The sequence below is a fragment of the Arthrobacter sp. Hb9-2 genome (genome assembly GCF_059091165.1).
In genome coordinates this window covers 1-57,671 of sequence record NZ_JBNHGJ010000016.1, presented here as the reverse complement: position 1 = coordinate 57,671, position 57,671 = coordinate 1, and the positions used below count along the sequence as shown (strand labels likewise).

The window sequence follows — 57,671 nt, the reverse complement described above, 5'->3', positions numbered from 1 at the left end:
GGAAGCTGCAAGCGGATCGTCACTCCTTACGGGCCGCAGTCCGGGCATTTACGGCAACACGATTACACCGCTGTTACTTATTAACACTGTGCAAAAGGCTGTTGAAAGAAGCCCCTCTAAGCCTCATGTGCTGCCGATACGGGCCGTCTTCCACTGTTTTATCCACAGACCTCAGCTTTTTACGGCTTTTGTCCACTTAAGCACAGCACTATCCCCAAGAGTTATCCACAGATGTGGATGGGGAGCCGTGCTGCTTTCACAAAGCGCCGCGGACTGGCGGAAAAACTGCTTTCCCCAATCGAACTACAGACGTGTAAGTTACCAACACTGTGGATAAGTCCTGTGGATAAGAAAAGGGCCCCGACATTGGTAATGTCGGGGCCCTCTGTGAGAACGGGACGGCGTCAGCCCTTCAGGCTGCACGCCTTTGGGCTTACATCGAGATTTTCATCCAGCTGGCAACGGCCAGCAGTACCAGGACCGCGACCAGGCCTGCTGCCTGGATGAGGCCCTGCCGCCGTCCGCGGGGAGTGTAGGCAAGGACTGCCGCGCAAAGGGCACCCGTTACCAGGCCACCCAAGTGCGCCTGCCATGCGATCTGGGGGATGAGGAATCCAATCACCCCGTTGATGGCAATCAGCACCCACAATTGGCGGGTGTCCCCGCCACGGTGCCGCTGCACCAGCAGCATGGCGCCGAAGAGGCCGAAAATGGCGCCTGAAGCGCCCACAACTCCCACCAACCCTTGTCCGGGTACCAGCACCGGATTCAGGAGCAGGTATCCAACGGAGCCGCCCACGGCCGAGATCAGGTACAGCGCCAGGAAGCGGGCACGCCCCAGGAGTGGCTCGAGGGCCTGGCCGAAGATCCACAGTGTGTACATGTTCAGGGCGATGTGCAGGACGGAATCCGGCGAGTGCAGGAAAGCTGCGGTCAGCATCCGCCATGGCTCAAACGCCCCGTATTCAGGGGTAGCAAAGACGTTGTTGTAGGCGAACTGCTCGTAGACCACCTGGCCGGGAACCACCCATTGGAGCACGTACATCACCGCACAAAGGGCAATAATCCCGTACGTCACCACTGGTTTGCCCGACGCCACGGCGCCGCCGTAAACCGTCCGGACCTGCGGCGTCGTCCGCCTTGTCTCGTTGACGCAGTCAATGCATTGGAATCCGACGGCGGCCGCCCGCTGGCAGTCAGGGCACGCCGGCCGCCCGCACCGCTGGCAGCGGACATAGGATGGCCGGTCCGGATGCCGCGGGCACACCGGAACCTGTGCGGACGGCTCAGCCGACGGAATTCCGTAACTCATGGGTGGGGATTACAGCTGTTCGATGTCGATGCTGTTGATGGTGACGTCCTCCACCGGGCGGTCGCCCATGCCGGTGCGAACGCCCTCGATGGCGTCCACAACCTTCTTGGATTCGTCGTCGGCCACTTCACCGAAGATGCTGTGCTTGCCCTGGAGCCAGTCGGTGGGGATGGTGGTGATGAAGAACTGTGAACCGTTAGTGCCCTTGCCCATCTGGATCCCGGCGTTGGCCATGGCCAGCTTGTAGGGCTGGTTGAAACTGAGCTCGGGGTGGATCTCGTCGTCGAACCGGTAGCCCGGTCCGCCGGTGCCGCGGCCAAGGGGATCGCCGGCCTGGATCATGAAGTCCTTGATGATGCGGTGGAAGATGGTGCCGTTGTACAGCGGCGTGCCGGTCTTCTCCTCGCCCGTCTCCGGGTGGGTCCACGTCTGCTCGCCGGTGGCGAGGCCAACGAAGTTCTTGACCGTCTTCGGCGCGTGGTTGCCGAAGAGGTTGACGACGATGTCGCCAAGGCTGGTGTGGATGGTTGCTTTTGCGGTTGCGATTGCAGTCATAGGGCTTATTCTTCCACGGCGGTCCGGGGTGGTGATGGCTGTTGCATCAGTTCCGCGCTGGGTGAAATCGGCCTAAAATCCGCAGAGAGAATAGCCGGTGAAGACCAAGGCACGTAGGCTAACCACAGACCGTCACATTAATTCGGGAGGTAGTTGTGAAGAAATCGGATCGTATTGCCCGTGACCTTGAGCTGTCAGTCATCGGCGCCATGGAAAATGCCAAGGATTGGGCATCCCCCCGCGTGGAAGCAGCCGTGGACCGTCTGCAGCACAGCCTGGATACCGCATCTCCCAAGATTCAGGAAGGCCTGAAGACCGCGGCCCACAGGGCGGCGGACGGAGTAGCCGTGGTGACGCCCCGCATCCAGGACGGCCTGGCCCAGCTCGCTCCGCGGATTAACGATGCTGTGGACGGCGCTTCGCCGCGGCTGCATGAGGCCCTGGACAAGGCCACGCCTGTCATCCTCAATGCCCGTGACCGCGTGGTGGTGGAATACCTGCCCCGCTTGTCAGACCAGATCGGTTCCGCATCCAGCGTTGTGCACCGGACGCTGGAAAACACGCCCGCCCGCGTGGACGCCGTTGCCCAGAAGCTTGGCGACGTGGGAATCATCCACGCCCTCCAGGAGCAGGCATTGGCCACCGGAACGCAGCTTAAGGCTGCGGCCACCCAAGCCGGCCGCACGGCACCCGTTCAGCTCGCGGAGCCCGAGGTACCGAAGAAGCGCGGTTGGCTGGTCTTCGGTGTCATCGCCGCGGCGGTTGCCGCGGGCGTGGCAGCCTGGAAAGCCTCCAAGCCGGTCGAGGATCCGTGGAAGACGCCCTCGCCTGTTACAGGAACAGGCACGCCCGCGCCGGTTCCTGCCACCACAGTGAACGAGGTCCCGGAAGCAACCACCGGCTCCGCCTCCGAGGTGGCCGAGGCTGCCAAGGACTCGGCGGGAGACGCCGCGGAGAAGGCAAAGCACGTGGCTGAGGACGTTTCCAGCAGCAGCGGTGCGGACAAGGGCTCCATCCAGTCCTAGCAGTCCGGATGTCCGGTGAGGGGTCCTGCCTTTGGGGCGGGGCCCCTCATTCGTCTCCGGGCACAGCCGCCCTCCCGGGAGGCGCATCTGATCGATGCTAGATTTGGACTGATGTCAGCCGATCAATCCTCTGAGGATGCCTTGAACGACGCAGCAGAACTGCCCCGCGTGTCAATCGTTATCCCGGCATACAACGAGGAGAGCGTGATCCGGCAGTGCCTTATTGCTGCCATTTACCAATCCGTCCCGGCCCACGAGATCATCGTGGTGGACAACCTGTCAAAGGACCGGACCGCGGACATTGTGCGCCAGATGCAGCTCGAATATCCGGAAAGCCCCATCGTCCTGCTGAGCCAGGACAAGGAACAGGGCCTCATTCCCACACGGAACTACGGCCTGGACAACGCCAGCGGTGACATCCTGGGCCGTATTGACGCGGACTCCGTGGTGGAGCCGGACTGGGTGGAACAGGTGCAGCGGGCCTTCCTGGACGAATCCGTCCAGGCGGCCACCGGTCCCGTCGTCTATTACGACATGCCTATGCGCCGCTTCGGCCTGAAAGCCGACGACAAGATGCGCCAGCTCATGCTGAAGCTGGCCAAACACCAGTACCACTTCCTTTTCGGGTCCAACATGGCACTGCGTTCCTCAGCCTGGCAAATCATCCGGTCCGAGACCTGCCGTGACGAGAAGGACGAGATGCATGAGGACATCGATCTTTCCCTGCACCTGGCGGACCACGACCTGAAGATCAGTTACTGTCCGCAGATGGTTTCCGGCATGTCGGCCCGCCGGCTGGAGGACTCACCGCGGGACTACCGCTTCTACGTCACCCGGTTTGACCGTACCTACAAGGCACACAACGTCAAGAAGATGGCGCTCAAAGCGCCCATGGTGGTGTTCTTCTCGGTGTATTTCCCGGCCAAACTCCTCCGGGCCATCCACACGGTCAATACGGCCCAGCCCGTCCGCCGCGGCGGCCAGTAGGATCCTGCCGCAGCTGAACCTGCACAGGGTCAGTCCGTCCCCAGTTCCGCCAGGGGACGCTCCGGCGGCCCATCAGCATTGCCTGTTCCTGCCGCACGGCTACGCCGCCCTGCCTTTCCGGACTTTTGCCCAAGGACGACGACGGCGAGCCCCACCAGGATGAGCGCGAGTCCGGCGTACGTACCCGCGGGAAGCACCTCCTGCAGGAAGAGCGCTGCGAGGAGGGCAGCCCCGGGGATCTCCAGCAGGATGATCATCGACACCAAAAGCGGACTCATGGTGGCCAGCAGGTGGTTGAACGCCGTGTGCCCGATAAGCTGCGCGCAGACCGTAATGGCTGCGATGCCCAGCCAGCCCGCGGCCCCGAAGCCCACCAGCGGTTGGCCGCCCAGCAGGGCCAGCACGGCCACCAGCGCCGCGCACATGCCGTAGCACAGCGTGGTGTAGGTCCCAGTGGTCATGCTCTGCCTCGCCTTGCCTCCGGCGAGTGTATATAGCCCGGCAAGGGCTCCGCCGGCCACAGCCAGCAGGTCCCCCAGCAGGGCTTCGGGTGACGTGCCCAGGTCGAAGCCGGTAATGGCCACCACACCGGCGAACGCGATGCCCAGTCCGGCCAGTACCTGCCACCGGTGCCTGGTTCCCCTGAAGAGCTGGAAGACGGCGATCCACGCCGACTGGAGGCAGACCAGGGCTGTGGCTGCGGCAACGGACGTCAGTTGCAGTGAGGTGATGAAGCAGGCAAAGTGCAGGGCCAGCGCGACGGCGGCCAGGACGGACCAGCGGAACTCCACCTTTGTAACCCTGCCGAACTGGGCAGGCTCCCGAATGAGGGTGGGCGCCGCCATGACAGCGGCGCCAATGGCATTGCGCCAGAAGGCTATGGCCAGCGCGCTGACGCTGGTTGCCCCAAGCGTTGCCGCTATCAGGGGACCGGATGACGCAACGCCCAGCACCCCCAGGGCCGCGAGAAAGAAGTTCACTGTCCAACCCTAATGTCGGGTAATACGGGGAAAAGCAAAAGTCCCGGCCAGCGTTTCCGCTGACCGGGACTTCCTTATGGTGGAGGCACGGGGACTCGAACCCCGAACCCCCTGCTTGCAAAGCAGGTGCGCTACCAATTGCGCCATGCCCCCATAAGAAGCAACCCGTCAATCATACCCTAGAACCTTAGGGCTGCTGACCAGCCCCGGCACCGGGCGCCTGTCCTAGTCAACCGTATCGGTTGACTTGCTCCAGACAGTTTTCCGGGCTTCGGATTCCTGTGCTTTTCGGAAGACCAGGACGCCTGCGATTGCGGCTGCTAATACAAGCAACTTCTTCACATGCTCCCCGTTCCGGTTCAGCCGCAGTGATGCGAACCAAACCTCCACTTGAACCTGCACAGGTTCCGTGGGCGTACCAGGACTTGAACCTGGGACCTCTTCGTTATCAGCGAAGCGCTCTAACCGCCTGAGCTATACGCCCCGATACCTCATCGGGCCGAGACATGACTTTACAGCACATCCCGGCCCGATCTCAAATCGGGCGCTTTCACCGGGAACTGGCCGGTGAAAGCAGGGACCTAATCGTCGGTGAGGGTGACGCCAATGCCGCCCACCAGGGTGGCAGCGATGTTGTACAGAACGGCAGACAGCATGGAGAGCGCGGTCAGCAGGACCACGTTCACTACGGCAATAATGGTGGCGAATGATGCCACCTGGCCGAGGCTGGCGACCTTCTTCAGCTCGAAGCCGCCGCCCTCAGAGCCGGCGAGCGTGCCCAGCAGGCTGTCCACCTGGTCGAAGATCCCCGTGAGGTCCAGAACGGTCCACAGGACGATGGCTGCGACCACGGTCACGATTCCCAGCGCTACTGACAGCAGGAATGCCATCTTCAGCACAGACCACGGATCCACCTTGCTGACCAGCAGCCGGGCACGCCTGACCTTGGCCTTTGGTGCCGGCTTCACCAATCCGGGTGTGCCCGCGGCAGGACGCTGGCCCTGTACGGGAGCTCCTTGAGCGGGGCGCTGGCCCGGCTGGCCCTGCACGGGGCGCTGCCCCTGCACGGGACTTCCCGGAGCCGTGCGCGGGGCTGGCTGCCCCGTCGTCGGACGCTCACCCTGGGCAGGGCGCTGGCCGGGAACAGACGGGCGCTGGCCCGGGGCAGCTGCGGGAGCTGCCGGCCGCTGCTGGGGACGAACAGGAGCGTTCACGCGGGGCGCAGCCGAGGGCCGGCTTCCCTCGGGAACAGAAGTGTTCGGCTTGGGAAATGAGTCCGGATTACTCACTCGTTACCTCCGTGTTGTCTTCGTTCGGCTCAGCGTCGCCCGAGGCGTCCTCTGACTCAACGGCCGGTGATTCTTCTGCCACTGCTGACTCTGCGGCTTCCTCCGGGGAACCGCCATCTTCAGCCAACGTTACGTCATCCTCAAGCGATTCCTCGCCCTCAAGACCGCGTTCGCTGTTGCGCGCCACCTCTATGATCCGGTCGTTTTTGTCCGGCTTGGCGAAGATGACGCCCATGGTGTCGCGTCCCTTGGCCGGGACGCCGGCAACCGAAGAACGGACAACCTTGCCGCCTTCCATGACCACCAGGACCTCGTCCTCTTCCTGGACGATCAACGCCCCCACCAGGTCACCGCGTCCTTCGGCCAGCTTGGCTACCTTAATGCCCAGGCCGCCGCGTCCCTGCAGCCGGTATTCCTCAACCGCGGTGCGCTTGGCGTAGCCTCCGTCCGTGACGATGAACACAAACGAGCCGTCGGTCACCACGTTGGCTGCGAGCAGTTCGTCCTCCTCGCGGAACTTCATGCCGGTGACGCCGGAGGTTGCCCGGCCCATGGGGCGAAGGGCGTCTTCGGTGGCCGTGAAGCGGATGGACTGGCCCTTGCGGGACACCAACAGCAGGTCATCGGTTTCCGAAACCAGCTGGGCGGACACGAGTTCATCGCCATCGCGGAGGTTGATCGCGATGACGCCCGCGGAACGGTTGGTGTCATAGTCCTCCAGCCGCGTTTTCTTGACCAGGCCCCGCTTGGTGGCGAGAACCAGGTACGGCGCCTGCTGGTAGTCCTTCAGGTCCAGGACCTGGGCGATGTGCTCGTCCGGCTGGAACGCCATCAGGTTTGCCACGTGCTGGCCCTTGGCGTCGCGGCCGGCTTCCATTAGCTCGTACGCCTTGGCGCGGTACACGCGGCCGAGGTTGGTGAAGAACAGCAGCCAGTGGTGGGTGGTGGTGACGAAGAAGTGTTCCACCACGTCATCGCCGCGGAGCTGGGCACCTTTGATGCCCTTGCCACCGCGCTGCTGGGACCGGTAGTTGTCGCTCCGGGTCCGCTTGACGTAGCCGCCGCGGGTGATGGTGACAACCATCTCCTCTTCGGGGATGAGGTCCTCCATGGACATGTCGCCGTCGTAGCCCATGAGGATTTTGGTTCGCCGGTCATCGCCGTGCTTCGCCACAATCTCGCCAAGCTCGGTGCTGATGATTTCGCGCTGGCGCTGCTCGGAGCTAAGGATCTCGTTGTACTCCGCGATCAGCGCTTCCAGCTCTGAGTGGCGGTCCTGGATCTTCTGACGTTCCAAAGCCGCCAGGCGGCGCAGCTGCATGTCCAGGATGGCCCGTGCCTGCAGCTCGTCGATGTCCAGCAGTTCCATCAGGCCGTCGCGCGCCGCTTCGGTGGTGTTGGAAGCGCGAATAAGGGCGATGACTTCATCGAGCATGTCCAGTGCTTTGAGGAGCGCCCGCAGGATGTGGGCTTCTTCCTCGGCCTTGCGCAACCGGTACCGGGTGCGCCGGGCAATGACATCCATCTGGTGGGTCACCCAGTGCCTGATGAAGGCGTCCAGGCTCAGGGTGCGGGGCACGCCGTCAACAATGGCGAGCATGTTGGCGGAGAAGTTGCTCTGCAGTTCGGTGTGCTTGTAAAGGTTGTTCAGCACCACCTTCGGGACGGCGTCGCGCTTGAGGACGATGACCAGCCGCTGGCCGGTCCGGCCGGACGTTTCATCGCGCAGGTCGGCAATTCCCTGGATCTTGCCGTCCTTGACCAGTTCGGCGATCTTAATGGCGAGGTTGTCCGGGTTCGCCTGGTACGGCAGTTCCGTGACCACGAGGCAGGTGCGTCCCTGCAGCTCCTCCACGTTCACCACGGCCCGCATGGTGACGGAGCCGCGGCCGGTCCGGTAGGCATCCTCGATGCCCTTGTGGCCAAGGATGGTGGCACCGGTGGGGAAATCCGGGCCCTTGACCCGCAGCAGGAGTTCTTCCAGCAGTTCTTCGCGGCTGGCTCCCGGGTTGGCCAGGTACCACTGCACGCCGTCGGCTACTTCGCGGAGGTTGTGCGGCGGGATGTTGGTGGCCATGCCGACGGCGATGCCTGAGGATCCGTTGACCAGGAGGTTGGGGAACCGGGCCGGCAGGATGGTGGGTTCCTGGTTCTTGCCGTCGTAGTTGTCCTGGAAATCGACCGTTTCCTCGTCGATATCCCGGACCATTTCCATGGCGAGCGGCGCCATCTTCGTCTCGGTGTAACGGGGCGCAGCAGCACCGTCATTGCCGGGTGAGCCGAAGTTGCCTTGGCCGAGGGCCAGCGGGTAGCGCATGGTCCAGTCCTGGATGAGGCGGACCAACGCATCGTAGATCGCGGTGTCGCCGTGAGGGTGGTACTGGCCCATGACCTCGCCCACCACACGCGCGCACTTGTTGAACGAGCGCTCGGGGCGGTAGCCGCCGTCGAACATGGCGTAAAGCACGCGGCGGTGAACCGGCTTCAGGCCGTCGCGGACGTCCGGAAGGGCACGGCCCACGATGACGGCCATGGCGTAGTCCAGGTAGGACCGCTGCATTTCCGTCTGCAGGTCCACCTGCTCCACGCGGTCCACCAGCACATCGCCTTCAAGAACGGTGTCCGGGTTCCCGGCCTCGGGGACCGGGTTCTCGGGTGTTTCGTCGCTCATTTTCTATTTCCGTTTCAGGTATATGTCAGCTCTGGAATATGCGAAGGACGTGCGCCTAGATATCCAGGAACCTGACGTCCTTGGCGTTCTGCTGAATGAAGTTACGGCGTGATTCCACGTCCTCACCCATCAATACAGAGAAGATCTGGTCCGCCGCGAGGGCGTCATCCATAGTGACTTGCAGCAGGGTGCGGTGGTCCGGATCCATGGTGGTGTCCCACAGTTCGGTGTAGTCCATCTCGCCAAGGCCCTTGTAACGCTGGATGCCGTTGTCTTTCGGGATGCGGCGTCCGGCTGCCTGGCCGGCGACCAGCTTCGCGTCACGCTCCCTGTCGCTGTAGACGTAGTCGTGGGCGGCGTTGGACCACTTGATCCGGTACAGCGGTGGCTGGGCCAGGTAGACGTAGCCGTTTTCGATCAGCGGGCGCATGTAGCGGAACAGCAGGGTCATCAGCAGGGTGGTGATGTGCTGGCCGTCAACATCGGCATCGGCCATCAGGACGATCTTGTGGTACCGCAGCTTCGAGAGGTCGAAGTCCTCACCGATGCCGGTGCCGAACGCCGTGATCATGGACTGGACCTCTGCGTTGCCCAGTGCCTTGTCCAGGCGGGCGCGCTCCACGTTCAGGATCTTGCCGCGCAACGGCAGGATGGCCTGGGTTTCGGGGTTCCGGCCACGCTTGGCGGAACCGCCTGCCGAGTCACCCTCCACGATGTAGACCTCGCACTTCTCCGGATCCTTTGAGGAGCAGTCGGACAGCTTGCCCGGCATGCCGAAGGATTCGAGGGGGCTCTTGCGGCGCGCGTTGTCCCTGGCCTTGCGGGCAGCCATGCGAGCCTGTGCCGCCGAAATGGCCTTGCGGATCACGTCCCTGGCAGGGCCGGGATTGCGTTCCAGCCAGTCGCCGAGTCCGTCGGTGACAACGCGCTGGACGAAGCCCTTGACCTCGGAGTTGCCGAGCTTGGTCTTGGTCTGCCCTTCGAACTGAGGCTCGGCAAGCTTGACGGAAATGACGGCGGTGAGGCCCTCACGGATGTCATCACCAGTAAGGTTGTCGTCCTTTTCCTTGATGATCCCCTTTTCGCGCGCATAGCGGTTGATCAGGGACGTCATGGCAGCGCGGAAACCCTCTTCGTGCGTACCGCCCTCATGGGTGTTGATGGTGTTCGCATAGGTGTGGACGCTTTCGGAGTAGGCATTGGTCCACTGCATCGCCATCTCCAGGGCGATCCGCCGCTCTTTGTCCTCGGTCTCGAAGGCGATGACGTCCTCGTGGACCACTTCCACCTTCTTGCCGGAGTTCAGGTGTTTGACGTAGTCCAGCAGGCCTTCGTCGTACTGGTAAACCACAGTGCGGTGCTCGGCACTTACTTCGCCTTCCGTGACAACAGCATCAAGGTCAAGGTCGGCGTCGGCGTCGTTATCGCTGGCAGAGGTGCGTTCGTCAGTCAGCGTGATGCGCAGTCCCTTGTTGAGGAACGCCATCTGCTGGAAGCGGGCGCGCAGCGTCTCGAAGTCGAACTCAGTGGTCTCGAAAATCTCGGCGTCCGGGTAGAACGTCTGGGTGGTTCCCGTCAGGTCGGTTTCCTCACCCTTCACCAGGCTGCCCTGGGGCCTGCCGCCGTCGGCGAATGACATCCGCCAGACGTGGCCCTGGCGGCGGACCTCGGTGTCCACCCTGCTGGAGAGGGCGTTAACAACGGAGATACCTACACCGTGCAGGCCGCCGGATACGGCATAGCCGCCGCCGCCGAACTTGCCGCCCGCGTGCAGGATGGTCATGACCACTTCGACAGTTGGTTTGTGTTCGGTGGGGTGCATGTCCACTGGAATGCCACGGCCGTCGTCTACGACCTTCACGCCGCCGTCGGCCTGGAGCACTACTTCAATATGGGTGCAGTAGCCGGCCAGTGCCTCGTCCACGGAGTTGTCCACCACTTCGTAGACCAGGTGGTGGAGTCCGCGGGGCCCGGTGGAGCCGATGTACATGCCCGGGCGCTTCCGCACTGCTTCGAGGCCTTCAAGGACAGTGATGTCGCTGGCGCCGTACTCACGTGGAGTGGCAGCTTCCCCCGGGGTGTCAGGCGTGCGGGCATCCTCGACTGCGGGCTCAGCTGCCAGAATATCTGTATTGTCGTTAGCCACAGGTGCTGTCGACTCCTCTGTTCTCGATGATGGCCGGCTGATTCTTTTCCTCGGTTCCATCAGGAAAGTCATCTGCCAACAGGCACAAACTTATAGCGCCGGTTAGTAGCTGATGGCGGAATCCGAAGTCCGCGTGCTGGAAGCGTGCGGAAAACGGACTCAGTCAACGTTTAACCCGCGCCCAGTTATCTCCAACGATTCTACCGCGAAACGGGCAGTATCCCCGCATTCCAGGGGCGTGGATGGCAGTCGATGTGCCCTTTGCAGGCCGTAGACCGCGCCTTGGGCGCTCCAATGGTCCGGTCTCCGGGTGCCTATACACCCTCCGGCCCTTCCAGGGCGCTACACGCCAATCAGGGGATTTTCAAGAGTTCGACGGCGGGCTATCCGTAGGTGTCCCGGGGTCCCCGGCCGTTGACGGACCTGCCGCCCTTGCGCCAGCTGGGCGCGGAGGGCCCCAAGACCTGGATGCTGGTGACCACTCCATCGCCGAGCTCCACCCGGAATTTCTCCAGCAGGCTCATGCTGAGGAGCCGCAGCTGTGTGGCCCAGGCGGTCGAATCGCACCTGACGTGCAAGGTGGTGCCGGTGAAGCTTTCGGGCGTGCAGTGGGCTGAAATTTCCGGTCCCACCAGCGTGGCCCACTCTGCCATGACAGACCCGACTGCAACAGGCGAGGTCCAGCCACGTTCGGCCACCAGGCGGCCCACTACTTTGCCGAGGCCCAGGGGATCGCGGCCGGTAGCGTGGAACTGGCTGAAACCGCGGGTGTCGCGGATGCCCTTTTTGGCCTTTTGGGATCCGGGGCGCGGCGCGGCACGGCGGATTTCGCCCCGCGCGGCGGCAGCCTCGCGCATTCTGTTCAGTGCAGCCTGGGGTGCGTCGATGTTGTCCGGGGTGCGGCCGTCCGCGTCGTGGCGGGGGGCTTTGCCGCCGGCGCTTTCGTCGTCCCTATTCATCGATACCTCCCGCGATGACCTTCACCCGCCGTCCGGACAGCTCTTCCGGTATATCGGCGTCGACGGCGGCGGTCACCAGGACCTGTTCCGCACCCGAGACTATTGCCGCCAGTTTACGCCGGCGCTGGACGTCCAGCTCGGCAAAAACGTCGTCGAGGATCAGGATGGGGGCTGAGCCTCCGGTTCTGGCATCGTCCAGCATCACATAGTACGAACCGAGCCGCAGTGCCAAGCACATGGACCAGGTTTCTCCGTGGGAGGCATACCCCTTCGCCGGTGCCTGGCCCAGGACCAGCTCCAGTTCATCCCGGTGCGGGCCTACCAGGGAAATGCCCCGTTCCAGTTCTTTTTTGCGCGCTTCGGCAAAGGCACGCACGTACCGTTCGGTTAGCTGATCCACCGTCAGCTGGCGCAGGTCTTCCACGTCGTCCGAAGTACCTGCGGCACTGGTGCCGGCAGTGCGCACCACGGGGGCGCCGTCGTCGTCCATCTGGTTCTGGAGGGTGGCGCGGTAGACGGCGTCAGCAGGCTTTGACCCGTCAGTCAGCTCAGCATAGGCACGGGCAACGTGGGGGCGGAGGCGCTCCACCAGTTCAAGCCGCGCGAACAGCAGCTCAGCGCCGGCCTTGGCCATGTGCTGGTCCCACACGTCCAGCGTTGCCTCGTGGGCGGATGTGAACTTCCCGGCGCGGGCGGATTTCAGCAGGGCGTTGCGTTGTTTCAGCACCCGGTCGTAATCGCTGCGCGTGGCCGCGTGGTGCGGAATGAGGCTGGCGAGCAGCTCATCCAGGAAACGGCGCCGGTTTGAGGGGTCGCCCTTGACCAGTGCCAGGTCTTCCGGGGCAAAGAGCACTGTCTGGCAGATGCCCAGCAGATCGCGGGCACGGACCGGATTACTGCGGTTGATGCGTCCGCGGTTCGCCCGCCCCGCGTTGATTTCCAGCTCCAGGACGGTGGTCTGTCCGCCGCGGACCAGCCTGGCCCGGACCAGCGCGCGGTCAGTACCGAAGCGCAAAAGCGGCCCGTCAGAACTGACCCGGTGGGAGCTCATGGTGGCCAGGTATCCGATGGCCTCCATGAGGTTGGTCTTGCCGATGCCGTTGTAGCCCACCAGAACCGTGACACCCGGGCCCAGGGCAAGGTCGACCTGCGCGTAACTGCGGAAGTCAGTCAGGGAAAGGTGTTCTAGGTACACGCGGTTTTCGGCAATTCTGGGAACGTCGCAGTTCCCGGTGGAGGCTACTTGGCGGGACGGGTTGCGTGTCCGCCGAACTGGTGGCGCAGGGCGGACACCATCTTCATGGCCGGGGAACTGTCCTCGCGGGACTCGAAGCGCGCGAACAGCGCGGCTGTGATGGCCGGCGCGGGAATCGCGTTGGCAATGGCTTCTTCCACAGTCCACCTGCCTTCACCGGAGTCCTCGACGTAATCGTCGATGTTTTGCAGGCCCGGATCCTCATCAAGTGCCTTGACCAGCAGGTCCAGCAGCCACGAACGGACCACCGTGCCCTTTTGCCAGGCCCGGAAAGTGCCTGGCAGGTCAGTGATGATATCCTTGGAGGCGAGCAGCTGGTACCCCTCGGCGTAGGCCTGCATCAGGCCGTACTCGATGCCGTTGTGCACCATCTTGGCGTAGTGGCCTGCGCCGATCCCGCCTACATGGACAAAGCTGTCCTCGCGTTCCCCCTCCGGGCGCAGGGCGTCAAAGACCGGAAGTGCCCGCTCGATGTCGGCTGCGTCGCCGCCGGCCATCAGTCCGTAACCGTTCTGCAGGCCCCATACGCCACCGGATACCCCGCAGTCCGCGAAGCGGATGCCCTTGGCGGCCAGGAGTTCCCCGTGCTTTTGGTCTTCGGTGAAGCGGGAGTTGCCGCCGTCAATGATGAGGTCGCCCTCGTCAAGCTTTTCACTGAGCTCCCTGATGACGGCGTCCGTGATGTCACCGGCGGGAACCATCACCCAAATCAGCCGCGGACTTGGAACAGCGGTGAGGAGTTCATCGATGGAGCCGGCGTCGGTGACGTCCGGATTGCGGTCATACCCGGTGACCTCCACACCGCCCTTGCGCAGGCGTTCGCGCATGTTGAATCCCATTTTGCCAAGGCCGATCAGTCCAATATGCACGGTGGAACCTCTTTCTGCGCTTGCGAAGGTTGGGAGCCGATGGGGACTTGCGAGGCGAGGGTGGCGGTGGGGATTAGTTAGGGAGGCGGACCGGCATCACGAGGTAACGGTAGTCGTCCTGGTCCTCGCCGTCGGCATCTGCCTGGGCGGTGATCATGGCCGGCTTCGGTGCCGTGGTGAAGGAGAAGCGAACGAACTTGGTTTCAATCACGCTCAGGCCTTCCACCAGGTAGTGGGGATTGAAGGCCACCGTGATGTCTTCACCGGAGAGTTGGGCTTCCAGTTCTTCGGAAGCCTGGGCATCTTCGCCGGTACCAGCGTCGAGGTTCAGCAGTCCTTGGGTGAAGGCCAGGCGGACAGGGGTGTTGCGTTCTGCCACCAGGGACACGCGGCGTACTGCCTCAACGAGTTCCTGCGTCTGCACGGTCGCGTGGATCGGGGTTGAATCCGGGAAGAGCGAGCGGATCTTCGGGTAATCACCGTCCACCAGCAGCGAGGTGGTGGTGCGGCCGCCGCTTTCAAAGCCGATCAGGCGGCTGTCGTCATCGGAAAGGGCAAGGTGGATGTCGCCGCTGTTGCCGAGGGTCTTGGCCACCTCGTTCAGCGTTTTTGCCTTGACCAGGGCGCTGGTGGAGATTCCGGGCGTGACCGGCTTCCACGGAACTTCACGCATGGCGAGGCGGTAGCGGTCCGTGGCGAGGAGTGTGATGAGGTCATCCTCGATCTCCATCCGAACGCCAGTAAGGATGGGCAGCGTGTCATCTTTGCTGGCAGCAATGATCACCTGGGAAACGGCCTGGGCAAACGAGTCGCCCGGAACCGTTCCGCTGACGGCCGGCAGTGCCGGAAGCGGCGGGTACTCGGCTTCGGGCATGGTGGCCAGGTGGAAGCTGCTTCGGCGGCAGGTCAGGGTGACTTTGTTGCCATCGGTTTCGACGTCGACGGGAGCCGAGGGGAGGCTGCGGCAAATGTCCGCAAGGAGGCGTCCCGATACCAGGATGGTGCCTTCGTCCCGGATGTCAGCTGCGATTTCGAGACGCGCGGAGGTCTCGTAATCAAAGCTCGAAAGGCTGACCGTGCCTGCTTCAGCCTTCAAGAGGAGGCCGGAGAGGACGGGAACAGGCGGCCGCGGAGACAACGAGCGGGCTGTCCAGGTGACGGCTTCTGCCAGGACGTCCCGATCGACTCTGAACTTCACGGAAGGGTGCCGCCTTTCATTGCTGCTGCGATGGTGTTCGACGAAACTTCCCGCAGGAAGTTCCCAAGGAGTTGCCCTGCACCTGAACTTGCATGGTCCGTGCTGCCTGGACCACGCAGAAACCCAAGGATGGGAGCGCTGCTGACAGCTTAGCCGGAAGATCAGCGATTAACCCATCCCCAGCCGGCAGCGCCAGGTCCCTTTGGGCCGCTGGACCCTTCGTGCGGTGCTGGAGATCGGACTTGTTATTTGAGGGACTTCAAATTTTTGGGATTAGTAGTGTTAATAACTGCTGTGGAAACTGTGGATAACTGCCTCCGCCCGCATGATCCGGCGGTTAAGCCCTGTTCATGGACTGTGGGTGGAGCAGGTTTTAAACAGGGTGTGGATGGGGACAACATTTTTCGCGGTTTTTCGAATCCACAGGCGCCTTAAGGGTTTTAAGCCCATTAACCGCGGTTGTCCCCTTAAGTATCCACAGGCTTATCCACATGTACCTGTTAATAAGGTATAGATGCGCCGCTACGAATCGCGCTGCTGCTGCTTGATCCGGTTGGTCAGCTCTGTCACTTGGTTGTAGATCACACGGCGCTCGGCCATCAGTTCGCGGATCTTCCGGTCCGCGTGGATCACGGTGGTGTGGTCCCGGCCGCCGAGCTCCTGGCCGATCTTGGGAAGCGACATGTCAGTCAGCTCCCGGCACAGGTACATGGCGATCTGCCGTGCGGTGACCAAGGTCCTGGTACGGGACTTGCTGCAGAGCTCCTCCATGCTGAGCTTGAAGTAGTCCGCTGTCTGGGTGAGGATCTGGCTCGATGTAATTTCCTGGGCGCCGTCGTCGGTAATGAGGTCCTTGAGGACCATCTCAGCCAGGGCAACGTCCACGGGCTGCCGGTTGAGGCTGGCGAAGGCAGTAACCCTGATCAGGGCGCCTTCGAGTTCACGGATGTTGCTCGAAATCTTGGATGCGATGTACTCCAGTGCGTCATCCGGAGCGGAGAGGCCTTCGCTGAGGGCCTTCTTCCGAAGGATGGCAATTCGGGTCTCGAGTTCCGGCGGCTGAATGTCCGTCAGCAGGCCCCACTCGAACCGGGACTTCATGCGGTCTTCGAAGCCTGCGAGTAGCTTGGGCGGCTGGTCAGAGGTGATGACCACCTGTTTGTTGTTGTTGTGAAGCGAGTTGAAGGTGTGGAAGAACTCCTCCAGCGTCCGGTCCTTGCCCGCCAGGAACTGAATGTCGTCGATCAGCAGGACGTCCACGTTGCGGTAGGTGGTCTTGAAGCTGGCGCCCTCATCGTCCCGGATGGAGTTGATGAAGTCGTTGGTGAATTCTTCCGAGTTGACGTAACGGACGCGGATGCCGCTGTACAGCCGCCGGGCATAGTGGCCGATTGCGTGGAGCAGGTGCGTCTTTCCCAGGCCGGAGTCGCCGTAGATGAACAGGGGGTTGTAAGCCTTCGCCGGTGCTTCAGCCACTGCGACGGCAGCAGCATGGGCGAAGCGGTTGGAGGAACCGATCACGAAGGTATCGAAGACGTACTTGGGATTCAGCCGGCCGAATTCGTGTGACGTGCTGGGCAGCATGGGCTGCGGCTTTTGCTCAATGAGCTGGTCCGGCGAGAAGGAAGGTTCTACGACGGGTTCGGGCTCTTCGTGGACAGGCACCAGATCGGTGTCCACGTCGATGGCACAGCGGATGTCTTCGGAAAACACGTTGTGCAGTGCGTCGTCCAGCGCGTCCTTGACCTGGGTTTGCAGCACTTCCCGGGTGAGCTCATTGGGAACGGCAACCAGCAGGGTGGAGCCGATCAGGCCCTGCGCCTGGGCGAGAATGACAAAGCCACGCTGCCGCGGTGTGACGCGGTGGTCCTGCTCCAGCAGGGTGACAACCCGCCGCCAGGAACTTCCGACAGTATTGGCGTGGTTGGCTTCGTCTACTGTCATCAATCGGTTCCCTCAAAACTTGCTTTGCCTGCATTGCCTGCAGCCGCAAGTCTTGAACCAGGATGGGTTCAGCTTCATCCACAGGTTTATGCACAGCACGTGGATAATCGGCTACTGGGCCACTCTAGGGGATGAAAAGCCTAGAAGATAGCTGGCAAGAAGCTTGTGGATAATTACACCGTTGTTGTTTGAAAAGTGGCCCTGTGAGCCACTTCATCCACAGGCTGGAAGGGTCACTTGGCCACAACTGTGGATAGCGCCTGCACCCTGCTCCGGTTTGACTCAGGGGCTCAAATTGCCCTAACGTTGTGAAGTCCTTTGTGTCCGCTTTTTGGCCCCATCTGAATCTCCCAGACGCAGTGCGTTTGGGCAGCCGGGGGAAGCGTGCATATACAAAACTTAGCGTCGGCCAGTTCTTCCCCTTTACTGATCGGGTGGGCGCACCTTTGATCCACTGGAGTAACTAACGTGAGCAAGCGGACTTTTCAGCCGAATAACCGCCGTCGAGCCAAGAAGCACGGCTTCCGCCTTCGTATGCGTACCCGTGCCGGCCGCGCCATCCTGGCAGCCCGTCGTGGCAAGGGCCGTACCGAGCTGTCGGCCTAATACTGACTCGTCGGTAGACATTTCTTTGCGAGTTTAAGGTGCTGGCCACCCGCAACCGTTTGAGGACTGCAACCGATTTTTCAACAACTGTACGTTCCGGTGTCCGCAATGGACGCCGGAACGTAGTGTTATATGCGGCAGCCATTGCTGCTGACGAACCCAGCCGGATCGGGTTCATCGTTTCCAAGGGTGTCGGGAACGCTGTGGTCAGGAACCTCGTTAAGAGGAGACTGAGAGAAGCAGGTGCTGCCTCGCTGCGCGAGTATGGTACCGGGTTTGCCATAGTGGTCCGGGCGCTTCCTGCGTCCGCGTCCGCAAGCTGGGATCAGCTGTTGTCGGATTACAACGCCGCCTTGGCAGCGACGATGACCCGGCTGGCTGCCCGCTCTTCACGGGCTGCTGCTAACGGTTCGGCCGGTACAACACAGGAGGGGACACCGCGTGCGTAACGCCACCGCCGTCGTCGTCACCTATGTCCGTCCTGTTGCTGTCGCTGCCGGAAGGTTCCTCTGGAACCTGCCCCGGAACATCCTCATTCTTCTATTGAAGGCTTACCGCAAGGTGATCTCTCCCTTGTATGGCCAGGTCTGCCGTTTTTTTCCTTCATGCTCGGCGTATGCCCTTGAAGCGATTACCGTCCATGGTGCCGTCAAGGGGAGCTGGCTTGCCCTCCGCCGTCTTTGCCGCTGCCATCCATGGAATGCCGGTGGCGTGGACCACGTCCCCGCCGGCCGCCGGGAATGGCCTCTAAGCCAGACCCCCACAATTGTTGTGCTGAACAACCCGGACAAGTACCTGGCTGCTCGGACTGATGGAGAAGGCCGCACGGCGGCCTGACGAATAGGGATAAGTATGGACTTCTTTGAAACAATCATGTTTCCGTTCAAGTGGCTTGTGTCCATCATCATGGTGGGCTTCCATGAGGGCCTGAGCACCATTGGCATGCCTGAGGCCTCCGGCTGGACCTGGACTCTGTCCATCATCGGCCTGGTGCTGGTGATCCGTGCCGCCCTTATTCCTGTGTTCGTGAAGCAGATCAAGGCGCAGCGCGGCATGCAGCTGCTTCAGCCCGACCTGAAGAAGCTCCAGGACAAGTACAAGGGCAAGACTGACCAGCTGTCCCGCCAGGCCATGGCTCAGGAACAGATGGCCATGTACAAGAAGCACGGGACCAACCCGTTCTCCGCGTGCCTCCCGATGCTGATCCAGATGCCCTTCTTCTTCGCACTGTTCACGGTTCTCTCCGGGATCTCCGGAGCCGCCGCCGCAGGGAACGGCATCGGGGCCATGAGCCACGAACAGGTGGTTCAGTTCGATGACTCCACCATCTTCGGTGCCACGCTGTCTGCCTCCCTGCTGCATGGCGGTGACGGAAACCAGACGGCAGTATGGATCCTCTCCATCCTGATGATCCTCGCCATGACCGCCTCGCAGTTCATCACGCAGAAGCAGATCATGGCCAAGAACATGTCCGAAGAAGCCATGGCCAGCCCCTTCATGCGCCAGCAGAAGATGATGCTGTACATCCTGCCCATCGTCTTCGGTGTGGGCGGCATCAACTTCCCCATCGGTGTCCTGATCTACTGGACCACCACCAACCTCTGGACCATGGGCCAGCAGTTCTTTGTTATCCGCCGCATGCCGACGCCGGGATCCCCCGCAGCCAAGGCCCTCGCCGAGCGCCGGGCCGCCAAGGGCCTGCCGGCCCTCTCGATCCTGAGTGGTAAGAAGGACGAGGACGCCGACGCTGCCGCCGCCGCAGCCGTGGCGCAGGCCAAGGGACAGCGCATTCAGCCGCAACGCAAGAACAGGAAGAAGAAGTAATGTCAGCCGAGAGTACCGAACACGCCCTTTCCGAAGAGATCATCGACGATCAGGACGAGTCCGCTGCCCAGGACAGCTCCGCCCCGAAGGCTTCCTCAGCCAGCCGACTGGAGGAAGAAGGGGATGTTGCTGCGGACTACCTCGAGGAACTGCTGGACATCGCGGACATCGACGGTGACATAGACATTGAGGTCCGCAACGGCCGTACCTACATCTCCATCGTTACCGAGGAAGAGTCCGATAGCCTGGACAACCTCGTGGGCGAAGACGGCGAAGTCCTGGAAGCCCTGCAGGAACTGACCCGGCTTTCCGTCCTGTCCGCAACGGAGAACCGCTCCCGCCTGGTGCTGGACATCAACGGCTACCGGCAGGAACGCACTGGCCACCTGCAGAAGATTGCCGAAGATGCAGCCGCTGCTGTGAAGAAAACCGGCCAGGCTGTTGCCCTGGAACCGATGAGTGCCTATGAGCGGAAAATTGTTCACGACGCTGTTGCCGACTTGGGCCTGGTGAGCGAGTCCGAGGGCGAAGGTGCCGGACGCCATATTGTTGTATCCGCAGACTAGAGATTGCGGATTCGCTGATCATGGTTGACATCACGGCAGCTGAGCTTCTGGCAGCTGAAAAGATTTTTGGCGACCGCCTGGATCTCGCCAAGCGCTATGTGGAACACCTCGCCACGTCCGGAACTGAGCGCGGGCTTATCGGCCCGCGGGAGATACCCCGCCTCTGGGGGCGGCACGTCCTCAACTGTGCCGTCATCGAAAGTGAGATCGCCCAGGGAAGCCATGTTGCCGACGTCGGCAGCGGAGCCGGACTGCCGGGCCTTTGCCTCGCGATCGCACGTCCGGACCTGGAGCTCACCCTGATCGAACCGCTGGAGCGCAGGGTCATCTGGCTCCAGGAAGTTGTTGACGATCTGGGCCTGGACAATGTCACGGTGATGAGGACCAGGGCCGAACTTGCGGTTGGCCACGTGGAGGCCGACGTCGTGACGGCCCGGGCGGTATCGGCGCTGAGTAACCTCGCCGGCCTCACCATTCCGCTGCTGGGAGGCCACGGAGAAGTGGTGGCCATCAAGGGCCGCAGTGCGGCTGAGGAAATCGAGAAGGCAGCAAAGGTTATCCGCAAACTGGGGGGCGTTCAGACCTCTGTCATAACGGTTGGCGACAACCTGCTGGAAGAACCCACCACTGTAGTACGCATCGTTGTAAACAAGTCCCAAAAGAAGGCCTAGGGTAGGCCCGGCGGCCACAGTCTGCCGGGGTAAGCAGTTAGGCTAGTCAACGGCAGCAAAAATAGCTGAACGAGAGTGAGTGTGCCCCAGTGACCAGTAGCGAAGCCTCCACGCAACGGATACCGCCGTTCGTGTCATTGGGGTCAGCACGTTCTCTCGCTGGTGCTGTTTCGGCCGCCTCCGGTCTGCTGGGGAATCAACCGCGTCGGGTATCAAACTCCTCTCCGGCGTTGGTTTCACGTGAAACAACTTCTGCGGGTAGGGCGAACATTATCGATGCAATTGATGATTCCAGTCCTATCGCCCGCGAACTGGCGCACGAAACCCGCCGGCGCGAACGGCTTGTCGGACGGCAACTGCCGCGTCCCGAGAAGACGAGGGTCTTTACGGTCTCCAACCAAAAAGGCGGCGTAGGCAAGACCACCACAACAGTGAACATAGCGGCCGCCCTTGCCGCCGCCGGACTGAATGTCCTGGTGATAGACATCGACCCCCAGGGCAACGCCTCAACTGCTTTGGGCATTGAGCACCACGCGGACGTGGACAGTATCTATGACGTCCTGATCAACGACGTTCCCCTGGCCGATGTGGTCGCGCCATGCCCGGACATCGACAACCTCATCTGTGCACCGGCCACAATCCACTTGGCGGGTGCAGAGATTGAGCTCGTGTCGCTCGTGGCCCGCGAGCAGCGGCTGCGGCGAGCGATTGATGTTTACGCAAAGGTTCGAGAGAAGAAGGGCGAACAACGCCTGGACTACATCTTCATTGACTGCCCTCCAAGCCTTGGCCTTCTGACGGTCAACGCCTTCTGTGCAGCAAGTGAAGTCCTGATTCCCATCCAGTGCGAGTACTACGCACTGGAGGGACTGAGCCAGCTGCTCAAAAACATCGAGATGATCCAGAAGCATCTCAACGCCGACCTCGTGGTCTCCACCATCCTCCTGACGATGTACGACGGCCGCACCAACCTTGCCGCCCAGGTCGCCGCCGAGGTCCGCCAACACTTCCCCGAGCAAGTACTGTCTGCGGTTGTGCCGCGCTCGGTTCGTATTTCCGAAGCTCCGAGTTACCAACAAACCGTGATGACCTACGACCCCTCATCCAGTGGAGCCCTGTCCTACCTGGAAGCCGCTGCTGAAATAGCAGAACGCTAAAATCTTCAAGAACTGCAACAACTGGAGTCCGGCACGGCCGGTCTCTACCACTGGAGGGATTTACCCATGAGCGAGAAGCGAAGGGGCTTAGGCCGCGGTCTTGGCGCACTGATTCCAAGTTCCGCCGGTGCGAATGGGGCTGGCAACGGCGCAGCGGTTTCGCGTCCCGTCGATCTCTTCTTTCCCGAGGGACGCAGGAAGACTGCGGAGCCCGAGACGGCTGCGGACCCTTCAGCGGCCGAGGAATCAGCGCCGTCAACTGCGGTTACTACTAGGCCAGCGACCGTAAAGGATTCTGCGGCCAAAGCTACCAGCCCTTCGCGTAAGCCGGCTGCTACGAAATCGTCCACGCGGGCAGCTGAAGCAACCTCTACCTCCAACAACTCAGGCAGCAGTTCTGCAACGAAGACTGCTGCGGGCACCAAGAACGGGCACAAGCCTACGGCCCAAACGGATGCCGAGCAGGCGGTGCCCGCCGACCCGGACGGGCAGGAAGTCCTGGCCGTCGCCGCCGACGATTCCCCCGATTCGTTTGGGACGGACACGGGCGTGGAGCTGGTGCCGGTGCCCGGGGTTCGATTCGCAGAAATTCGCGTTTCTGATATTCATCCAAACCGGAAGCAGCCCCGTGCTGTCTTCGACGAGGACGACATGGCGGAGCTTGTACACTCCGTCCGCGAAATAGGTGTCCTCCAGCCGATTGTGGTCCGGAACTCAACCGAAAACGGTGGAGAACCGTTTGAGCTTGTTATGGGTGAACGGCGCTGGCGTGCAGTACAGGCCGCCGGCATGGAAACTATCCCCGCAATCGTCCGGGACACAACCGACGACGACCTCCTGCGGGATGCGCTGCTGGAAAACCTCCACCGGAGCCAGCTGAACCCCTTGGAAGAAGCGGCGGCCTATCAGCAGCTGCTCGAAGACTTCGGTACCACCCACGAACAGCTGGCAGACCGGATCGGCCGTTCCCGTCCCCAAGTTTCCAATACCCTGCGGCTCCTGAAGCTGCCCCCGTTGGTCCAACGGCGCGTGGCAGCAGGAGTGCTGTCGGCGGGCCATGCGCGTGCGCTCCTGGCGCTTCCTGACGCCGCCGCCATGGAACGTTTGGCACAGCGGATTGTGGCTGAAGGGATGTCTGTACGCGCCACGGAAGAAGCCGTGGCGATGTACCAGGACCCGGCCAAACCTGCTAAGAACAACATTCCCCGTCCCGGCGCGCGACACGAGCGCTTGGACTATCTGGCTTCATCGCTCTCCGACCGCCTGGACACCAACGTAAAGATCTCGCTTGGGGTCCGCAAGGGCCGGGTCAGCATCGAATTTGCCAGCGTCGAAGATCTTAACCGCATCATGGATGTGCTCGCGCCAGGGGCAGAGAACTAGTTACCGTGCGCGCGGCTTTGTGATTGCTGTCCTTATAGCGCTTCGTTCCGCAGTAGAAGTAATTTGTGCTTCTCAAGACAAAGGGCTAGAGGCCTTCTTGCTTTGTGCCGTGAATTCCGGCGTGCGGTTGATTCTTTTGTGATGTGCTAAGTGGGGGGCCGAACTATAGGCCGATTGCAGGCGCCAAGGACGCGGCCTTAGCTCTAATCGCCGCAATCCCTCGGTCGGACAGCTATCTCCGTTACCCGACGGTTGCTGTCTGCAAAAGCTCGCACAAATGCGCGGCTTTTCCCGGGCATCTGTTTCACGTGAAACGTCTCTACCCTTAATGGATAGCCATGTGCGTCCCTGTATGGACTTATCTCGCTTACCGTGCCTACCACGGCAGGGCGTATAGACGATCACCCCCTGTGGCCCGTTCTAGCACTCAAGGGCCCTTTTGATAACAGGCGCGCGGTGATGCTCCTAATTCTGTAGCGCAAAGTCTGCAGGCTATATGGAAAGTCGTATGCCTTGTTGCCGACCAAAGCATCATTACGTTTTAGGGGCCCCTTCCTGGAAGTGCAGGGTATGTCGGACCGCCCCTGCGGCTCATGGTGCGGTCCTGGCGCTCACTCTCGGTGCAGGTATTTCTCCTCCGTTGTCTTACTACGAAGGAAATTGAGCTGGCTTCACCTTAGTTAGCTGCGGACAGCAGCGTAAAGAGCCGTCCGACCGACCAAAATTGTCACCACTCGCGACTCGAATAGCTGCGCTAAGGTTCGCTGCACTGTTTCACGTGAAACGATGTGAGCACCGGGGGAACAACTATAGGCTGCGCAACATTTGCCGCGTAGACGCTTACGCCGTAGGCCGCGACATTTGGACGAGCGGTGAAACGAGCTCTCGTCTGGAAGCTCGCCGGTGGGAGCACGTATCCAATCCCCGGCCACCCACAGCTCCTCCTACTGGGCCGTGCGCACGTCGCAAGTCGGAAACTTCGCGGCTTTCCTGGTACCAGAAGGAAGAACGTACTACGGAATCCTGCCACCGGTAAAGGAGCGCAAGCAGGTAGCTATCACGACAACTCTTGCTGGTACCCGGACGAATCACATTTTGCCCGCAACGGACAACATCGATGCGGGCGAACTCGCTTAAAGACTACTGCGGAAGGGAAAAGGATGAGCCCATCCTGGGCAAGTCAGTCTCCGCCGGGGTAATCGACCGTCTCCTTGGCACTTCCAGTCTTTACGTGTTGGTGCAAAGGAATCTGCAGCAGCTGCGTCCATATGCATATCCTTCCGTGCCCGATGAAGTCCCCTCGTCTGTTCGAAAAGGATATGGTGAGAGCGGCTACTAGCCCGACTCTTTGGCACAGCCCGTGCCATGGTGATACGCAGGAAAACTCAGAATCCAGCTGATTCAACCTGGGATCGGCACACGTGAGCGCCCAATGAGTCGTTGGTAGGTGCCGTTTCGGTAGTCGACCGTAGACGCTCGTCCTGTGAATCGAGGAGCCCACTCTTAGTCCTCCTCGTGGTGCGACGACTGTCTGAGTTGCGGGAGGAGCTGCAGCACTGTTTCACGTGAAACAGCTCCGGGCCATGTCGGTGGTTGAACAAAGTTTCCATCAGACAGGAGGAGCATAGTCAATAATTCTCCGGTGTCGCGTCATGGGAGCGCCTTCCTAAAGGGGGTGCAAGAATCCGCCAGAGTTTCCGCTCCCCGTCTCGGTGATGTAGGCGGTCACGCGGTGGGACGCAGTAGGTAGTGTTGCAACCGCGCGCTGAAGGCAGGTTAGGTGGTCGGCCTACTGCCCTGCATGTCGCGCCGGACACTTTGGCCTCGTGCCTATCCCCGGACTCAGCTCATGGACCGCTTGCCTCTCCCGAGGAGGACGGTCAGGACACCGTGTGCTACCAGAAGACCTGCCCTTCCTGGTTCCCGCCAAGATACCCATAGCGCAAGCCAAGATGCGGCGAAAGGGCATTCCCATGCCCCCTGCGACTGAGACCGGCGCTGATCTTCAGCCCTACCGTGAGGACCGGACAGGACTTGTAGCCGGGGCGGTGCCCGAACTGGCTTTTTGTCTACAGCCCTAGGATCTGCAGACTGGCAATCATCAACATGCTTTGGCCATAGATGTCCTGCTGCACGTCGACTGAGAGGTGGCGGGGAACACGGCTCGTACGGTGGATACCGTTGTGGATAACCTTGTGGATACGCCGGTGGCTCGTTGTGGATATTTTGTGGCAGCGCCACGGGAATTGCTCGTCGGTGCTGCGGCTTTGCGTGCTTCCGGGTTGCACTGTCGCTGAGGGTGTTTCACGTGAAACGGCCCGGGGTGATGAAGGTGCGGGAAGCAGGTCCCATATTGATCGAAATCAACCCCAAAGTATCGCAAAGCCGCAGCCAAGCGCCCTCGAGGCGCCTGCCAGCCGCATGCGGGCGCACCAGTTACGACAAGAAGCGCGACGACTCTGATGATGGGGTCGCAAAAGGACGGGACAAGTCTGCTGTGGATCGACAGCTGGGCTGTGGATAATGCTGGGGATAACGAATCAGCACGGCTGTGGATATCGTTGGGGATAACAGCTGGTCCTGTGCAGTTGCGCAGAGCAAGTGAGCGCTCTTGGGCGTCATCATCCGTCGCTGATCGCACTGACATCTGAAGCAGGTCGGGTAAGGAGCGCTGGTGTACTGCGGGCTGCCGTGGCGCGTGCCCACCCTGGAGTGTAGCGCTGTCGTCGAAGATGCATATTTGCCGCGGCACCGGCTATGATCTGGTTGGTTGCGCGGGCGTGGTGCAGGGCACGTAAGACCTGACGCGCCAACGGGAAAGTTGGGGAGAGCAGTGGGCGCGTCCGCAGTTGCCCTGGTCGCGCATGGATCACCAGTCGGGGACTTCAGGTTCACAAGTGCGAGAGACGCAAAGTAGGCGTGTTCGATGTCGAGCGATACCGCGTTCATGGAGCATGCACGTGCTGTCAGACCTCGAGGTGACTGGCGTTCTATTCCAGCTTGCTTAGCGCGATTGTCGCACCAGGCCGCTACGGAAGTCATTGCAATGGGTTAAGGGGACACATCGGCGATAAGTCGAAGAGACCGCCGGCTCCTACTTTAGCTATCGCTTTATCCGTGCCGGAGGGGTAGCGCTTGCCCGGAGTCCTTCTAGACCATTGGCAACGGCGGCAATAGCGGACCGGTTGGATGGGGATGCGCACTCCACTGCTTGTTTCACGTGAAACACCTCTTCCCTGACTTGCGGAATTTCAGTTGGTCTTTTCGTGGCCTGGAATAGATGTAGCGCGCTCCTCGTATGGCTGCTGTCGACTGGAAGTTCCGGGCCCCCCTTCCGGGGTTCGCTGCTGGCGGGTTTGTGACTACCTGCGACGGCCTCAAGGCGAGCGTCGGTAGCGGCGTCGCCGCAGGGAGGTGCCCACCTCGAGCACATCCGCTGTTTCACGTGAAACAGCGGAGGTCTATCGCGGTCACCCTGCCCGCGCATCATCGGCGCGAATTTGGTCCAGGCAAACTATTGAGACGGCCCCCCAATCACAACGCATCGCCGCCCTACCAGGCTTTTCGACGCTCTTTACTCGACAACGGGTGGTAGCCTAGTCGACCTCAATGAACCGCATCAGCCGGCTCTGAAACTTAGCGGGCTGATAGGAAGATTGGCGCGCCCAGGGGTGGGGACGGTCTGGCTGATGCTTAGCTGCGTGCGGCCCGATGGTTGGATGGTTAGGAGCGGGAATGATTGTCATATTCCACATGTGGTCAGGATCAATGGATCGCGTCCTCGCACTCAGAGTTGGTGTGCCCAATAGGAACGCCCGGTGTTGCTGTAACCCCCCCATCTTGATGATTGAGAGCACCGTGCTGGTAGGGCACTACGATGCTGGGACGCACCTCAAGTGCTGTGCCCGGTATCCCTGCAGGACCCTGCTGGAGTGTTGCCATTTTCCTACTACCGACCGTCGTTCAATCGGGCCCCTACCCTCGGCTTGAGATGCGGTGGTGCATCAACCGACTCCTTGGTTAGGGGCGTTGGTCGCGTACTGGTCCCTTTTCGTCTCAGCCGGAACTATGTTTTCGTCGCTACCGGCGCAGGCTTTGCCCATACCTCGTATCGTTGCGGTGCTGTCGCCTCCCCATAACGCTGGGGACCGTCCAAATTTTCGAACCGTAGCGTCTAAAAACTGCCGGTCCTCCCGCACGGCGTAAAGCCCATAGTTCTACCCTTTCTGTGTTAACCCACCTTCAGGACGAACCGTGCGGGAGTTGTTTTCCGTTAGCCCGCCTGAATCCTGCCTTTTGCAGGGAGGGAATGTGTCTGGGGCTGTCGCAGTTACTGGCGGCCCATTCAAGGTAGGTGCGCTTTTCTTCTGACGCAGCTCAAATAGCGCCGAATACCAAGGCGCCTCCCGCGCAGTCGCAGATCCATTGCATGGTCGTCCGTTTCACGTGAAACGTTAGGAGCAGAAGGCAGCAGAGGTCGTCCTTGTGATGTCGTACTGCGCATATCCGCGCGGCCCTTGGCCGCATCGCCGTCCATGGTAGCCATACGGACAAAGACTACAGCCGGGCAAGAGCCTTCGAGATGCCGTGCAAAAGGTCCGAGATTACCAACGGCGACAACTTGGGGCAGTACGGCCAAATCCTTGGAGGAAGACTAGAGAGCGCGACGAGCCTGGAGGAGGGGAGGAGTGGCATGTCAATGTGCATCACCTTGGCAAAAATTTCGACTGGTGACGTGGCCGTATTCGGGACTTCGGGCGATGTCGTTTCGATTCCCTCATCGTCTTCGTGCAGTCTCCACACGGGCCCGGCGTTTCACGTGAAACAGATTCACCACGATCACTACTGTACGCGGATTGCGTCTCAACCCCGGGATCACAACCGTTAATATTGTTCCTCTTGTTCGTCTCGATACACTCCAACTTTGCCCGGGCATCGCCTTGGGACGCTGGGGGTCGCGTCCGCAGCGAGACAACGGAGAAGTCCTGGTACAGACGTGGAGCCAAAAAAGAAGTGGCCACCGCTCTCATGAGCGGTGACCACTTCTTTACTTACAGGGCAAGAGCCCCGGGATAACGAACTACGAAAGGACGTCCGCGAATTCCTTCTCAAAGAACTGTTTCGGCTTTGCTCCGATAACCGTGCTCTTCACTTCCCCGCCCTGGAACAGGTAAACAGCTGGAATCGAGGTGATACCGTACTGTGCGGCAATACCGGGGTTGTCATCCACATTCAGCTTCACAACATCAACCTTTTCGCTGTACTCGACGGAGATCTCGTCAAGGATCGGGCCCAGCTTGCGGCAGGGACCGCACCATTCCGCCCAGAAGTCCACGATAACCGGCTTATCCGAGGATAGAACATCCGTACCGAAGCTGGCGTCAGTTACGTCTTTTGCATTGCTCATAGTTTTATCTCTCTCTTCGTAGCGCTTAGGGTCTTAGGCTTGCAGGTCTGCGAGGTAGTGTTCGACGTCAATAGCGGCAACACAGCCGGAACCGGACGCTGTGATCGCCTGCCGGTAAGTGGGGTCGATGACGTCGCCGGCTGCGAACACGCCTGACAGGCTGGTCTTGGAACTCCGGCCTTCGACGGCAATAGTTCCCTCCGGCGTCAGGTCCAGGACTCCCTTAACGAGATCAGTCCGGGGGTCGTTGCCAATGGCGACGAATACGCCCGTAACCGCAAGATCAGAAATGGAACCGTCCACAAGGTTCTTCACCTTCAAGCCGGTGACCTTCTGGTCTCCAACCACGTCGTCCACAGTGCTGTTCCAGATGAACTTGATCTTCTCGTGGGCCAGTGCGCGGTCAGCCATAATCTTCGAAGCCTTCAAAGAATCGCGGCGGTGGACAACCGTCACCGATTTCGCGAACTTAGTAAGGAACAGCGCCTCTTCCATGGCAGAGTCTCCCCCACCGATGACCGCAATGTCCTGGTCCTTGAAAAAGAAACCATCGCAGGTTGCACACCAGCTGACACCGTGGCCTGAAAGCCGCTTCTCATTCGGGAGGCCGAGTTCCCGGTAGGCGGAGCCGGTGGAGAGGATCACTGCCTTTGCCTGGAAGCTTTCGCCGGTGGCGATGGTGACAGTCTTGACAGGTCCTTCGAGCTGGAGCGACGTAACGTCCTCGAACTGAATCTCGGTGCCGAAGCGCGCCGCCTGCTTCTCGAAGCTTTCCATCAGGTCCGGCCCCATGATGCCTTCCGGGAAGCCTGGGTAGTTCTCGACATCGGTGGTGTTCATCAGTTCACCGCCGGCAGTGACAGAACCTGCCAGCAACAGAGGCTTCAGGTTGGCGCGGGCAGTATAGACAGCTGCCGTGTAACCAGCCGGGCCGGAGCCGACGATGATGACATCACGTACTTCTGACGTGGTGTTTTCTGTGATGGTCACTGAACGGTGAACCTCTTCCTTATTTGACGCGCCCCGCTTTGGAGGCCGGCCACATGGCACAACTGATACTGCAGGCTGAATATTCCGACCCAGGGCACGGTGGATTACCGCGGACGGCAGTAAGCGAACTCCGCGAGACGCTCTTTCCAGATTACCGTTCCATGGCAAACCCGCGCACAGTAAGGATTACGGCCCAACCAGTTCTGCGGAACCGGTGCAGGGGCAGTGGGGTTACTGGACCTTGATCTCCGCCAACCGGAGGCCGTAGCCATAGCGCGTCTTCGGGGCAGCCAGCCGGGGAAGGGAGTTGATGGACACAATAACGTACTGGGCCTGTACCGGCTCCGCGAGGGGCATATTGAGATCGGTTGATGTAAAGCTGTTTGTCCCGACTGCCTTCGCTCCGTCCAAAGACGGCTGATCGTTGGTGTACACCGTGATGTTTCCACCTGAACCGCCCAGCTGCGAAAGCGTTACTGAGGAAACCGTTGCCGGGTTCTCAAGCTTCACCACCAGCGGCACGCCCTGGGCGGCCAGTCCTCCCCAGTTTTCCGAGGCGAATTCCATGTCCGACCAGTAGCTGGCTGCGTTACCGTCGTATGCCCTCACCAGGTCACCGTCAAAGGTGGCGGCAAAATCGAAGTTACCCTGCCGGCTGACGCTTTCAATGGCCGGCGGGACAGCGGGCGGGGCCGAGGTAGGCGCCTGCGTTGGCGCGGCAGAGCCTGCGGGAGCCCCATTGGCGGTGGCAGGAGCTGAGGGGTTGGCCTGCGGCTCCAAGGAAAACAGGCTGCCGAGCTTGGTCACGGCGAAAACAAGCCCAGCAATCAGAACCACGGCGAGCAGCCCGCCCACCAGCCAGCGCATGGACCGCGGTTCACGTGCCGGTGCATCCCGGTTGTCGTCGTTATAGTCGTCCTGCTCAGCGTAAGAGGGGCCAACAGGCGCCGCAGCGGCAGCCGGCCGCGCAAACACGGGGGACTTCTTCTTGGCCGGATTTTCATCTCTAACCGGAGAGTCTTCGTACCGGTCCTGGTCTCCGGCGCTGGCGTAATCATCCTCGGACCAAAGGGACACCTTCGGCTTCCCGCTGCCGGTCGACTCCGGCTGATTCCTCGGGTTGGAGGCGAAGCTGGCCGTTGCCGGATCCTCAGCGGGCCGCGTCGAGGGGCCGGCTGGGCGAGCTGAAGAATGGGACGCCGCAGCCCCCGCCGCAGCCCCGGCCGCGCCGCCCAGAGCTGCTCCGCCGATTGGGGATGCACCGGACGGCTTACGGCCCGCGGGTGCATTCGTCGGCCGGACAGGAGGCCTCGGCGGCACTGCGGGTGCAGCACGGAAAGGATCAACCTGGCTGGGGTGTGCATCGCCGTAGTTGATGTAGCCGGCGTCTACGTGATCTTCGTCGTCGTAGGGCTCAGGCTCATGGGACCGCGGCTGCCCAAAGATTTCACTTCCGAGCGTGTCCGTGAAGAACGGCTCCACATAGGGAGGGTTGGAAGCTACCACAAGATCCAGCAGGTCCGCTGCAGACGTGTGGTTGGTGATGAGGTAGGTGGCGGCCTCGGTCACGCCGAGGTCCAGAACCTGAACGGTGCCGGGGCGTTCACCCGTTGCAACCTCGCGCGCGCTTTGCGCAACCTGCTCCGTGTTCTCTGGTCCGGCAACCAGGATGCTGACAGGGCGATTAAGCACCTGGTCCACACCATCCAGCACCAGATCGTGGTCGTGCGAGGCCAATACAGTGGCTGTCACCTTGTAACGGCCGCCCAGTACTGATCCGACATCGATCGGGTTGGACACGTGTTCCTCCTAGACTGTCCGGTATTGCCGGGATGGATGACGCAACCACCGTTCAAGGGGCCGCCGGAAAGGCTGGCCCTTGAATGCAACTACCCCTGTTCCCTATCGATCCTAGCCGATTGCGCCTTACGCACCGTGGACAAAGACAGCGGCAGACCGCGCCAACATCACTTTTTCCGCGGCCGCCGAGGCCTGAAATTCGGGTTCTCGCCGGGCTTCCCCTGGAAGGTCCGGCGTCCGGGAAGCGGAATCTGATCGCGCAGCAGTCCGCCGCGCGCGGTGCTGGGCTGGTCCTCGCCAGGGAGGTACGTGCCGTCACCGCCGGAGTGATCTTCGCCGTCGGCCGGTTCCCGGTGTCCTGCCCCGCGCTCGGGGACTGGACCGGCGCGGAAGGAGGCGGAGTCAAACTCTCCTGAAATGCGTGGGATAAGCCCAGTATCCACGGAGGTGGTGGCACGCTCGGGTGCCCGGGGCCGACGGTCAGCCGAGCCTGCTCCAGCTGTATCGTCCGACGGCGGGGTCCCGTCTTCTGAAGCAGGCGCAGCAGGCCCGCCGCGTCCCAGCCTTCCCAGGAGGGGACGGAGCAAGTCGCGCAGTTCAGAGACGCGGAACAGTTTGAGCAGGAAGAAGTAGGCCACCAGCATGATGGGACCCACCACGATGACTGTTATGAGCGCCGTCAGCCGATCGCGCCAGGCGAACCCGTCCGGGCTGTAGCTGCCCATCAACCACAGCGCTCCCGCACCCGCAATCGCGGAACCAAGGGCGGCGTAGCCCATGCGGATGTAGGAATTTGCGATCCTCGGTCCGTCGAGGTGTCCGAGGAGGCGCCGCAGGAAGTAGGCGCTGATCACAACGGACAAAATGTTGCCCACCATATAGAGGACTGCGATGGCGTAGATGATCTGGTTTACCGGGAGGAATTGGATGGCAAACGCGCCTGCAACGTAAACGACGGCAAGCTGCAGCTGGATGTAGAAGGGGGTCCGGGCGTCTTCATTCGCGTAGAACACCCGCGACATCATGAAGTTGGCGCTCATGAAGGGGGTGCTAAGGGCCAGGATGGTGAGCGTCTGCGCGAGCATCACGCCGTCCTGCTTGTCGCCGCCGGAGAAGAACATGCCCAGCGGGCCGGCCAGGGCAAACAGGGCCATGGCACCAAAAACGGTGGCGACGGCCATAGTCCGCAGGCCGTGCGAGAGCGCATCCCGCAACTGCGCCCGATTGCCGTCCTGCGATGCCCTGGTCATCCGGTTGAACAGGACTGTGGCGAGGGACAGCGCAATGATGGAGTGCGGCAGCAGGTAGAGCTGGCTGGCCACTTCCAGCACGGCGTTGCCGGGCAGGAAGTCAGCGGCGGGATCCCCGGCGCGCTCCAGCCGGAGCCGTTCCGCGCCCGGGATGGTGGCGATGCGCATGACGTACAGGAAAGCGAGTTGCCCGACGGCGGCCGTTAGGAGAGTCCAGACGCTCAGCTTGGCTGCCTTGCCGAGTCCCACTCCCCGCCAGCCGAACCGCGGACGCAACCCCAGCCGCAGCCGGAAAACGGGAATCATCAGGATCACCGTCTGGGACACGACGCCGATGGTCGAGAAGCCGGCCACGAACAGTGTTTGGGTGTCGCCCCAGTTGTCCAGGGTGTGCGGGTTGAACTCGTTGGCACCGAAGATGTAGATGAACATGCCCAACCCGGCGATGGCCACCAGGTTATTGAGGATGGGCGCCCACATGGCCGGCCCGAAGGCACCGTTGGCGTTAAGGACCTGGGTGAGGAGGGCGTAGAGGCCGTAAAAGAAAATTTGTGGCAGGCACCAAAAGGCGAAGGCTACGGCCAACGCTTTCTGCTGTGGGGAATAGCCCTGGGTGGTGAGTTCGATGACCCAGGGCGCCGCCAGCGTCACCAGGCCCGTCAGTCCCAGCAGGAGCAGGACAGCCAGCGTCAGCAGCCGGCTGATGTAGTCCGCTCCCCTGTCCGGAGCCTTGCTGGCCTTGATGATCTGCGGCACGAGCACAGCGTTGAAAACGCCGCCGGCCACCAGCAGGAAGATCAGGTTGGGCAGGTTATTGGCGTTGATGAACGTGTCATTAACGGTGGAACCGAGGCCGAGGGCCGTTCCCAGCATCCACGTCTTGCCAAATCCCAGGAAACGCGAAACGAGGGTTCCCGCGGCCATGATGGCGCTGGACCTGGTTTCACTCGCCTGCTCAGCGCCGGCTTGTCCGCCGTCCAAGGGAGACCCGTCCACAGGCGCAGCCAGGTGCGCGGTTTCCGCGGGAGCGCTGTCCTGCGTTGTGCTGTCCAGGGGTGCTGCAGCCTGGGGCGCGCCGTCCAGGGGTACACCGTCGGCAGGTACGCCCTCTGGAGCGCCGCCGGCCCGGCCGGCTTGATCGGAAGGAAAATTGGAAGCTGACATCGAGTTCATCGTCTCACCCGCAGGCGCCTATCACCGCAATGCCAGCGCCGGCAATGCCGCCCTATAGGTGTTCTGGCAGGACTTCGCGTGCCAGGTCGGCGATGCGGCGCTCATTGGGGAAGGACAGCTTGCGGGCGAGCTCGTGGATGGGAACCCACGCGACGTCCACCGCTTCCTGGTCCGGATCGTTCTCGATGGTCAGCTCGCCGCCTGTAGCCCGCAGGAGGTAGTGATGGACTGTTTTATGTACGCGGTGGCCGCTCACGGTGAACCAGTAGTCGATGCTTCCCAGCGGCGCGAGGATGTCACCTTCGATGCCGGTTTCTTCGGCGATTTCACGGACCGCGGCCTGCTCGTTGTTTTCCTTGCCCTCCGGATGCCCCTTGGGCAGGCACCATTCCAGGCGTCCGCCGCGGTTAAGGCGGGCGATGATTGCCACCCTCAGTTCGGCGTCGGAGGTGTCCACGACGACGCCGCCGGCAGAGACTTCCTCGACAGTGGGCAGCGAAGCCGGTGCCGAATGCTGGGCAGGTGCAACGTGCGCACCGATCGCCGACGGCAACGGTGCGTTCGTCCTCCTGCCTGGAGCGCTCGGTACTGGATGGGCCATGGAGTCCACTCTAACGACTGTTGCCCGTTCGTGATGACCGGAACATGACACCAACATGGACTGCATATGACGCGGTTTGCCGGCGCCGCACGGAATGAGCAGGATCTTGACAGCTTTTTGGCCTGCGCTGCCGCTGGTTTCTGACAAGCTTAAGTAACTATGGCGCACCCACATCACAAGACTGAATCCCACACCGTCGATTTCCAGGTGGACCCGGTGGTCCTGGAGCTCGGCCAGCGTTTTGTGGACGCAGGCCACGAACTGTCGCTGGTGGGCGGTCCCGTGCGTGACCTTTTCCTGGGCAGGACCTCCCCGGACCTGGACTTCACCACCGACGCCACGCCGGACCAAACGGTGGCCCTGATCAAGAAGTGGGCGGACAACTTCTGGGAGATCGGCCGCGCCTTTGGCACCATCGGAATGCGCAAGGCCGGCTTCCAGATCGAAATAACCACCTACCGTGCCGAGGCCTATGATCCGGAGTCCCGGAAACCGGTGGTGGCCTTCGGCTCCTCCTTGACTGACGACCTGCTCCGGCGGGACTTCACCATCAACGCCATGGCCCTGAAACTGCCTTCTTTGGAACTGGTGGATCCGTTCGGCGGCGTACGCGACCTGCACGCCTCCATCCTCGCTACGCCGGGGGCTCCGGAAGCGTCCTTCTCGGATGATCCGCTGCGGATGATGCGCGCCGCCAGGTTCGCGGCGCAATTGGGTGTCTCCGTCCACGATGACGTCCGCGAGGCCATGACGAGGATGGCCGAACGGATCACCATCATTTCCGCCGAACGTGTACGGGACGAACTCACCAAGCTCATCTGCGGCCGCCGCCCCCGGGTGGGCGTGGACTTGCTGGTAGACACCGGCCTGGCCGAGTTCGTGCTGCCGGAAGTCTCCGCCCTCCGGCTCGAATCGGATGAGCACCACCGCCACAAGGACGTGTACCAGCATTCGCTGCAGGTGCTGGAACAGGCGGCGGAACTGGAAACGGACGCTGACGGCCCCGTGCCGGCGCCGGACTTTGTGCTCCGTTTCGCAGCCTTGATGCACGACGTCGGCAAGCCGGCTACGCGCCGTTTTGAACCGGGCGGCGCGGTGAGCTTCCGGCATCACGACATGGTGGGTGCCAAACTCACCACCAAGAGGATGAAGGCCCTGCGGTTCGACAACGACACCATCAAGGCCGTTGCCCGCCTGGTGGAGCTGCACATGCGCTTTTACGGTTACGGCGATGCCGGCTGGAGTGACTCCGCGGTTCGCCGCTACGTGACCGACGCCGGGCCGCTGCTGGAACGGCTGCACCGGCTGACCCGCTCGGATGTCACCACGCGCAACCAGCGGAAGGCCGAGCGGCTGGCTTTCGCCTATGACGACCTCGAGGCCCGGATCGCGGCGCTCCGGGAACAGGAATCGCTGGATTCGGTGCGCCCTGACCTGGACGGTGCCCGGATCATGGCCCTCCTGGACCTAAAACCTGGCCCTGTAGTGGGCCGCGCTTATAAGTTCCTGCTCAATGAGCGGATGGAACACGGGCCCCTGCCCTCCGAAGAAGCGGAAGCCAGGCTGCTCCGCTGGTGGGCGGAGCAGCCTGAATCTGCACCTGCCGAACCTGGGGCCGGAACGCCTCCTGCCGCCGTCGACCTTTCCTCCAAGGAGTCCAAGTGACCAATCCTGCCCTTGCCCCCCGGCCCCAGCTCTGGATCCTCCGCCACGGCGAGACCGAGTGGTCCAAAAGCGGGCAGTACACGGGACTTACTGATTTGCCCCTCACTGTTGAAGGCGAGCAGCAGGCGGTGGAGGCCCGGAAGGTACTGGACCCCGTCGATTTTGACCTGGTACTGACCTCTCCCCTGAGGCGTGCCCGCCGGACGGCGGAACTGGCAGGCTTCCCGGACGCCCAGCATGAGCCCCTCGCCGTCGAATGGAATTATGGCGATTATGAAGGCATCAGCTCGGACCTGATCCGGAAAGACAACCCCGATTACCTGATCTGGACCCACGGCGTGCCCAACGGAGAGACGCTGGACGAGGTGGCCGCCCGGGCGGACAAGATCATTGGGCGCGTCTTGGAATCCGGCATGGACAACGTCCTCATTGTGGCCCACGGGCACTTCTCCCGGATCCTCACAGCCCGCTGGCTTGAATTGCCGCCCGCCGAGGGGCGCCACTTTATTCTCGGAACCGCGAAAGTGTGCACCCTGGGCTGGGATAAGAGGACTCCGGCAATTGTCCGATGGGGCCTTTAATAGCTATTTCCGAGTTTCTTTAGAAAGTTTCACGAATTAGGTAGCGGTGCACTGTAATCGTGGTGTACTTTTATTCCTGACCCCAGAGCGTCCTGCCGGGGTCGTGGCGTTCGTTGCAAAGGCCAGTCAGCCAGCAACGGCAGAGCAGAAAAGGAGGTTGGGAAAAATGATTACTTTGACTAGCGGACGGAAGACAACCATCACCGCGGACCCGGCCTCTGATGCTTTTGCGCGCCCGTTTGCAGGGTTCGCCGGCTCCTAGCCGCCACCCCTGCCGCCGGTACTGAGACCGGCAGCGATGCTTCGGGTGCATCAGGCACCGGTCTCCGCACCCCTGCGTCTTGTATGGGATAAGCAGCTACTCCAATAGCCCGGCAGTTTTCTTTTATTGCCATCGGCAGTTTTTGGCTTTGTGCTCCCTTCCCGCGCGCCCTAATTACTTATTCATTTCCGGGTATTCCTACGCCCCAAAACCGCCCGTTTCTTTATGGTGCGGACTGGGGGCTTAATTGTCGCGCCCAGTTTGCGGGCCAGCCAGTTCGAAAGGAGGTGACCACAATGATCAAGAAGCTTCAGAAACTCCTGTCTCCTTCACGCGGGAGACGCAGCAGCCGCAGGCAATTCAACCGCCCGCTGCTGGAGAAGCAGCGGGAAGACGTCTTCCTCCTGATGCACCAGCAGTTGGGCGGGATGCGCTAACGCCCGTGTGGCCCCCAGGAGAAGACATGGGCGCACATCAGTGCCAGTGCCGGAGCCCACGCGGCGGCGCGTGGGCTCCTCGCGGGCCCTCTTCCGATAGTGTCAGGCAGCGGCGGTAAGCTCGATGCCATGCAGGAGACCCAGCCGCCGGAGCATCGAGGGCGGACCCGCCTGGTAGTTCCCAGCCGCAGCGATGTCCTGCTGCGCAACTTCACCGAAGCCATCGGCGGTCCCCTCGGAGCCAGGGCCGCCCCGGGCATCGTTTCCCCCGGCATCTTCACCGTTGAACGTGTACTGATCCTGCTCACGGTCCTGGCGGCCCTTGCGGGCATCCTGGTCAAAGGGTATTGCCGCGTCAACGGCTGGGAATCCCCCACGCAGTTCTACGCCACCTGCTATTCGGACTTCCCTGAGCTTTTTCGGAACCGTGGACTGGCAGTGGGAACCGTACCCGTCCTTGGTGCCGGTAGCCAGTTTGAGTATCCGGTTCTGATCGCCCTGATCGCGGGGGTGACGGCATGGCTCGTTCCCGGGACAGGGATATCGGATTCGCGTGTCCTGGCCTACTTCGACATCAATGTTGCCCTTCTGGCCGCGGTTACTGTGGTCACGGTCCTGGCCACCGCCCGGATGTCCAGCCGACGGCCCTGGGATGCTGCCATGGTGGCTTTGGCCCCGGGCATCGTGCTGGCCGGCACCATCAATTGGGATCTGTGGGCAGTAGCCCTGCTCGCCCTGGGCATGTACTTCTTCTCCCGGGAACGGCTGGTGCTTGCCGGGGTTTTCATCGGACTGGGGGCGGCGACGAAGCTGTACCCGCTGCTTGTTATTGGCGCGATCCTGCTGCTGGCCATCCGGACTGGACGGTTCCGTCCCTTGCTGGTGACGGCGGGCGCTGCCGCCGCCTCATGGCTTGCCGTCAACCTGCCCTTCGCCGCTGCCAACCCTGCCGGGTGGGCCTACTTCTTCCAGTTCAGCGTGGACCGTGACGCCGGGTACAGCTCGCCCTGGTTCGCCTACAATCTCGTTGCGAACCGGCTGCAATGGACGGAACTCAGCCCGGCCGCCGTCGACCTCTTGTCCCCTGGCCTTTTTCTACTGTCCTGTGTGGCCATTGCAGCCGTTGCCCTGACCGCCCGCCGCCGTCCCCGCCTTGCCCAGCTGGCCTTCCTGATCGTGGCGGCGTTTGTCCTGACCGGCAAGGTCTATTCGCCGCAGTTCGTGGTGTGGCTGATCCCCCTCCTTGCGCTGGCGCGGCCCAGATGGCGTGACTTTCTAATCTGGCAGGGAATCGAGGGCCTGCACTGGGCAGCAGTGTGGATGTACCTTGGACAAGTGACCAGCGCAGGCTCTTCCCAGCACAACCTGGATATGCCTTACTACGTCCTCGCCGTGGCGGCGCACATGGCCGCGGTGGGCTACCTTATGCTGCGCGTGACCTGGGACATTTACAACCCGGACTACGACCCCATCCGCCGGCATCATCTTGATGATCCCCAGAGCGGTCCCTTCGCCGGCGCGCCTGACTGGCTCCGGTTGAACCTTCGAGAGCGATCAAACTCCGTACTGCCCTGGAAGACGGGTTCCAATGCCTGACGTAGCGGTAGTAGGCGCCGGGCCGAACGGGCTTGCAGCCGCAGCGGTAATGGCGCGGGCCGGGCTGTCCGTGGAGCTCTTCGAGGCAGGCAGTACCATCGGCGGCGGGACCCGGACCAGTGAACTGATGCAGCCGGGGCACTTCCACGACATCTGCTCCGCTGTTCATCCGATGGCAGTAGCCTCACCATTTTTCAAGGCGTTCGAACTGTCCCGCCGAGTGAACCTGATAACCCCCGGCCTGTCCTACGGATCCCCGCTGGATGGTGGCAGGGCCGCCCTCGCCTATCGGTCGCTGGACCGGACAGCTGACGGACTGGGCCGCGACGGTGCTGCTTACCGGCGGCTGATGGCACCTCTCGTGGACAGCATCGACGAGATCATGGACTTCACCCAGAACCAGCTGATCCGGGTCCCCCGCAACCCGTTGGCGGCAGGGCTGTTCGGGTTGAGGACCGTGGAGCAGGGAACCGGACTGTGGAACGCCCGTTTCAAGGAAGACTCTGCACCTGCCCTGCTGGCCGGGGTTGCCGCCCATGCCATCTCCCACCTGCCCTCCCTCGCCGCGTCCGGGGCAGGACTGATGCTGGGGGCGCTCGGGCATGCCGGTGGCTGGCCGATCCCGGAAGGAGGGTCGGCCGCCATAGCTGCCGCCTTGGCGGAGGACATCGTTGCCCATGGGGGTGTTATCCACACCGATGCACCCATCGACCGGCTGGTGGACCTGCCGTCCGCACGCACCACGTTGCTGGATGTTGCCCCGCAAGGGTTGCTGAACATGGCCGGTGGTGCCCTTCCCGCCCGGTACCGGGGGGCGCTGGAATCGTTCAGGTACGGAAATGGCTCGTGCAAAGTGGATTTCATCCTCTCGGGACCCGTGCCGTGGACGGCAAGGGAACTGGCCGACGCCGGAACGGTGCACCTGGGCGGTACCCGGGCGGAGGTGGCACGCGCTGAGAACGAGGTCAGCGCGGGCAGACACCCCGAGCGTCCGTACGTCCTGGTGGCCCAGCAGTCACGCTTCGACTCCGGTCGGGCGCCTGCCGGACACCACACCCTGTGGGCCTACTGCCATGTCCCCTCCGGATCGACAAGGGACATGACTGAAGCCATCACTGCACAGCTGGAGCGGTTCGCGCCAGGGTTCAGGGACCTTGTGGTGGAGTCGAGGGCGATTACCGCTGCCGGGCTGGCGAAGTACAACCGCAACTACGTCGGCGGGGATTTCAGCGCGGGCACTATGGACCTCCTGAACCTTGTCCAGAGGCCGGTCGTGTCGCCGGTCCCTTGGCGTACCCCCTTGCGTGGCGTCTACCTGTGTTCTTCCTCCACCCCGCCGGGCCCGGGTGTTACAGGCATGCCCGGGTACCACGCCGCAAAGTATGCACTTCAGGACATGTTCGGTCTTTCCGTCCCGGCGCTCGGGCTGGCAGCAGCGTAGCCCTCCAGTTCCCGTCTCCGGCGGCACGGAAGAACGGAACGTGCCAAAGTGACCCCAAAAGCGGGGGATAATGGCGCGATGGGGATATCAACAAAACTTTCTTTGGGCATCGCTGCCGTCATTCTCGGAACGTCGCTGGTTGCCTGCGATGACGGCAGGAGCGGAGCTGAGGCGGCTGCGGGGCAGTTGGCCGCGGCAGTAGCCGGACTGGATGTGGGCTCGGTGCCCTTCGACGGCAAGGATTCCGCAGCTGCGAATGACCAGCTGAAAAAAGTCTTTGCGGCACTTGATCCCCAGAAGCCCGCCGTCGAAGCAGGCGAACTGGCCCTTGACGGGGACAACGCCTCTGCACCCCTCCACTACACCTGGAACTTCGGTGGTGCCGAGTGGAAGTACACCGTCTCGGCCAAATTCAAGAAGTCCGGGGACAAATGGCTGACGGTCTGGGATCCGGCCACCCTGGCGCCGGACCTGGCCGACAGCGAGATCCTGACCAAGGGCTCCCAGTCACCCCAGCGGGCAGACATCCTGGGTGCGGGCGACGTACCCCTGGTGACGTACCGCCCCGTGGTGAATGTGGGTATCGACAAGCCTCAGCTTGGTGCTGGAGATCCTGCTGATGCGGCCACCAAGCTCGCAGCGCTCGTCGGAGTTGACCCTGCCGCTTACGTCCAGCAGGTGCAGGCGTCGGGTGCCGAGGCCTTTGTCTCCGCGATCACCCTGCGCGAAGAAGGCCGCACTATCACCAATGAGCAGATTGCGGCGATTCCAGGCGCCCGTGCCATTCCGGCCTCAATGCCGTTGGCTCCCAGCCGCACGTTTGCCCGCGCCGTCCTCGGCTCGGTGGGCGAGGCCACGGCGGAGCAGATCGAGGCATCCGGCGGCGAGCTGACGGCCGGTGACGTCACCGGCGTCGGCGGCCTCCAGCAGCAGTACGACGACCAGCTCAGGGGGACGGACGCCGTCGTTATCCGTGCTCAGCGCGCCGACCTGACGAGGGAACAGATCCAGTCCGCGGCAGCAGATCCGCGCCGGGTGCTTTTTGAGGTGAAGCCCACACCGGGAACCCCGCTGAAGACAACCCTGGATCCTACGCTGCAGTCGCTGGCGGAGAGCACGCTGGAAGGCGTGGAACCGGCATCTGCGATTGTTGCGCTCCGGCCTTCAACCGGCGCTGTCCTGGCGGCCGCCTCCGGCCCGGGCAGCAACGGCTACAACACGGCGATGCTGGGCCAGTACGCGCCCGGCTCCATCTTCAAGATGGTGGATTCGCTGGCGATGTTCCGTAACGGGCTGACCCCTGAGTCGAAGGTTGAATGCACGCCCACGTTGACGGTGGACGGACGGACCTTCAAAAACGCGGAGGGCTACCCGGAAGGCTCATTGGGTTCGGTGACGCTCCGTGACGCCTTTGCCCACTCCTGCAATACAGCGTTCATCGCCGCCCGTGACACCGTTTCGCAGGGACAGCTTGAAGCGGCCGCCATGGCGATGGGCCTCGCCGTCGAGGCACCCACGCTCGGCGCCGCCGCCTTCCTGGGATCCGTCCCCGGGGAAGCCGCGGGAACTGAGCACGCCGCTTCGATGATCGGCCAGGGAAAGGTGCTGCTGTCGCCACTGGCCGCCGCCATGATGGCCGGCTCCGTGGCCAAGGGTGCGCCGGTTGCCCCGCAGCTGGTGTTGAATGCCGACGCCGGTGCCGCTGCCGAGGGAACAACCAGCGGCTCCACTGCTCCCGCTGCCCAGCCATCCGCCACGGCCACCGGGGAGGCTCCGTCCCGGGCCTCTGAGAATCCCATCACCGCCGAGGAAGCGGCGTCCCTGGCCGACATGATGCGGGCCGTGGTGACATCAGGCCACGCAGGTTTCCTGTCCAGTGTTCCCGGTGCCCCCGTTGGCGCCAAGACCGGCACGGCCGAGTTCGGCAAAGAGAATCCGCCAAAGACGCACGCTTGGATTGTGGCCGTACAGGGTGATCTCGCCGTTGCAGTTTTTGTGGAGGATGGAGGCCTGGGGGCGACAACCTCCGGGCCGCTGCTGCAAAAGTTCCTGACCGCCGCGGGCTAGGGTTTTTGTCCGGAGACGCGGACTTCTGACGCCGGGTAGGCCTGCAGACCTGGACAAGAATCCGGGTGGGCGCGGCGTGGGAAGATGGAATACGTGGCCCATATTGACGTTTCCGGTATCGATTACTTCCTTTCCGACGGCACCCAACTGCTGAACGGCGTGACCTTCAAGGTTCCGGACGGCACCAAAACGGCCCTGATCGGCCCCAACGGTACTGGCAAAACCACCCTGTTTCGGATCATCGCCGGGGATCTGGTTCCCGACGAAGGCGTGATCGGCCGCTCCGGGAACATGGGCATCATGCGCCAGTTCGTCGGCCAGGTCCGCGACGGCTCCACCGTCCGCGACCTGCTGGTCTCCGCGGCGCCGCCCGCCCTGGCAGCGGCGGCCCGCGAGGTGGACGACGCCGAGCTCGCCATGGTGGAGCACGACGACGAACCCAGCCAGATGCGCTATGCCCAAGCCATCGTTGATTGGGGAGACGCCGGAGGCTACGACGTGGAGACTGTCTGGGACGAAGTGTGCATGGCCGCGCTGGGACTACCGTTTGACCGCGCCCAGCACCGCCCGGCGTCGAGTCTTTCCGGCGGTGAACAGAAGCGGCTGGTGCTGGAAGCGCTTTTTGCCGGCCCGGATGACCTGCTGCTGCTGGACGAACCGGATAACTACCTGGACGTGCCGGGCAAGCGCTGGCTTGAGGACAAGCTGAACGAATCGAAGAAGACGGTGTTCTTCATCAGCCACGACCGTGAACTGCTGAACAACGCAGCCGGGCGCATCGTCACGCTGGAGCCCGGAATCAGCGGCGCCGGGGCCTGGGTTCACGGCGGCGGGTTCGGCTCCTATGTGGACGCACGGGCGGACCGCAACGCCCGCTTCGAGGAACTCCGCAAGCGGTGGGACGAGGAGCACATCAAGCTCAAGGAACTCGTCAACATGTACAAGAATAAGGCCGCGTTCCGCTCCGACATGGCCAACCGGTATCACGCAGCACAGACCCGCCTGGCGAAGTTTTTGGAGATCGGGCCGCCCGAGGCACTGCCCATCGAGCAGAACGTGCAGATGCGCCTCAAGGGCGGGCGGACCGCCAAGCGCGCCATCGTGGCGGAGAAGCTGGAACTCACCGGGCTGATGAAGCCGTTCTCCACGGAGGTGTGGTTTGGGGACCGGGTAGGTGTGTTGGGCTCAAACGGTTCGGGTAAGAGCCACTTCCTCCGGCTGCTGGCCACGGGTGGCACCGACCCGGAGCGGGAGCACTTGCCCGTGTCCGACGTCGAAATCGCCGAAGTCCCGCACGAGGGCACCGTGAAACTCGGAGCCAGGATCCGCCCCGGGTTCTTTGCCCAGACGCACGTCCGGCCCGACCTGTTGGGCAAGACCCTGCTGGAAATCCTCCACCGCGGTGACGAACACCGGTCCGGCCTGGGCCGCGAGGCAGCAGCAGGGGCGCTGGACGGTTATGGGCTGGCGGGGCAGTCGGAGCAAAAGTACGAGTCCCTTTCCGGCGGGCAGCAAGCCAGGTTCCAGATCCTGCTACTGCAGTTGAGCGGTGCCACCCTGCTTCTTTTGGATGAGCCCACAGACAACCTGGACCTGCACTCGGCCGAGGCACTGGAACGGGCAATTGACCACTTCGAGGGCACAGTCCTGGCCGTGACCCACGACCGCTGGTTCGCCCGGACCTTTGACCGCTTCCTGGTGTTTGGATCGGACGGCAAGGTGTACGAATCAGCCGAGCCGGTGTGGGACGAGAAGCGCGTGGAGCGCGTCCGCTAACCGGACGCTCTCTCACTTCCTGCACACTTTGGGCCAACGCTCTCGCACGGGTGGAAGAGCGTTGGCGGAAATGACGCATTAAGTGAGAGAGCGTGTTGATGTCACCAACAAACAGTTCAGCCGTGAAGAACAACGACGACTCGATGACAATTCTGTGGAAGTAGTGAATGTATGAGCTTAAATACCGGAACGGCACAGCAGGCTGGCCTGAAAGCAGCGGCAGTTGCCACGTTCGTTGTCTTCGGCATTAACGGCCTGGTTTTCGCCAGCTGGGCAGCGAGGATCCCTGCGGTCACCGAGACCCTTCAGATAACCTCCGGCCAAATGGGCACACTGCTGCTCTGCACCGCCATCGGCTCTTTGCTCGCCCTGCCCACGGCCGGTTGGGTGGTAGGCAGGATCGGCACGGCCAACACTGTGCGTTTCGGCGGGTTGGTGGCCTCGGTGGCCGGGGCGGCCATTGCGCTGTCCCTTTCGATGGCCTCCATTCCGGGCACAGCAGTCGCTTTGTTCTTCTTTGGCATAGCCATCGGGCTGTGGGATGTGTCCCAGAACCTTGAAGGTGCCGATGTCGAACACAAGTTGCGGCGGACCATCATGCCGCAGTTCCATGCTGCGTTCAGTGGCGGAGCCTTCGTGGGTGCGCTGATTGGAGCAGGGCTGTCGAACCTGGGCGTCGGATTGCCGGTGCACCTGCTGGTTATCGTGGGCATCGTGCTGCTGGTGACGATGGTTGCTCCCCGCTACTTCCTTCCGCACATCACGGCACCAACACCGGCGGCTGGAGAAGCCAAGCCTGCCAAAGGCCCTTCGGCCTGGCGGGACAGCCGGACCTTGCTCATCGGCGTCGTTATCCTTGGCGCCACCCTGACCGAGGGTGCTGGCAATGACTGGATTGCGAAGGCATCCGTTGACGGCCTCGGCACCTCCGAGTCCACCGGCGCCCTGATGTTCGCCCTCTTTGTCCTGGCCATGACAGCGATGCGTTTCCTGGGCGGCCGCGTCATCGACAAATACGGCCGCGTTGCCGTGCTCCGCGCCAGCATGGCAGCAGCAGCCGCCGGTCTTTGCCTCTTCGTGCTGGCCGGTAATGTGTGGCTGGCTGCCGTGGGCGCGGCACTCTGGGGTGTAGGAGCAGCCCTGGCCTTCCCGATGGGAATGTCCGCTGCCGCCGATGACCCCCAACATGCAGCAGCAAGGGTTTCTGTTGTTTCCACGCTTGGGTACACCTCATTCCTGGCCGGGCCTCCCCTGTTGGGATATTTGGGCGACCTGACGGGAATCCACTTCGCGTTGCTGGCGATCCTTGCACCTATCATCCTGGCGCTCCTGCTCGCCGGCGCCGCCAAGCCGCTGAAGGTCACGTAAGGTCCTCCCGGGAGTGCTGCACCCATCGCCGCCAGGTGCAGCGGCGGCGGTAGGGTGAGGTCATGCAGAGGAAATGGCGCCGGGGCCATCAGTGGATCAGCCGCACGGACAAGTACCTGGTACGGCATGTATCAAAGCTGCCAGGTGGAAACCATGACGAGTTCTTCCGCCGGCTGTCAGCCTCTGCAAACCACGGAAAACTGTGGATGGGGATTGCCGCCGTCGTAGCCACCATCCCGGGCAGGCCGCGCCGCGCCGCACTTCACGGACTGATCGCTCAGGCAGTTGCCTCCGCAGTGACCAATGGACTGTTCAAGAGCCTGCTGCCCCGCGCCCGTCCGCTGCCGGAACACCTTCCCGTGTTCCGGTTCGTGCATCCGCAGCCGAAGAGTTCGTCCATGCCGTCTGGTCACTCGGCTTCGGCGGTGGCGTTCGCGGTAGGGGCAGGGCTGGTCAAGCCGTCCCTGGGTGCAGCGCTGGCTCCGGCAGCGCTCGGGGTGGCATACTCCCGGGTCCATACGGGGGCGCACTGGCCCTCTGATGTGCTGTTCGGTTCGGCGATAGGTGCCGGTGCGGCGCTGGTTACGAGGCGGTGGTGGCCCGTCCGCCCGTCGTTCCCGCAGACGGCAAGGACCTGGACCACTGCGCCCCAATTGCCCGAAGGGGAAGGGCTGGCGATTGTAGTGAATACTTTGGGTGGTTCCTTTACCAAGGAGACGGCCGCAGCACTTCAGCAGGTATTCCCGAAGGCGTATATAAAGACAGTGCAGCCGGACGATGACCTGAGTGCCGCAATCCATGAGACCTCCGATCGTCCGGGGACACGAGCGCTGGGTGTCTGGGGCGGTGACGGAACAGTGGGAGCGGCGGCCACTGCCGCCGTCGAGCGGTCACTCCCCCTGCTGGTCCTGCCCGGCGGAACCATCAACCACTTTGCCCGGGACGCTGGAACGGGGAGCCTGAAAGAAGCCTTGGCGGCCGCGTCGAAAGGCGAAGCTGCCCTGGCGGACGTCGGGACCATCACTGTGGAGCGCGGCTTGGCCGGAAAGCCCGAAAAGGCGGAAGTGACGATGCTCAACACGTCCAGTGTCGGCCTGTATCCCAACTTTGTGCGGCGGCGCGAACAGTTGCAGCCGGCACTGGGAAAGCCCCTCGCCGGAGTGGTGGCAATGTTCCGGACGTTCGCGGCGGGCACACCCACCACCCTGACCGTGGACGGCAGGCTCCACAGAGTGTGGATCGCCTATGTGGGACGGGGCCGGTACTATCCCCGCGACCATGCCCCGTTGCTGCGGCCGGTGATGGACGACGGCGTCCTGGACATCCGCCTGATCACGGCAGATGAGTCCTTCGCCCGGTTGAGGTTGCTCTGGTCGGTGCTGACCGGCACGCTGGCCACCTCACGAATCACCCATTTGTCCGAGGCCAAGGAAGTGCGCATCGAAGCGGGCGGAGCACCGATGGCACTGGCTGTCGACGGCGAGGCGTTGGCCGGCGTCCGCAGTGTCGAGTACAGGGTGCGGCCCCGGGCTCTTGCCTACTACTCCCCCCGTCCCTGACGGCGCTATCCCCTGATGGTGGCCGCGCCTCATCCAGGGGGACTACCCCGGTTTACCCCTGAATCATCCCTGAGACCGGCGAAAACAGGCCTGCGCCTCGGTAGCGTGGTGGATAACGCAAGCGTCCCAGAACATCTGCCGCAGCCACGCGCTGCCGTCCGAAGGAACAATCAATGATTGAGGCAAAAGGCCTGACCAAGGTTTACGGCGGAAAAACCGCCGTGGCCGGGGTCAGCTTCACCGTCCAAGCAGGGCTGGTCACGGGATTCCTGGGCCCGAACGGAGCCGGTAAATCCACCACCATGCGCATGATCATGGGGCTGGACCGGCCGACGTCGGGCTCCGTCACCGTGAACGGCCTGCCGTACGCACACCACAAGGCACCGCTGCACGAGGTGGGTGCGCTGCTGGACGCCAAGGCCGTGCACACAAGCCGCAGCGCCTACAACCACCTCCTGGCCATGGCCGCCACGCATGGCATTTCCAAGGACAGGGTCCATGAGGTCATCGAGATGACTGGTCTGGAGGCCGTGGCCCGCAAGAAGGCCGGCGGTTTCTCCCTCGGCATGGGCCAGCGGCTGGGGATCGCCGCCGCGCTTCTGGGTGATCCCCAGACGCTCATCCTGGACGAACCCGTCAACGGCCTGGACCCGGAGGGCGTGCTGTGGGTCCGCAACCTGGTGCGGTACCTCGCAAACCAGGGCAAAACCGTCTTCCTGTCCTCGCATCTCATGAGTGAAATGTCCCAGACTGCTGACCACCTGATTGTCATCGGCCGTGGAAGGATCATCGCCGATGCGCCGGTCCAGGAGATCATCGCCGGAACCCGGCAGGCCAGGACCCTGGTCCGCACAAGCGACGCGCTGCAACTTTCTGCCCTCCTGGCAGGCGATGGCGTCACCGTGGACCACAGCGAGCCCGAAACCCTCGAAGTGACAGGGATGGATTCCCGCGGGATCGCACAGGTGGCATTGGACAACGGTGTCCTGGTCTACGAGCTCACCCCGCAGATGTCCTCCCTTGAAGACGCGTACTTCGACCTCACCAAGGACGAAGTGGAATACCATTCGCACCTGACCGGCGGATCCGCAGTGGCCGCCCCGGCAGCGGCAGGAAAGTAAGGACGATGAGCACGATGACTGAAACCCGTACCGCCTCCACCCGGTCCTCTGCGGGATCACGGGGCGTGACCTTTGGCGGCGTCCTGCGGTCCGAATGGATCAAGCTTTTCTCGCTGATGTCCACCCGCATCCTGCTGCTGCTGACGCTGGCGGCCATCGTTGGTGTTGGCGCTCTGACCGTCCTGATCCGCTACACCTACCTGGACGAGATGATCCGCAATGCCAGGGAGCAGGGCCAGACGATGACCCCCGAAATGCTCGAGGCATCATTTCCGCCGGGCTCGGGCTTCGACCTCTACAACCTGCCGAACGCCGGCCTGCAGATCGGCATCCTGATCCTCGGATCACTGGCGGTGCTTTTTATGTCCTCCGAATACGCCACCGGAATGATCCGTTCCACCATGAACGCCGTGCCGCGGCGCACCCCCGCCTTTGTGGCCAAAGCGATCATCCTTGCGGTCATTTCCTACGTGATCACCACCATCGCCGGAGCAGTAACCTTCCTGATCGCCATGCCGGTATTCCAGGGCATGGGCTTCGACCTCGACTGGTCCACCGATGGGGTGCTTTACAGCATCTTCACCGGTGGTCTCTACGTGGCCGGCGTTGCCTTGATCGGCCTGTCCCTGGGCACGCTGCTGCGGAACTCCGCCGGCGGCATCACCGTCCTGGTGGCCATGTTCTTCGTCCTCTCCATCGCTGCGGGGTTCATGTCCCTTATTCCCGGTGAATTCTGGAAGTACGTTCCGCAATACATTCCGAGCGAGGCGGGCGGACGTTTCCTGTCCATCGGCCACACCGATGGCGTGATCGATCCCTGGCACGGCGGCCTGATTTTCCTGGGCTACGTGCTGTTGTTCCTGATCCCGGCAATGATCGCCTTGAAGAAGCGCGACGTCTAAACATGGACCAAGAACCGCGACCATGACAGAAACGGCAGTAGGAAGGGACGCGCCGGCCGGACAGGCCGACGCGTCCTTTGCGGAGCTCACGGCCAGGCGCCGGGGGCGCATCCGCCGTTACCTGCACCGGCACCCCCTTGTGATGGACGCCGTGGTGGCCGCCAGCTACAGCCTGCTGGTGGCGCCCACAGTTGCGGACGCCGTCCGGTCCGGCAACTGGCCCGCCACCGCCCTGCTGGTGGCGGTGGCCGGTGCGATGTTCCTCCGCCGTTTCCACCCGGTGGGCCTTGTTGCCTTTGTGGCAGTGGCGGAGGTGGCCGTGACGCTGCTGCACCCGTGGGGCTCCAATGTGTCGGCTGGCCTCTGGTTCTCGCTGTATGCCGTGGCAGTGGCCCACACCCGCCGCTTTGCGCTCATCACCATGGCGGTGGCCACGGCGCCGCTGGCCCTCCTTTACCTGCTGGCCGCCGTCGGGCCGATGGAGAACTCCTTCGTCCACGACACCGGAGTCAACCCCGGCGACTTCCACCTGCTGACCAGCATCGCCACCGGGGCGACCATCACGCTGTCCAATTTCATCGCCACAGGCATTGGCATCTCCGTCCGGCAGGGGCGGGAACACGAACTGGAAGTTGCCGCGTGGGCAGCGCGGACCGCCCGGCTCGCGTCGGTGAACGAACGGAACCGCATCGCCCGGGAGATGCACGACGTCGTGGCCCACTCGCTGACGGTGATGATCAGTCTGTCGGACGGCGCCGCCGTCGTGGTCCGGAAAAGTCCCGAGCGCGCCAGCGAGGTGCTGGGTGAACTGTCCCGGACAGGCCGGACGGCCCTCGCCGACATGCGGCGGGTCCTGGGTGTCCTCCGCGACGATGCGGGAGCAGCGGCCCCGCCGCTGCCGCTCGCTTCGGGAGACACCCTGTCCAAGCTGCTGGAGGGGTTCCGCACCGCGGGCCTGCCCCTGCACTACTCCCACACCGGGCCGGCGCTGCCCGACGACGCCTCCTTCCAGCTCACCGTCTACCGGATTGTCCAGGAATCACTGACAAATGTGCTCCGTTACGGCCGTTCGCTGGGACGGGTAGACGTCGCGATTATCCGCACGGGTTCAACGGTCACCATTGACGTGCTCGACGACGGGGCAGGACTTCCAGGGCGTCCCGCCCCTGGCGACGGCGCGGCCCCCGCCCCGGGGCACGGCTCCTACGGCACCGGCCAGGGAATCACGGGAATGGCTGAGCGGGCCCGGATCTACGCCGGCACAGTAGAGGCCGGCCGCAGCGGACGGGGCTGGCGGGTGCACGGCGTTCTTACCTGGCCTGGCGATGATGTTTCCGAATCCCTCCGTCCCTACGAACTCCAAGGCAAAGCATGACCAATAATCCGGCCGTAACCGTCCTGCTGGTGGATGACCAGCCGCTGCTTCGCATGGGCTTCCGGCTCATCCTCGAGGGCGAGGATGACCTGCGGATCGTGGGCGAAGCGTCAAACGGTTCCGAGGCCGTCCGCCAGGTCCGGGAACTGAACCCCGATGTGGTACTGATGGACGTGCGGATGCCCTTGCTGGACGGCATCGAGGCGACGCGTGCCATCACGGAATCCGGGGCCTGCGCCAGGATCATCATCCTGACCACCTTCGATGTGGACGAGTATGCCTTCGCGGGCCTCCAGGCAGGCGCGTCCGCGTTCCTGCTGAAGGACGCCGCGCCGTCGGAACTGATCAACGCCGTTCGGCTGGTGGCCAGCGGTGACGCCGTCGTGGCGCCCAGGATCACCCAGCGGTTGCTGGAGACCTATGTCCGCGGTGCCGCCAAGCCCGCACCGGCGGCTCCTGCGTCCGATCCGCTCCTGGCCGACCTGACGCCCAGGGAGACGGAAATGCTGCAGGCAATGGCCGAGGGCCTCTCCAATGCGGAGATCGCCCACCGGTACTTCCTGTCAGAGGCCACGGTTAAGACGCACGTCCGGCGCATCCTCACCAAGCTCCACCTCCGTGACCGCGTCCAAGCAGTGGTCTATGCATACGAAACCGGGTTGGTGGTTCCCAGCAACCCGGACTACTGACGCACGCGTCCCCCAGGAAACCCTATGCAGGCTATGGGTAGGGCGGTTGGATGGTTCCATGAGCAATCGCCTCCCCCACCCGAACCACGACCGCGGCCTCGAATTCGACCTTTCGACCATCATGAGCCGCCGGTCACTGGGTATGATCCTCGGCGCGGGCGGTGCCGCCGCTGCCTTGGCTGCCTGCACTCCTGGCGGGCCGACGCCCAACGCCAGCCCTTCGACGTCGTCCGCCGGCCCGGCAACTGCTGCTGCGGGCGGCGCTGCTGCACCAGCGTCGCCGTCATCAACCCTGACCCGGGCCATTGCCGAGTGCGGCGTTGAAATTCCGCGGGAAACCTCCGGGCCATTTCCGGCTGACGGCTCGAACGGGCCCAACCTGCTGGAAGCCTCGGGCGTAGTGCGGCGGGACATCGCGTCCAGTTTCGGGACCGGGACCGCCAGGGCCGAGGGGGTACCGCTGACCTTCACCCTGACACTGCTGGACAACGCGAACGGGTGCGTCCCGCTGGCCGGCGCGGCCGTCTATGCGTGGCACTGCGACCGGGAAGGCAGGTATTCAATGTACGACCCGGAACTAGCCAACGAGAACTACCTGCGCGGCGTCCAGGAAGCGGACGCGAACGGCCAGGCCACCTTCACGTCGATTTTCCCCGGCGCCTATTCCGGACGCTGGCCGCACATCCACTTCGAGGTGTTCGAGTCCATGAACAATGCGACGGCGGCAGGGCAGGTGCTGGCCGTTTCGCAGATTGCGCTCACCAAGGCTTCCTGCGACGACGTTTACGCCTCTCCGGGCTACGAGACGAGCAGGCGGAACATGGGCCGCACCACGCTGCAGTCGGACAGTGTGTTCAGGAACGACGGCGGCATCTACCAGCTCGCCACCATGACCGGATCAGCTGCGGCAGGCTACACGGCGGGGCTCAACGTCACCCTCTAGACTCGGGAGCATGCCTTCTTCATCCTCCGCTGCAGACCACATCCAGGACCTTGGCGACTACGTCAGCGCATCGCCGTCGAGCTTCCATGCCGTGCACGAAGCCGGCCGCCGGCTGCTGGACGCCGGGTTTGTCCGGCTGGATGAGTTGGAGCCCTGGGAGGGCGGCGCCGGTTCATTCTTCATCATCCGCGACGGCGCGCTGATCGCCTGGGTGGTCCCCGGGGGCGCCGGACCCACCACCGGATTCAACATCCTGGGGGCGCACACTGACTCCCCCTCCTTCAAGCTCAAGCCCAAGCCCACCATCGGTGCGCACGGCTGGCTGCAGGCAGGCGTAGAGGTGTACGGGGGGCCGCTGCTGAACTCCTGGCTGGACCGTGAGCTGCAGCTGGCCGGGCGGCTGGTCATGCTGGACGGTACCGAGCACCTCACGGCCACCGGCCCCATGCTCCGGTTCCCGCAGCTGGCCATCCACCTGGACCGCACCGTGAACGATGGCCTCACACTGGACAAGCAACGGCACATGAATCCTGTATGGGGGCTCGGCAACGCCGGGGATTGTGACCTGCTTGCGGTGCTGGCTTCCCATGTTCCCGGCGCTTCCGTGGACCCTGCCCGGATTGGCGGGTACGACGTCGTCATTGCAGACACACAGGCACCTGCGGTTTTCGGGGGCAACGGGGAGTTCTTCGCGTCCGGGCGCCTGGATAACCTTTCGGCCACCCACGCAGGGCTGGTGGCGCTGATTGCGCATGCTTCATCTGTTGGTGGTGGCGCCGCCGGCGGGCCGATCGCCGTACTTGCCGCCTTCGATCACGAGGAAATTGGCTCCAACTCCCGCTCCGGGGCCTGCGGGCCCATCCTCGAGGATGTGCTGGTGCGCATCTCGGACGGCCTCGGTGCCACGGTGAGCCAACGGCGGCAGGCGCTGGCGGCGTCGTTCTGTGTTTCCGCCGACGCCGGGCACGCTGTCCACCCCAACTACGCCGAGCGGCACGACCCCGCCAACCGCCCTGTACTCAACGGCGGCCCGCTGCTGAAGATCAACGCCAACCAGCGCTACGCCACGGACGCCAACGGGGCAGCTTTTTGGGCCCGGCTTTCCGGTGAAGCCGGGGTGCCGTACCAGGAGTTTGTTTCAAACAACGCGATCCCCTGCGGCTCCACCATTGGTCCGCTGACTGCGACGCGCCTTGGGATCAGGACGGTGGACGTGGGTGTTCCGTTGCTTTCCATGCATTCTGCCAGGGAGCTGTGCGGGGTGGAGGACCCGCGGCGTCTGGCAGCCGTGACGGAGCTGTTCTTCCGGACGGCGGCTAACGGGTCAGCGTAACCGGTTCTCCCCGCAGGTAAGCCAGCGGACGTAGCTTTCGTATTCATCGCTGTTCCTACTGGGGAATTGAACGATACGCCTGGAGTTCAGCGAGCCGTAGACCCAAAATGCAAAACAATAGACCGGCGCCAAATACTTCGCAATACAACCCCTGTACCTATTTCCCCGGAACGCGTGAAACCCCCTATACCTAATCATCGGATGAGGCGATAACCCTATACCTAAGTACTTGCCTGCACAGTAACCCCGCTACTTACGTAGGGCCAGGGGATTCTGCGGCGAAAAGGGAGTACAGGCTACTCGTGACACCCCCTGGGGCGGACCGTAGGCTCTTTTGACACGGGCAGAGTCAACGGCTGAAGAGCTGGGGCCACAGACTAGACCGAGACCGACAAGCGCTAGTGTCGCGCATTCATAAGAGCGACGTTGTCTCCTATTCGGTAATTGTCATGAAGTGGTGATGCATTTGTCTATTTCCACCCAGCTCCCAGTCTCCTTGTCCGAGCCGACTATCTCGTCACCAAGAGCGTCAGTCAGCGTGGTTATTCCAACCCTGAATGAAGCAATGAACCTTCCCTGGGTCATTCGCCGCATGCCCTCCTACGTGGACGAGGTCGTGATCGTGGATGGGCGTTCCCACGATCACACCGTCGACGTTGCCCGTGCACTGCGCGTCGACGTTGTTGTGGTGGACGAGCAGCGCAAGGGCAAGGGCGTCGCACTCCGGGCAGGGTTCGCTGCAGCCTCTGGAGACATCATCGTCATGCTGGACGCTGACGGAAGCATGGACCCCCAGGAGATCGGGTGGTTTGTCTCCCCGCTCCAGCACGACTACGACTTCGTGAAAGGGTCCCGTTACGTCACGGGAGGCGGATCCGAAGACCTGACCTGGCTGCGGAGCGCCGGCAACCGCGCGTTTACGTGGATGGCCAATACTGTATTGCGCAGCAACTACTCCGACCTCTGTTACGGATATATAGCCTTCCGCAAGGAATGCCTGGAGGTTCTACAGCTGGAATCAGACGGGTTCGAGATCGAGACCGAGCTGATTGTCCGCGCAGCCAGGGCGGGCCTTCGCATTGCCGAGGTACCCAGCATTGAGCTCGACCGCATCTCCGGAGCCTCGAATCTGCAGACGTTCCGTGACGGGTGGCGGGTTTTGGGGACGCTCGCACGCGAATGCATGCTTTGGGAAGCGCCGACTGCCGGAGCCCGCCCCGAGGCCCTCCGGCGAGTGAAGTATGCATACGAAAACGTCAGGTTTCCACGTACACCTACTGATCCCCAGAGCCTTCTTTCCGTAGTTCAAGGACTTTGACATGCGCACACATACTGAACCTCCCACCGTTTCCGTGGTCATCTGCTGCTACACGATGGCGCGCTGGGACAGGTTGCTGGACGTCATTGGTTCCGTCCGTGCCCAGACCGTTGTCCCACACGAGGTCTTTGTGGTTGTCGACCACAACCAGGATCTCTATAAGCGCCTCATCGCCACTGTTGATGACGTGAGGCTTGTGGAGAGCAGCGGTGCCCCGGGGCTCTCCGGGGCCAGGAACACGGGAGTGGGCCTCTGTACCTCCGATGTCGTGGCCTTCCTCGATGACGACGCCGAGGCGGCTCCCGATTGGCTGGAACGGCTGATCACCTACTACGACGATCCCGATGTACTGGCTGTGGGCGGTCGCGTTGAACCGGTATGGGAGGCCGGCCGTCCCTCCTACTTCGGCGAGGAGCTGGACTGGATCGTCGGCTGCAGCTACAGGGGATTGCCCAAGGTGGCCTCCGAGGTCAGGAACGTCATCGGTGCGAATATGTCCTTCCGGCTGGAAGTGCTCCGTCAGGTCGGCGGCTTCAATTTGGACCTTGGACGCCAAGGGACAAAGCCCCTCGGCTGTGAAGAGACGGAGATCTGCATACGTTCGAGGATGGGCACACCGGGGTCACGCATCGTGTACGAACCCGCCGCCCTGGTACACCATCACGTTCCGGCCCAGAGGGGAACGTTCCGCTACATGTTGGCCAGGTCCTGGTCCGAAGGGATCTCCAAGGCCCAGGTCAGCCAGGTCGTAGGCCACAAACGGGCATTGGGCCCCGAACGCCGCTATGTCCGCAGCGTCCTGCCACGCGCCGTTGTTTCCGGAATTTACGACTGGAGCAGGAACCGCGACCGGGGAGGACTTGGGCGGGCAGGGGCCGTGGTTTCGGTTCTGGCCGTCACAGCCGCAGGCTATGTGCGCGGCCGGCGCTTGGCCCACGTCTCACCGCTTCCAGGGAGCACAGCTCCTGTGGATGCTGCCTGGCGGGAAGTCCAGTGAGTAAACGTACGAAGGAGCTGCTACGGGCCGCCGACGCCGCGGTCCCCGGAGCTGATTCCGGGTATGGAAAGTGATCGATTGCCGGACCGGCCGGGGGCACGGTGGAGCGGCACTGTCAGGAGTTTTCAGTTTGAAAAGGTCGGGGAATGAACATGAATAACCAGATTGCGCGCGAGGGTACAGCTCCGCGCGGTTTCGTCGCTGGAGATGGTCTCCGTTCACACGGGTCGCGGAAGCTGCGGCCACACTCACTGCTGGCAGCACTGCTGACGGCAGTGCTGCTTGCGGTGGGTGTTGTTGTGGTGGTGCCTGCGGCATCGGCTGCCCCGGGTGATGTCGGGGTCGAGGGTCCGTCGCATACCGGGACGGGCACGCCGACGGGCACGAAGCGGTCAACGAGTGGTCTGTGGTTCAACGACGGGTCCTGGTGGGGGAACCTGTGGGACACGGCCAGCTCGGATTTCCATATCTTCCGCTTCAACGCCGCGACAAACGCGTGGGTTGATACGCGTGTGGCGACGGATACGCGGGCTAACACCCACCATGACGTGCTGTGGGACGGGACGACGTTGTATGTGGCGAGCTATCGGTTCGTCAACGACGGCGTGCCAGCTGAGCCGAACTACCCGACCACGATGCGGCGTTACAGCTACGACTCAGCTGCAAAGACCTACAGGCTTCTGGGTTCTGCCAACATCAACAACCACCGCGTCGAGGCCCTGACCATCGATAAGGACTCGACTGGTCGGCTGTGGGCCACGTGGCAGCAGGGGAACCGGATCTATCTCAACGCCACTAATGTCTCCTCTACTGGTCCGGATGACGTTACCTGGGGGACGCCGTTCGTGCATCCTGCGTCGTTGAGCAACGTGTCGGTGGACGATACGTCTGCTGTGATCGCCTTCGGTGGGAACAAGATGGGGGTGATGTGGAGCCGGCAAGTGGGTGACGCCACGGACGGCATGTATTGGAGCTACCGCGTCGATGGAGCAGCGAACACCGCCTGGACCGCACCTGTTGCAGCAGTTTCGGGGCAGCGCAGCGGTGATGACCACATGAACCTGAAGTGGCTGGACTCCTCGGGCGGAAGGGTTTTCGCCGCAATCAAGACGTCCTTCACGTCGTCGTCCCAGCCGCTGATCCAGCTGTTGGCATTGAACGCTACAACGTCGGCCTGGTCGGCGCACACGATCGCGACTGTGGCCGAGTGCCCGAACCGGGTGGTCGTCCTGATTGATGAGAGCACGCAGATGTTGCGTACCTTCGCTACCTATCCGAAGAGTGGCACTGGTGCGACGAACGCTGGTGTTTGCACGAGTTCGGGGGGCGCAATCTACGAGAAGTCTGCGCCGGTAAGCAACCCCGGCGGGCTCGCCAGCGCGACGAAGACGATTCGTATCATGGACGCCGACCAGTACGTCCATAACGTGACGTCGACCAAACAGAACATCAACAATACGACGGGTCTGTTGTTGCTCGCCGACGTAAACGCTACAAGCCGGTACTGGCACCATTACGAAGGCCCCGCCGGCGGCGGTGATACGACGCCTCCGACGGTGACGGCTACGTCGCCATCCGGTAATGCTGTGGCGGTGTCGTCGAATGTGACGGGGACGTTCTCGG

Annotated in this window: 45 protein-coding genes and 2 tRNA genes; 28 read left to right on the top strand and 19 right to left on the bottom strand. The window is 62.7% G+C overall.

Translation table 11 applies throughout. From position 1 onward, the window contains the following. Positions 1-433: 433 nt before the first annotated feature. Both AC5RV1_RS10960 and AC5RV1_RS10955 read right to left on the bottom strand, forming a co-directional pair. The gene (locus tag AC5RV1_RS10960; protein ID WP_493994531.1) at positions 434-1,312 is read right to left on the bottom strand and encodes a rhomboid family intramembrane serine protease; all 879 of its coding nucleotides are present in this window, start codon (positions 1,310-1,312) and stop codon (positions 434-436) included. Between the two features lie 9 nt (positions 1,313-1,321). Then, entirely contained in the window at positions 1,322-1,867 is a 546-nt protein-coding gene (locus AC5RV1_RS10955; protein ID WP_163164953.1) for a peptidylprolyl isomerase, read from the bottom strand. Between the two features lie 155 nt (positions 1,868-2,022). On the opposite strand from AC5RV1_RS10955, the gene AC5RV1_RS10950 reads away from it, so the two are divergent. Both AC5RV1_RS10950 and AC5RV1_RS10945 read left to right on the top strand, forming a co-directional pair. After that, the gene (locus AC5RV1_RS10950) at positions 2,023-2,892 is read left to right on the top strand and encodes a hypothetical protein (RefSeq protein WP_493945577.1); all 870 of its coding nucleotides are present in this window, start codon (positions 2,023-2,025) and stop codon (positions 2,890-2,892) included. 111 nt (positions 2,893-3,003) lie between these two features. Continuing rightward, positions 3,004-3,879 carry a glycosyltransferase family 2 protein gene (locus AC5RV1_RS10945; protein ID WP_493994530.1) on the top strand — a complete coding sequence of 292 codons (876 nt, stop codon included), beginning with the start codon at positions 3,004-3,006 and terminating at the stop codon, positions 3,877-3,879. Between the two features lie 29 nt (positions 3,880-3,908). Here the strand turns inward: AC5RV1_RS10945 and AC5RV1_RS10940 are convergent, their stop codons facing one another. From AC5RV1_RS10940 to dnaA, 12 genes are all read right to left on the bottom strand, one after another. Further along, positions 3,909-4,859, bottom strand: a complete 951-nt coding sequence (locus tag AC5RV1_RS10940) for a DMT family transporter (RefSeq protein WP_493994529.1) — start codon at positions 4,857-4,859, stop codon at positions 3,909-3,911. Positions 4,860-4,936: 77 nt separating this feature from the next. Then, positions 4,937-5,012: transfer RNA gene (locus tag AC5RV1_RS10935), tRNA-Ala, on the bottom strand. Positions 5,013-5,084: 72 nt separating this feature from the next. Continuing rightward, positions 5,085-5,201, bottom strand: coding sequence for a DLW-39 family protein (locus AC5RV1_RS10930; protein ID WP_493945574.1), 117 nt, complete (start codon positions 5,199-5,201; stop codon positions 5,085-5,087). A 68-nt stretch (positions 5,202-5,269) separates the two neighbouring features. After that, positions 5,270-5,343, bottom strand: a tRNA-Ile gene (locus tag AC5RV1_RS10925). A gap of 97 nt (positions 5,344-5,440) precedes the next feature. Further along, entirely contained in the window at positions 5,441-6,148 is a 708-nt protein-coding gene (locus tag AC5RV1_RS10920) for a DUF3566 domain-containing protein (RefSeq protein WP_493945573.1), read from the bottom strand. Next, the gene (gene gyrA / locus AC5RV1_RS10915; protein WP_493994528.1) at positions 6,141-8,819 is read right to left on the bottom strand and encodes a DNA gyrase subunit A; all 2,679 of its coding nucleotides are present in this window, start codon (positions 8,817-8,819) and stop codon (positions 6,141-6,143) included. Before gyrA ends, AC5RV1_RS10920 begins: the two co-directional genes overlap by 8 nt. Positions 8,820-8,874: 55 nt before the next feature. Then, on the bottom strand, positions 8,875-10,965 hold the full coding sequence (gene gyrB, locus AC5RV1_RS10910) for a DNA topoisomerase (ATP-hydrolyzing) subunit B (protein WP_493994527.1): 2,091 nt from the start codon (positions 10,963-10,965) through the stop codon (positions 8,875-8,877). 383 nt (positions 10,966-11,348) lie between these two features. Then, positions 11,349-11,924: a DciA family protein gene (locus AC5RV1_RS10905; protein WP_256247194.1), complete on the bottom strand. Its 576-nt coding sequence runs from the start codon at positions 11,922-11,924 to the stop codon at positions 11,349-11,351. After that, positions 11,917-13,119 carry a DNA replication/repair protein RecF gene (gene recF / locus AC5RV1_RS10900; RefSeq protein ID WP_493945571.1) on the bottom strand — a complete coding sequence of 401 codons (1,203 nt, stop codon included), beginning with the start codon at positions 13,117-13,119 and terminating at the stop codon, positions 11,917-11,919. The genes AC5RV1_RS10905 and recF overlap by 8 nt, the downstream gene beginning before the upstream one ends. Before the next feature lie 44 nt (positions 13,120-13,163). Beyond that, positions 13,164-14,048, bottom strand: a complete 885-nt coding sequence (gnd, locus tag AC5RV1_RS10895) for a phosphogluconate dehydrogenase (NAD(+)-dependent, decarboxylating) (RefSeq protein WP_256247196.1) — start codon at positions 14,046-14,048, stop codon at positions 13,164-13,166. 73 nt (positions 14,049-14,121) lie between these two features. Beyond that, positions 14,122-15,246: a DNA polymerase III subunit beta gene (gene dnaN / locus AC5RV1_RS10890; protein ID WP_493945570.1), complete on the bottom strand. Its 1,125-nt coding sequence runs from the start codon at positions 15,244-15,246 to the stop codon at positions 14,122-14,124. A 522-nt stretch (positions 15,247-15,768) separates the two neighbouring features. Continuing rightward, positions 15,769-17,190 carry a chromosomal replication initiator protein DnaA gene (gene dnaA / locus AC5RV1_RS10885; protein WP_163164975.1) on the bottom strand — a complete coding sequence of 474 codons (1,422 nt, stop codon included), beginning with the start codon at positions 17,188-17,190 and terminating at the stop codon, positions 15,769-15,771. A 468-nt stretch (positions 17,191-17,658) separates the two neighbouring features. Here dnaA and rpmH point away from each other — a divergent pair, with 468 nt between their 5' ends. The 8 genes from rpmH to AC5RV1_RS10845 all read left to right on the top strand — a co-directional run bounded on the left by rpmH (position 17,659) and on the right by AC5RV1_RS10845 (position 23,397). Continuing rightward, on the top strand, positions 17,659-17,796 hold the full coding sequence (gene rpmH, locus AC5RV1_RS10880) for a 50S ribosomal protein L34 (RefSeq protein WP_003800212.1): 138 nt from the start codon (positions 17,659-17,661) through the stop codon (positions 17,794-17,796). Between the two features lie 38 nt (positions 17,797-17,834). Further along, the gene (rnpA, locus tag AC5RV1_RS10875) at positions 17,835-18,245 is read left to right on the top strand and encodes a ribonuclease P protein component (protein ID WP_493945569.1); all 411 of its coding nucleotides are present in this window, start codon (positions 17,835-17,837) and stop codon (positions 18,243-18,245) included. Next, entirely contained in the window at positions 18,238-18,633 is a 396-nt protein-coding gene (gene yidD, locus AC5RV1_RS10870) for a membrane protein insertion efficiency factor YidD (protein WP_493994526.1), read from the top strand. The genes rnpA and yidD overlap by 8 nt, the downstream gene beginning before the upstream one ends. Before the next feature lie 15 nt (positions 18,634-18,648). Further along, positions 18,649-19,620 (top strand): membrane protein insertase YidC, encoded by a 972-nt coding sequence (gene yidC, locus AC5RV1_RS10865; protein WP_493945567.1) that lies wholly within the window; start codon positions 18,649-18,651, stop codon positions 19,618-19,620. Continuing rightward, complete coding sequence (locus tag AC5RV1_RS10860) at positions 19,620-20,186, top strand: Jag family protein (protein WP_163164981.1); 567 nt, start codon at positions 19,620-19,622, stop codon at positions 20,184-20,186. Before yidC ends, AC5RV1_RS10860 begins: the two co-directional genes overlap by 1 nt. 20 nt (positions 20,187-20,206) lie before the next feature. Beyond that, entirely contained in the window at positions 20,207-20,857 is a 651-nt protein-coding gene (gene rsmG / locus AC5RV1_RS10855; protein ID WP_163164983.1) for a 16S rRNA (guanine(527)-N(7))-methyltransferase RsmG, read from the top strand. An 89-nt stretch (positions 20,858-20,946) separates the two neighbouring features. Next, positions 20,947-22,014: a ParA family protein gene (locus AC5RV1_RS10850; RefSeq protein ID WP_493994525.1), complete on the top strand. Its 1,068-nt coding sequence runs from the start codon at positions 20,947-20,949 to the stop codon at positions 22,012-22,014. A gap of 66 nt (positions 22,015-22,080) precedes the next feature. After that, the gene (locus AC5RV1_RS10845; protein WP_493994524.1) at positions 22,081-23,397 is read left to right on the top strand and encodes a ParB/RepB/Spo0J family partition protein; all 1,317 of its coding nucleotides are present in this window, start codon (positions 22,081-22,083) and stop codon (positions 23,395-23,397) included. Between the two features lie 5,080 nt (positions 23,398-28,477). Here the strand turns inward: AC5RV1_RS10845 and trxA are convergent. The 5 genes from trxA to AC5RV1_RS10820 all read right to left on the bottom strand — a co-directional run bounded on the left by trxA (position 28,478) and on the right by AC5RV1_RS10820 (position 34,570). Further along, entirely contained in the window at positions 28,478-28,804 is a 327-nt protein-coding gene (trxA, locus tag AC5RV1_RS10840) for a thioredoxin (protein WP_493945563.1), read from the bottom strand. Between the two features lie 33 nt (positions 28,805-28,837). After that, a complete protein-coding gene (gene trxB, locus AC5RV1_RS10835) occupies positions 28,838-29,794 on the bottom strand; it encodes a thioredoxin-disulfide reductase (RefSeq protein ID WP_493945562.1) in 957 nt (318 codons plus the stop codon). Between the two features lie 231 nt (positions 29,795-30,025). Beyond that, a complete protein-coding gene (locus AC5RV1_RS10830; RefSeq protein ID WP_493994523.1) occupies positions 30,026-31,594 on the bottom strand; it encodes an ABC transporter substrate-binding protein in 1,569 nt (522 codons plus the stop codon). Positions 31,595-31,761: 167 nt separating this feature from the next. Beyond that, on the bottom strand, positions 31,762-34,008 hold the full coding sequence (murJ, locus tag AC5RV1_RS10825; protein WP_493994522.1) for a murein biosynthesis integral membrane protein MurJ: 2,247 nt from the start codon (positions 34,006-34,008) through the stop codon (positions 31,762-31,764). A gap of 61 nt (positions 34,009-34,069) precedes the next feature. Continuing rightward, positions 34,070-34,570, bottom strand: a complete 501-nt coding sequence (locus AC5RV1_RS10820) for an NUDIX hydrolase (protein WP_163165305.1) — start codon at positions 34,568-34,570, stop codon at positions 34,070-34,072. Positions 34,571-34,777: 207 nt separating this feature from the next. On the opposite strand from AC5RV1_RS10820, the gene AC5RV1_RS10815 reads away from it, so the two are divergent. The 18 genes from AC5RV1_RS10815 to AC5RV1_RS10730 all read left to right on the top strand — a co-directional run. Beyond that, on the top strand, positions 34,778-36,283 hold the full coding sequence (locus AC5RV1_RS10815; RefSeq protein ID WP_493945559.1) for a CCA tRNA nucleotidyltransferase: 1,506 nt from the start codon (positions 34,778-34,780) through the stop codon (positions 36,281-36,283). After that, positions 36,280-36,864 carry a histidine phosphatase family protein gene (locus tag AC5RV1_RS10810; protein WP_050057129.1) on the top strand — a complete coding sequence of 195 codons (585 nt, stop codon included), beginning with the start codon at positions 36,280-36,282 and terminating at the stop codon, positions 36,862-36,864. Before AC5RV1_RS10815 ends, AC5RV1_RS10810 begins: the two co-directional genes overlap by 4 nt. A gap of 558 nt (positions 36,865-37,422) precedes the next feature. After that, positions 37,423-37,563, top strand: coding sequence for a hypothetical protein (locus tag AC5RV1_RS10805; protein ID WP_256247205.1), 141 nt, complete (start codon positions 37,423-37,425; stop codon positions 37,561-37,563). A gap of 129 nt (positions 37,564-37,692) precedes the next feature. Then, positions 37,693-39,159: a glycosyltransferase family 87 protein gene (locus AC5RV1_RS10800; protein ID WP_493994521.1), complete on the top strand. Its 1,467-nt coding sequence runs from the start codon at positions 37,693-37,695 to the stop codon at positions 39,157-39,159. Then, positions 39,152-40,600: a phytoene desaturase family protein gene (locus tag AC5RV1_RS10795; protein ID WP_493994520.1), complete on the top strand. Its 1,449-nt coding sequence runs from the start codon at positions 39,152-39,154 to the stop codon at positions 40,598-40,600. Before AC5RV1_RS10800 ends, AC5RV1_RS10795 begins: the two co-directional genes overlap by 8 nt. Positions 40,601-40,678: 78 nt before the next feature. Further along, a complete protein-coding gene (locus tag AC5RV1_RS10790; protein ID WP_493994519.1) occupies positions 40,679-42,667 on the top strand; it encodes a penicillin-binding transpeptidase domain-containing protein in 1,989 nt (662 codons plus the stop codon). A 93-nt stretch (positions 42,668-42,760) separates the two neighbouring features. Further along, complete coding sequence (locus AC5RV1_RS10785; protein WP_430226792.1) at positions 42,761-44,443, top strand: ATP-binding cassette domain-containing protein; 1,683 nt, start codon at positions 42,761-42,763, stop codon at positions 44,441-44,443. A 171-nt stretch (positions 44,444-44,614) separates the two neighbouring features. Continuing rightward, positions 44,615-45,811, top strand: coding sequence for an MFS transporter (locus tag AC5RV1_RS10780; RefSeq protein WP_493994518.1), 1,197 nt, complete (start codon positions 44,615-44,617; stop codon positions 45,809-45,811). A gap of 62 nt (positions 45,812-45,873) precedes the next feature. After that, on the top strand, positions 45,874-47,370 hold the full coding sequence (locus tag AC5RV1_RS10775) for a bifunctional phosphatase PAP2/diacylglycerol kinase family protein (protein WP_493994517.1): 1,497 nt from the start codon (positions 45,874-45,876) through the stop codon (positions 47,368-47,370). Positions 47,371-47,543: 173 nt separating this feature from the next. Further along, positions 47,544-48,491: an ABC transporter ATP-binding protein gene (locus AC5RV1_RS10770; RefSeq protein ID WP_493945551.1), complete on the top strand. Its 948-nt coding sequence runs from the start codon at positions 47,544-47,546 to the stop codon at positions 48,489-48,491. A 14-nt stretch (positions 48,492-48,505) separates the two neighbouring features. Then, positions 48,506-49,393, top strand: coding sequence for a DUF2705 family protein (locus AC5RV1_RS10765; protein ID WP_493994516.1), 888 nt, complete (start codon positions 48,506-48,508; stop codon positions 49,391-49,393). A 22-nt stretch (positions 49,394-49,415) separates the two neighbouring features. Further along, a complete protein-coding gene (locus AC5RV1_RS10760) occupies positions 49,416-50,768 on the top strand; it encodes a sensor histidine kinase (protein ID WP_493994515.1) in 1,353 nt (450 codons plus the stop codon). Then, the gene (locus AC5RV1_RS10755; RefSeq protein ID WP_493994514.1) at positions 50,765-51,457 is read left to right on the top strand and encodes a response regulator; all 693 of its coding nucleotides are present in this window, start codon (positions 50,765-50,767) and stop codon (positions 51,455-51,457) included. Before AC5RV1_RS10760 ends, AC5RV1_RS10755 begins: the two co-directional genes overlap by 4 nt. A gap of 58 nt (positions 51,458-51,515) precedes the next feature. After that, complete coding sequence (locus AC5RV1_RS10750) at positions 51,516-52,400, top strand: intradiol ring-cleavage dioxygenase (RefSeq protein ID WP_493994513.1); 885 nt, start codon at positions 51,516-51,518, stop codon at positions 52,398-52,400. 10 nt (positions 52,401-52,410) lie between these two features. After that, a complete protein-coding gene (locus AC5RV1_RS10745) occupies positions 52,411-53,733 on the top strand; it encodes a M18 family aminopeptidase (protein WP_493994512.1) in 1,323 nt (440 codons plus the stop codon). A 460-nt stretch (positions 53,734-54,193) separates the two neighbouring features. Then, a complete protein-coding gene (locus AC5RV1_RS10740; protein WP_256247218.1) occupies positions 54,194-55,051 on the top strand; it encodes a glycosyltransferase family 2 protein in 858 nt (285 codons plus the stop codon). Between the two features lies 1 nt (position 55,052). Further along, complete coding sequence (locus tag AC5RV1_RS10735) at positions 55,053-56,048, top strand: glycosyltransferase (RefSeq protein WP_493994511.1); 996 nt, start codon at positions 55,053-55,055, stop codon at positions 56,046-56,048. A gap of 152 nt (positions 56,049-56,200) precedes the next feature. Continuing rightward, the coding region (locus tag AC5RV1_RS10730; protein ID WP_493994510.1) for a hypothetical protein at positions 56,201-57,671 on the top strand (1,471 nt) is incomplete at its 3' end.

Excerpts from the sequence above, each read along its gene's own strand:
- yidC (WP_493945567.1), top strand. The coding sequence starts at position 18,649 with ATGGACTTCTTTGAAACAATCATGTTTCCGTTCAAGTGGCTTGTGTCC.
- AC5RV1_RS10775 (WP_493994517.1), top strand. The coding sequence starts at position 45,874 with ATGCAGAGGAAATGGCGCCGGGGCCATCAGTGGATCAGCCGCACGGAC.
- AC5RV1_RS10905 (WP_256247194.1), bottom strand. The coding sequence starts at position 11,924 with ATGAATAGGGACGACGAAAGCGCCGGCGGCAAAGCCCCCCGCCACGAC.
- AC5RV1_RS10815 (WP_493945559.1), top strand. The coding sequence starts at position 34,778 with ATGGCGCACCCACATCACAAGACTGAATCCCACACCGTCGATTTCCAG.
- AC5RV1_RS10795 (WP_493994520.1), top strand. The coding sequence starts at position 39,152 with ATGCCTGACGTAGCGGTAGTAGGCGCCGGGCCGAACGGGCTTGCAGCC.
- AC5RV1_RS10955 (WP_163164953.1), bottom strand. The coding sequence starts at position 1,867 with ATGACTGCAATCGCAACCGCAAAAGCAACCATCCACACCAGCCTTGGC.
- dnaA (WP_163164975.1), bottom strand. The coding sequence starts at position 17,190 with ATGACAGTAGACGAAGCCAACCACGCCAATACTGTCGGAAGTTCCTGG.
- AC5RV1_RS10765 (WP_493994516.1), top strand. The coding sequence starts at position 48,506 with ATGACTGAAACCCGTACCGCCTCCACCCGGTCCTCTGCGGGATCACGG.
- AC5RV1_RS10790 (WP_493994519.1), top strand. The coding sequence starts at position 40,679 with ATGGGGATATCAACAAAACTTTCTTTGGGCATCGCTGCCGTCATTCTC.
- murJ (WP_493994522.1), bottom strand. The coding sequence starts at position 34,008 with ATGTCAGCTTCCAATTTTCCTTCCGATCAAGCCGGCCGGGCCGGCGGC.
- rsmG (WP_163164983.1), top strand. The coding sequence starts at position 20,207 with ATGGTTGACATCACGGCAGCTGAGCTTCTGGCAGCTGAAAAGATTTTT.
- AC5RV1_RS10860 (WP_163164981.1), top strand. The coding sequence starts at position 19,620 with ATGTCAGCCGAGAGTACCGAACACGCCCTTTCCGAAGAGATCATCGAC.
- AC5RV1_RS10740 (WP_256247218.1), top strand. The coding sequence starts at position 54,194 with ATGCATTTGTCTATTTCCACCCAGCTCCCAGTCTCCTTGTCCGAGCCG.
- AC5RV1_RS10800 (WP_493994521.1), top strand. The coding sequence starts at position 37,693 with ATGCAGGAGACCCAGCCGCCGGAGCATCGAGGGCGGACCCGCCTGGTA.
- gyrA (WP_493994528.1), bottom strand. The coding sequence starts at position 8,819 with ATGAGCGACGAAACACCCGAGAACCCGGTCCCCGAGGCCGGGAACCCG.
- AC5RV1_RS10735 (WP_493994511.1), top strand. The coding sequence starts at position 55,053 with ATGCGCACACATACTGAACCTCCCACCGTTTCCGTGGTCATCTGCTGC.
- AC5RV1_RS10745 (WP_493994512.1), top strand. The coding sequence starts at position 52,411 with ATGCCTTCTTCATCCTCCGCTGCAGACCACATCCAGGACCTTGGCGAC.
- AC5RV1_RS10805 (WP_256247205.1), top strand. The coding sequence starts at position 37,423 with ATGATCAAGAAGCTTCAGAAACTCCTGTCTCCTTCACGCGGGAGACGC.
- trxA (WP_493945563.1), bottom strand. The coding sequence starts at position 28,804 with ATGAGCAATGCAAAAGACGTAACTGACGCCAGCTTCGGTACGGATGTT.
- AC5RV1_RS10760 (WP_493994515.1), top strand. The coding sequence starts at position 49,416 with ATGACAGAAACGGCAGTAGGAAGGGACGCGCCGGCCGGACAGGCCGAC.
- AC5RV1_RS10750 (WP_493994513.1), top strand. The coding sequence starts at position 51,516 with ATGAGCAATCGCCTCCCCCACCCGAACCACGACCGCGGCCTCGAATTC.
- AC5RV1_RS10770 (WP_493945551.1), top strand. The coding sequence starts at position 47,544 with ATGATTGAGGCAAAAGGCCTGACCAAGGTTTACGGCGGAAAAACCGCC.
- AC5RV1_RS10845 (WP_493994524.1), top strand. The coding sequence starts at position 22,081 with ATGAGCGAGAAGCGAAGGGGCTTAGGCCGCGGTCTTGGCGCACTGATT.
- AC5RV1_RS10780 (WP_493994518.1), top strand. The coding sequence starts at position 44,615 with ATGAGCTTAAATACCGGAACGGCACAGCAGGCTGGCCTGAAAGCAGCG.
- AC5RV1_RS10755 (WP_493994514.1), top strand. The coding sequence starts at position 50,765 with ATGACCAATAATCCGGCCGTAACCGTCCTGCTGGTGGATGACCAGCCG.
- AC5RV1_RS10945 (WP_493994530.1), top strand. The coding sequence starts at position 3,004 with ATGTCAGCCGATCAATCCTCTGAGGATGCCTTGAACGACGCAGCAGAA.
- AC5RV1_RS10960 (WP_493994531.1), bottom strand. The coding sequence starts at position 1,312 with ATGAGTTACGGAATTCCGTCGGCTGAGCCGTCCGCACAGGTTCCGGTG.